The 56,385-nt window shown below is 69.3% G+C and carries 51 protein-coding genes, 3 tRNA genes and 1 pseudogene (1 of these 55 only partly in view); 23 read left to right on the top strand and 32 right to left on the bottom strand.

Going from position 1 to position 56,385, the window contains the following annotated elements; all coding sequences use genetic code 11:
- Window positions 1-415, bottom strand: the 5' portion of a protein-coding gene (locus ACWCXB_RS15155) for an ATP-binding protein (protein WP_450722869.1). It extends 206 nt beyond the left edge of the window; 415 of the gene's 621 nt are visible here — the first part of the coding sequence; it begins with the start codon at window positions 413-415; its stop codon lies off the left edge, out of view.
- A gap of 145 nt (window positions 416-560) precedes the next feature.
- Window positions 561-1,352: a glycerophosphodiester phosphodiesterase gene (locus tag ACWCXB_RS15150; RefSeq protein WP_450722867.1), complete on the bottom strand. Its 792-nt coding sequence runs from the start codon at window positions 1,350-1,352 to the stop codon at window positions 561-563.
- 177 nt (window positions 1,353-1,529) lie between these two features.
- Between ACWCXB_RS15150 and ACWCXB_RS15145 the strand changes: the two genes are divergently transcribed.
- The gene (locus ACWCXB_RS15145; RefSeq protein WP_450722865.1) at window positions 1,530-2,996 is read left to right on the top strand and encodes a S1C family serine protease; all 1,467 of its coding nucleotides are present in this window, start codon (window positions 1,530-1,532) and stop codon (window positions 2,994-2,996) included.
- Window positions 2,997-3,052: 56 nt separating this feature from the next.
- Window positions 3,053-3,139: transfer RNA gene (locus tag ACWCXB_RS15140), tRNA-Ser, on the top strand.
- 302 nt (window positions 3,140-3,441) lie between these two features.
- On the opposite strand, the gene ACWCXB_RS15135 is transcribed toward ACWCXB_RS15140, so the two are convergent.
- The 5 genes from ACWCXB_RS15135 to ACWCXB_RS15115 form a co-directional block, all read right to left on the bottom strand.
- Window positions 3,442-4,683: a PP2C family protein-serine/threonine phosphatase gene (locus tag ACWCXB_RS15135; protein WP_450722863.1), complete on the bottom strand. Its 1,242-nt coding sequence runs from the start codon at window positions 4,681-4,683 to the stop codon at window positions 3,442-3,444.
- 496 nt (window positions 4,684-5,179) lie between these two features.
- Window positions 5,180-5,602: an Hsp20/alpha crystallin family protein gene (locus tag ACWCXB_RS15130; RefSeq protein WP_450723083.1), complete on the bottom strand. Its 423-nt coding sequence runs from the start codon at window positions 5,600-5,602 to the stop codon at window positions 5,180-5,182.
- A 203-nt stretch (window positions 5,603-5,805) separates the two neighbouring features.
- On the bottom strand, window positions 5,806-6,078 hold the full coding sequence (locus ACWCXB_RS15125) for a hypothetical protein (RefSeq protein WP_450722861.1): 273 nt from the start codon (window positions 6,076-6,078) through the stop codon (window positions 5,806-5,808).
- A 43-nt stretch (window positions 6,079-6,121) separates the two neighbouring features.
- On the bottom strand, window positions 6,122-6,385 hold the full coding sequence (locus tag ACWCXB_RS15120; protein WP_450722859.1) for a hypothetical protein: 264 nt from the start codon (window positions 6,383-6,385) through the stop codon (window positions 6,122-6,124).
- Window positions 6,386-6,399: 14 nt separating this feature from the next.
- Window positions 6,400-6,969 (bottom strand): DUF5994 family protein, encoded by a 570-nt coding sequence (locus ACWCXB_RS15115; protein WP_450722857.1) that lies wholly within the window; start codon window positions 6,967-6,969, stop codon window positions 6,400-6,402.
- Between the two features lie 297 nt (window positions 6,970-7,266).
- On the opposite strand from ACWCXB_RS15115, the gene ACWCXB_RS15110 reads away from it, so the two are divergent.
- Together ACWCXB_RS15110 and ACWCXB_RS15105 are read left to right on the top strand one after the other, a co-directional pair.
- Window positions 7,267-7,761: a DUF5994 family protein gene (locus tag ACWCXB_RS15110; protein WP_450723081.1), complete on the top strand. Its 495-nt coding sequence runs from the start codon at window positions 7,267-7,269 to the stop codon at window positions 7,759-7,761.
- 34 nt (window positions 7,762-7,795) lie between these two features.
- On the top strand, window positions 7,796-7,969 hold the full coding sequence (locus ACWCXB_RS15105; protein WP_450722855.1) for a hypothetical protein: 174 nt from the start codon (window positions 7,796-7,798) through the stop codon (window positions 7,967-7,969).
- 298 nt (window positions 7,970-8,267) lie between these two features.
- Here ACWCXB_RS15105 and ACWCXB_RS15100 read toward each other — a convergent pair whose 3' ends face one another.
- Entirely contained in the window at window positions 8,268-9,746 is a 1,479-nt protein-coding gene (locus ACWCXB_RS15100) for an MFS transporter (protein ID WP_450722853.1), read from the bottom strand.
- A gap of 156 nt (window positions 9,747-9,902) precedes the next feature.
- Here ACWCXB_RS15100 and ACWCXB_RS15095 point away from each other — a divergent pair, with 156 nt between their 5' ends.
- From ACWCXB_RS15095 to ACWCXB_RS15085, 3 genes are all read left to right on the top strand, one after another.
- Window positions 9,903-10,490, top strand: a complete 588-nt coding sequence (locus ACWCXB_RS15095) for a helix-turn-helix domain-containing protein (protein WP_450722851.1) — start codon at window positions 9,903-9,905, stop codon at window positions 10,488-10,490.
- A 245-nt stretch (window positions 10,491-10,735) separates the two neighbouring features.
- A complete protein-coding gene (locus ACWCXB_RS15090; protein ID WP_450722849.1) occupies window positions 10,736-11,314 on the top strand; it encodes a T6SS immunity protein Tdi1 domain-containing protein in 579 nt (192 codons plus the stop codon).
- Window positions 11,315-11,496: 182 nt separating this feature from the next.
- Complete coding sequence (locus tag ACWCXB_RS15085; protein WP_450722847.1) at window positions 11,497-11,811, top strand: hypothetical protein; 315 nt, start codon at window positions 11,497-11,499, stop codon at window positions 11,809-11,811.
- 114 nt (window positions 11,812-11,925) lie between these two features.
- Here the strand turns inward: ACWCXB_RS15085 and ACWCXB_RS15080 are convergent, their stop codons facing one another.
- Window positions 11,926-13,230, bottom strand: a complete 1,305-nt coding sequence (locus tag ACWCXB_RS15080) for a peptidase (protein ID WP_450722845.1) — start codon at window positions 13,228-13,230, stop codon at window positions 11,926-11,928.
- Window positions 13,231-13,544: 314 nt separating this feature from the next.
- Window positions 13,545-14,441, bottom strand: coding sequence for a bifunctional DNA primase/polymerase (locus tag ACWCXB_RS15075; RefSeq protein WP_450722843.1), 897 nt, complete (start codon window positions 14,439-14,441; stop codon window positions 13,545-13,547).
- Window positions 14,442-14,792: 351 nt separating this feature from the next.
- Between ACWCXB_RS15075 and ACWCXB_RS15070 the strand changes: the two genes are divergently transcribed.
- The 8 genes from ACWCXB_RS15070 (at window position 14,793) to ACWCXB_RS15035 (ending at window position 22,769) form a co-directional block, all read left to right on the top strand.
- Entirely contained in the window at window positions 14,793-15,104 is a 312-nt protein-coding gene (locus tag ACWCXB_RS15070; RefSeq protein ID WP_450722841.1) for a hypothetical protein, read from the top strand.
- A gap of 232 nt (window positions 15,105-15,336) precedes the next feature.
- A complete protein-coding gene (locus ACWCXB_RS15065; RefSeq protein ID WP_450722839.1) occupies window positions 15,337-16,500 on the top strand; it encodes an acyl-CoA dehydrogenase family protein in 1,164 nt (387 codons plus the stop codon).
- Complete coding sequence (locus ACWCXB_RS15060) at window positions 16,497-17,510, top strand: bifunctional MaoC family dehydratase N-terminal/OB-fold nucleic acid binding domain-containing protein (protein ID WP_450722837.1); 1,014 nt, start codon at window positions 16,497-16,499, stop codon at window positions 17,508-17,510. The genes ACWCXB_RS15065 and ACWCXB_RS15060 overlap by 4 nt, the downstream gene beginning before the upstream one ends.
- Before the next feature lies 1 nt (window position 17,511).
- On the top strand, window positions 17,512-18,609 hold the full coding sequence (locus tag ACWCXB_RS15055) for an acyl-CoA dehydrogenase family protein (RefSeq protein ID WP_450722835.1): 1,098 nt from the start codon (window positions 17,512-17,514) through the stop codon (window positions 18,607-18,609).
- Complete coding sequence (locus ACWCXB_RS15050) at window positions 18,606-19,016, top strand: MaoC family dehydratase (protein WP_450722833.1); 411 nt, start codon at window positions 18,606-18,608, stop codon at window positions 19,014-19,016. Before ACWCXB_RS15055 ends, ACWCXB_RS15050 begins: the two co-directional genes overlap by 4 nt.
- Complete coding sequence (locus ACWCXB_RS15045; RefSeq protein WP_450722831.1) at window positions 19,013-20,179, top strand: lipid-transfer protein; 1,167 nt, start codon at window positions 19,013-19,015, stop codon at window positions 20,177-20,179. The genes ACWCXB_RS15050 and ACWCXB_RS15045 overlap by 4 nt, the downstream gene beginning before the upstream one ends.
- 200 nt (window positions 20,180-20,379) lie before the next feature.
- Window positions 20,380-20,934, top strand: a complete 555-nt coding sequence (locus ACWCXB_RS15040; protein WP_450722829.1) for a SigE family RNA polymerase sigma factor — start codon at window positions 20,380-20,382, stop codon at window positions 20,932-20,934.
- A gap of 182 nt (window positions 20,935-21,116) precedes the next feature.
- The gene (locus tag ACWCXB_RS15035) at window positions 21,117-22,769 is read left to right on the top strand and encodes a long-chain fatty acid--CoA ligase (RefSeq protein ID WP_450722827.1); all 1,653 of its coding nucleotides are present in this window, start codon (window positions 21,117-21,119) and stop codon (window positions 22,767-22,769) included.
- 118 nt (window positions 22,770-22,887) lie between these two features.
- Here ACWCXB_RS15035 and ACWCXB_RS15030 read toward each other — a convergent pair whose 3' ends face one another.
- Window positions 22,888-27,048 carry a PAS domain-containing protein gene (locus tag ACWCXB_RS15030; protein WP_450722825.1) on the bottom strand — a complete coding sequence of 1,387 codons (4,161 nt, stop codon included), beginning with the start codon at window positions 27,046-27,048 and terminating at the stop codon, window positions 22,888-22,890.
- Window positions 27,049-27,371: 323 nt separating this feature from the next.
- Complete coding sequence (locus ACWCXB_RS15025) at window positions 27,372-27,836, bottom strand: SSI family serine proteinase inhibitor (protein WP_450722823.1); 465 nt, start codon at window positions 27,834-27,836, stop codon at window positions 27,372-27,374.
- 249 nt (window positions 27,837-28,085) lie between these two features.
- Here ACWCXB_RS15025 and ACWCXB_RS15020 point away from each other — a divergent pair.
- Together ACWCXB_RS15020 and ACWCXB_RS15015 are read left to right on the top strand one after the other, a co-directional pair.
- Window positions 28,086-28,176 (top strand) — tRNA-Ser (locus tag ACWCXB_RS15020).
- 296 nt (window positions 28,177-28,472) lie between these two features.
- Window positions 28,473-28,545, top strand: a tRNA-Arg gene (locus ACWCXB_RS15015).
- Between the two features lie 91 nt (window positions 28,546-28,636).
- On the opposite strand, the gene ACWCXB_RS15010 is transcribed toward ACWCXB_RS15015, so the two are convergent.
- From ACWCXB_RS15010 to ACWCXB_RS14980, 7 genes are all read right to left on the bottom strand, one after another.
- Window positions 28,637-29,920, bottom strand: coding sequence for a site-specific integrase (locus ACWCXB_RS15010; RefSeq protein WP_450722821.1), 1,284 nt, complete (start codon window positions 29,918-29,920; stop codon window positions 28,637-28,639).
- The gene (locus tag ACWCXB_RS15005) at window positions 29,920-30,102 is read right to left on the bottom strand and encodes a helix-turn-helix domain-containing protein (RefSeq protein ID WP_450722819.1); all 183 of its coding nucleotides are present in this window, start codon (window positions 30,100-30,102) and stop codon (window positions 29,920-29,922) included. Before ACWCXB_RS15005 ends, ACWCXB_RS15010 begins: the two co-directional genes overlap by 1 nt.
- Window positions 30,099-31,562: a replication initiator gene (locus ACWCXB_RS15000; protein ID WP_450722817.1), complete on the bottom strand. Its 1,464-nt coding sequence runs from the start codon at window positions 31,560-31,562 to the stop codon at window positions 30,099-30,101. The genes ACWCXB_RS15005 and ACWCXB_RS15000 overlap by 4 nt, the downstream gene beginning before the upstream one ends.
- 149 nt (window positions 31,563-31,711) lie before the next feature.
- Complete coding sequence (locus ACWCXB_RS14995) at window positions 31,712-32,377, bottom strand: DUF2637 domain-containing protein (RefSeq protein ID WP_450722815.1); 666 nt, start codon at window positions 32,375-32,377, stop codon at window positions 31,712-31,714.
- Window positions 32,378-32,428: 51 nt separating this feature from the next.
- Complete coding sequence (locus ACWCXB_RS14990; protein WP_450722813.1) at window positions 32,429-33,844, bottom strand: FtsK/SpoIIIE domain-containing protein; 1,416 nt, start codon at window positions 33,842-33,844, stop codon at window positions 32,429-32,431.
- A complete protein-coding gene (locus ACWCXB_RS14985) occupies window positions 33,841-34,056 on the bottom strand; it encodes a hypothetical protein (RefSeq protein WP_450722811.1) in 216 nt (71 codons plus the stop codon). Before ACWCXB_RS14985 ends, ACWCXB_RS14990 begins: the two co-directional genes overlap by 4 nt.
- Window positions 34,053-34,421, bottom strand: a complete 369-nt coding sequence (locus ACWCXB_RS14980; protein ID WP_450722809.1) for an SCO3933 family regulatory protein — start codon at window positions 34,419-34,421, stop codon at window positions 34,053-34,055. Before ACWCXB_RS14980 ends, ACWCXB_RS14985 begins: the two co-directional genes overlap by 4 nt.
- A 170-nt stretch (window positions 34,422-34,591) precedes the next feature.
- On the opposite strand from ACWCXB_RS14980, the gene ACWCXB_RS14975 reads away from it, so the two are divergent.
- Window positions 34,592-35,071 (top strand): SCO5717 family growth-regulating ATPase, encoded by a 480-nt coding sequence (locus tag ACWCXB_RS14975; RefSeq protein WP_450722807.1) that lies wholly within the window; start codon window positions 34,592-34,594, stop codon window positions 35,069-35,071.
- A 1,778-nt stretch (window positions 35,072-36,849) separates the two neighbouring features.
- Here ACWCXB_RS14975 and ACWCXB_RS14970 read toward each other — a convergent pair.
- From ACWCXB_RS14970 to ACWCXB_RS14955, 4 genes are all read right to left on the bottom strand, one after another.
- Window positions 36,850-37,209 carry an ASCH domain-containing protein gene (locus tag ACWCXB_RS14970; RefSeq protein ID WP_450722805.1) on the bottom strand — a complete coding sequence of 120 codons (360 nt, stop codon included), beginning with the start codon at window positions 37,207-37,209 and terminating at the stop codon, window positions 36,850-36,852.
- A complete protein-coding gene (locus ACWCXB_RS14965; RefSeq protein ID WP_450722803.1) occupies window positions 37,206-38,321 on the bottom strand; it encodes a hypothetical protein in 1,116 nt (371 codons plus the stop codon). The genes ACWCXB_RS14970 and ACWCXB_RS14965 overlap by 4 nt, the downstream gene beginning before the upstream one ends.
- 652 nt (window positions 38,322-38,973) lie before the next feature.
- A complete protein-coding gene (locus tag ACWCXB_RS14960; RefSeq protein ID WP_450722801.1) occupies window positions 38,974-39,189 on the bottom strand; it encodes a hypothetical protein in 216 nt (71 codons plus the stop codon).
- Window positions 39,190-39,469: 280 nt separating this feature from the next.
- Entirely contained in the window at window positions 39,470-40,699 is a 1,230-nt protein-coding gene (locus tag ACWCXB_RS14955) for a helix-turn-helix domain-containing protein (protein ID WP_450722799.1), read from the bottom strand.
- Between the two features lie 218 nt (window positions 40,700-40,917).
- Between ACWCXB_RS14955 and ACWCXB_RS14950 the strand changes: the two are divergent.
- Window positions 40,918-41,040: pseudogene (locus tag ACWCXB_RS14950) on the top strand (DNA mismatch repair protein MutT); the annotation flags it as partial.
- Here ACWCXB_RS14950 and ACWCXB_RS14945 read toward each other — a convergent pair.
- The 4 genes from ACWCXB_RS14945 to ACWCXB_RS14930 form a co-directional block, all read right to left on the bottom strand.
- Window positions 41,021-42,163 (bottom strand): catalase family protein, encoded by a 1,143-nt coding sequence (locus ACWCXB_RS14945; protein ID WP_450722797.1) that lies wholly within the window; start codon window positions 42,161-42,163, stop codon window positions 41,021-41,023. The pseudogene ACWCXB_RS14950 and the gene ACWCXB_RS14945 sit on opposite strands and share 20 nt — an antisense overlap.
- A gap of 55 nt (window positions 42,164-42,218) precedes the next feature.
- Complete coding sequence (locus ACWCXB_RS14940) at window positions 42,219-43,571, bottom strand: Dyp-type peroxidase (RefSeq protein WP_450722795.1); 1,353 nt, start codon at window positions 43,569-43,571, stop codon at window positions 42,219-42,221.
- A 118-nt stretch (window positions 43,572-43,689) separates the two neighbouring features.
- The gene (locus tag ACWCXB_RS14935) at window positions 43,690-44,280 is read right to left on the bottom strand and encodes a hypothetical protein (RefSeq protein ID WP_450722793.1); all 591 of its coding nucleotides are present in this window, start codon (window positions 44,278-44,280) and stop codon (window positions 43,690-43,692) included.
- A gap of 471 nt (window positions 44,281-44,751) precedes the next feature.
- Window positions 44,752-45,276, bottom strand: a complete 525-nt coding sequence (locus tag ACWCXB_RS14930) for a recombinase family protein (RefSeq protein ID WP_450722791.1) — start codon at window positions 45,274-45,276, stop codon at window positions 44,752-44,754.
- 263 nt (window positions 45,277-45,539) lie between these two features.
- Here ACWCXB_RS14930 and ACWCXB_RS14925 point away from each other — a divergent pair, with 263 nt between their 5' ends.
- Both ACWCXB_RS14925 and ACWCXB_RS14920 read left to right on the top strand, forming a co-directional pair.
- Window positions 45,540-45,779: a DUF6349 family protein gene (locus ACWCXB_RS14925; RefSeq protein ID WP_450722789.1), complete on the top strand. Its 240-nt coding sequence runs from the start codon at window positions 45,540-45,542 to the stop codon at window positions 45,777-45,779.
- Window positions 45,780-46,184: 405 nt separating this feature from the next.
- Window positions 46,185-46,844: a phosphotransferase family protein gene (locus ACWCXB_RS14920; protein WP_450722787.1), complete on the top strand. Its 660-nt coding sequence runs from the start codon at window positions 46,185-46,187 to the stop codon at window positions 46,842-46,844.
- On the opposite strand, the gene ACWCXB_RS14915 is transcribed toward ACWCXB_RS14920, so the two are convergent.
- Complete coding sequence (locus tag ACWCXB_RS14915; RefSeq protein ID WP_450722785.1) at window positions 46,803-47,273, bottom strand: hypothetical protein; 471 nt, start codon at window positions 47,271-47,273, stop codon at window positions 46,803-46,805. The genes ACWCXB_RS14920 and ACWCXB_RS14915 overlap by 42 nt on opposite strands.
- A gap of 509 nt (window positions 47,274-47,782) precedes the next feature.
- On the opposite strand from ACWCXB_RS14915, the gene ACWCXB_RS14910 reads away from it, so the two are divergent.
- Entirely contained in the window at window positions 47,783-49,981 is a 2,199-nt protein-coding gene (locus ACWCXB_RS14910) for an FUSC family protein (RefSeq protein ID WP_450722783.1), read from the top strand.
- Window positions 49,982-50,779: 798 nt separating this feature from the next.
- Here ACWCXB_RS14910 and ACWCXB_RS14905 read toward each other — a convergent pair.
- The 4 genes from ACWCXB_RS14905 to ACWCXB_RS14890 all read right to left on the bottom strand — a co-directional run bounded on the left by ACWCXB_RS14905 (window position 50,780) and on the right by ACWCXB_RS14890 (window position 54,714).
- The gene (locus ACWCXB_RS14905) at window positions 50,780-51,271 is read right to left on the bottom strand and encodes an ion channel (RefSeq protein ID WP_450723079.1); all 492 of its coding nucleotides are present in this window, start codon (window positions 51,269-51,271) and stop codon (window positions 50,780-50,782) included.
- 193 nt (window positions 51,272-51,464) lie between these two features.
- Window positions 51,465-52,595 (bottom strand): catalase family protein, encoded by a 1,131-nt coding sequence (locus tag ACWCXB_RS14900; RefSeq protein WP_450722781.1) that lies wholly within the window; start codon window positions 52,593-52,595, stop codon window positions 51,465-51,467.
- A 55-nt stretch (window positions 52,596-52,650) separates the two neighbouring features.
- Entirely contained in the window at window positions 52,651-54,003 is a 1,353-nt protein-coding gene (locus ACWCXB_RS14895; protein ID WP_450722779.1) for a Dyp-type peroxidase, read from the bottom strand.
- Window positions 54,004-54,123: 120 nt separating this feature from the next.
- The gene (locus ACWCXB_RS14890) at window positions 54,124-54,714 is read right to left on the bottom strand and encodes a hypothetical protein (protein ID WP_450722777.1); all 591 of its coding nucleotides are present in this window, start codon (window positions 54,712-54,714) and stop codon (window positions 54,124-54,126) included.
- 418 nt (window positions 54,715-55,132) lie between these two features.
- Between ACWCXB_RS14890 and ACWCXB_RS14885 the strand changes: the two genes are divergently transcribed.
- Entirely contained in the window at window positions 55,133-55,810 is a 678-nt protein-coding gene (locus ACWCXB_RS14885; RefSeq protein ID WP_450722775.1) for a GAP family protein, read from the top strand.
- Window positions 55,811-56,385 lie beyond the last annotated feature (575 nt).

The following is a 56,385-nucleotide window of genomic DNA, read 5'->3' as shown; positions in this document are numbered from 1 at the left end:
CGGTGACCGAGGGCGTGGCCGGAACCGGTCGGGTCGGACCACCTCCGTCCGTCACCTCGACGGTCAGCCTGCCCGTGTTGTCGACGCGCCACGCGGCGCGGATGGCGCCGTCCCCGATCTCGGCGTGGCCCAGCGGTCTGCCGTGCCGGCAGGCGTTGCTGAGCAGTTCGGAAAGGATAAGAACAGCATCGTCCACGACCGATTCGGACACCCCGCTGCGTCGCAGCTGCTCACGCATCCGGTGCCTCGCCTCACCCACGCCCGCAGGGCCATGGGGTACGGCCATGCTCGACGACGTGGGCACCTCCTGTGCCACCACCAACGCCACCCCCGAGACCTCCTTTGCCCCACGCCACGGTTTGGATGCCCCAATGGACTGGACCGGAAACCGGCCAATCCGTGTCTGGTGACGCACTCGTAACGATCGAACACGGTCCGAACGCGCCGGTGCACTCCCTGTAGTGACTCCGGGCGACTCGGGTGAGGCGGGGCTCGGCTCCGGGCTCGGGGCTCGGGGCTGGGCTCGGGTCCGGGCTCCGGGCTCGCGTACGGGTGGCCGGCTAACCGCGGCCCAGTTGGGCCAGAACCTGCTTCGGGCGGTTGGTGATGATCGCCTCGACGCCGAGGCCGACGCACAGATCGACATCCTCCGGCTCGTTCACGGTCCATACGTGCACGCGGTGGCCCGCCGCCTGCAGGCGCTCGATGTACGCGGGGTGATTGCGTACGAGCCGGATCCCCGGCCCCGCGATACGGGAGCCCGCCGGCAGCCGCCCGTCGCGCATGCGGAGCGGGAGGAACTGCATCAGATACACGGTCGGGATGGTCGGCGCCGCGGCCGCGATCCGCTGCAGCGAGCGCGCGGAGAAGCTCATGACGCGCACGGACGACTCGGCGGGTGTCGCGGGGGCGTCGAGGCCGAAGCGCTTCAGCAACTGGAGGAGCCGCTCCTCGACCTGGCCCGCCCAGCGGGTGGGGTGCTTGGTCTCGATGGCCAGGTCGATCGGCCGTCCGGCGTCGGCCACCAGTTCCAGGAGCCGTTCCAGGGTCAGTACGGACGTGAACTGGCGATCGCCCCAGTCCGGGCTCTCCTCGCTGTCCTTCCACGAGCCGAAGTCGAGTGCGGCGAGTTTCGAGAGCTCCAGGGCGGAGACGGCGCCACGGCCGTTGGAGGTGCGGTCGACGCGGCGGTCGTGGACACAGACCAGATGACCGTCGGCGGTGAGCCGCACGTCGCATTCGAGGGCGTCGGCCCCGTCCTCGATGGCCCTCACATAGGCCGCCAGCGTGTGTTCGGGGGCGGCCTCCGAGGCGCCTCGGTGAGCGACGACCTGGATCGGGAGTTGTGTCACCGCGTCATGGTGTCATCGTCGGAACGGGGACGTCGATCACGTGTCCGTAATGTCCGGGGTAAAGGATGGGGCGGATACGCACAGGTCCTGCTTACAGTGGCCTGACAGCCGGTGGGAAAAGCTGGGCACCGCGTACCGACAGCGGAATCGCGGATTCGCGGAATCGAGGAGAGAGCTGTGAGCACCGAGAACGAGGGCAACGAGGGCACTCCGGGTCAGGGCGCCCCGTCCGTACCTCCCGTGCCACCTCCTGTGCCGGCGGCCGCTTCCGAAGCCGAGTCGGCGCAGGCTGCGCATGCGGCGCATGCGACGCGGACCGCGCATGAGGCGCAGGCCGCGCAGGCCGCACACGCCGCGCCTGAGTCTGCCGCCAGTGCGGAGGCGCCGACACAGCAGGTACCGCCGGTGCCCACGTCCTCACCGACCGTGACGCAGCATGCCGGGACCGGCTGGCCGCCGCCCCCGCCGCCCGTATCCCCCTGGGGAGCCCCCGTACCGCCGGCCGGCCCTGCGGCCGCCCCGCGCAAGCGTTCCGGCGGTCTCATCGCCACCGTGCTCGCCGCTGCGCTCGTCGCGGGCGGCGTCGGCGGCGGCATCGGCTACTGGGCGGCCGAGCGCGCCGACCACGGCGGCATCTCGACGACCGTCTCCTCCGGTCAAGCACCCGCCGACTTCAAGCGTGAGCCGGGCACGGTTGCCGCGGTCGCGAACAAGGCGCTGCCGAGCGTCGCCACCATCGAGGCGAAGTCCGGCGGCGCCGAGGGCGAGGGCGGCACGGGCACCGGCTTCGTGTACGACAAGGAAGGCCACATCCTCACCAACAACCACGTGGTGGAGTCCGCGGCCGACGGCGGCACGCTCTCCGTGATCTTCCCCAACGGCAAGACGTACGACGCCGAGGTCGTCGGTCGTGCCCAGGGCTACGACGTCGCCGTACTGAAGCTGAAGAACGCCCCCGCCGGACTGACCCCGCTGCCGCTCGGCAACTCCGACCGGGTGGCTGTCGGAGACTCGACGATCGCGATCGGTGCGCCCTTCGGCCTCTCCAACACGGTCACGACGGGCATCATCAGCGCCAAGAACCGCCCGGTCGCCTCGGGCGACGGCTCCAGCGGCAAGAACTCGTACATGAGCGCCCTGCAGACCGACGCCTCGATCAACCCCGGCAACTCCGGCGGCCCGCTGCTCGACGCCAGCGGCGCGGTGATCGGCATCAACTCCGCGATCCAGTCCGCGGGCAACGGCATGGGCCAGGCCCAGGCCGGCTCCATCGGCCTCGGCTTCGCCATCCCGATCAACCAGGCCAGGAACGTGGCCGAGCAGCTCATCAAGACCGGCGAGCCCGTCTACCCGGTGATCGGCGCCACCGTGAACATGTCGGACCAGGGCCCCGGCGCCACCATCGCCACCCAGGGCACCGGCGGCACCCCCGCGGTCACCCCCGACGGCCCCGCCGCCAAGGCCGGCCTCAAGGCGGGCGACGTCATCACCAAGTTCAACGGCAAGCCCATCGACAGCGGCCCGACCCTGATCAGCGAGATCTGGAACCACAAGCCGGGCGACAAGGTCACCATCACCTACGAACGCGGCGGCAAGGAGTCCACGGTCGAGGTCACCCTGGGCCAGCGCAAGGGCGACAGCTGACGGGCTAGGCTGTGCACGCGCACGTCACCCGTGATCGATCCGGGACGGCGGCGCGAGGTGGGTTGCCCGAGCGGCCTAAGGGAACGGTCTTGAAAACCGTCGTGGCGGCGACGTCACCGTGGGTTCAAATCCCACACCCACCGCCTGTGGCTCATAAGGCCAGGTGAGAAGGGGTGTCCGGATCCTCCGGGCACCCCTTCTCGTATGCGAACTGAGCAGCGGGATGGCGCGGTTCGGATCCCCGGCCAGGTGGTGAGCGCCAGCGAGGCATCGTGCTCAGCAGCCACCCGTGGGACATGGCGGCGGGCGTGGCCGGGCCGCTCTGCCTGCTCCAGCCGCCGGACGTGGCGATGACCCCAGCCGCGCTGTTCTCGCATCTGGGCAGCGAAAGCCGGGAGCCGCAAGCCTGCGCCTCGGCTCCGTCAACGATGGGGCGGCTATCGGCTCACTCCAGGACGGCGAGGTGGTCGGCGGCGCCCCCGCGCCACTCGATCAGGAAGAGGGTCGCGTCGTCACTGGTGCTCCCGCCCCGTTCCTGCTTCAGGGCGTGGGAGAGGGAGCGCACCACCGCCCGCACTCCCTCCTCTGCCTGCTCGATGCGGTTGACCCAGTGGATGAGTTGTTCCTCGCCGAACTGCTCTTCGCCGGCTTCGTGCTCCTCGATCAGGCCGTCGGTGAAGCACAGCACCCGGTCGCCGCGTTGGAGTACCTGCTCGCTGACTTGGGGCTCTTCACCTCCGAAGCCGACCGGGAAGGTGGTAGGGCCCTCCAGCTGCCGCAGTACCTGGCGGTTGCGGATCAGTAGCGGGGCGGGGTGGCCCGCGTTGACCCACTGCAGGTGGCCCGTTGCGATGTTCAGGCGCATCATCTGCGCGGTGACGAAGTGTTCGGGCCCGAACTGCTCGTCGATGGCCCGGTCCATGAACGCGTAGATCTCGGACAGGCCGATGCCGGCACGTCTGGAGTGCCGGTAGGCGCCGATGGCGACGGTGGCCATCGTGGCGGCGTTCAGGCCGTGGCCCATCGCATCAACCACGGCCACGTGCAGGATGTCGTCGTTGAGTGCGTAGTCGAAGCTGTCGCCGGCGACGTTGTAGGCGGGCTCCAGGATTCCGGCCACCGCGACCTGCGGGACGGACATCGCCAGCGGCGGTAGCAGGGACCACTGGATCTCCGCGGCCACGCTCATGGGTTCGCGGCGCCGGGTGAGGAAGAACTGGTCGGTGTAGCTGTGCTTGGTGACCAGCATGTCGGCGATCAGGCCGGCCAGCCTGCGCAGCAGGCGCCGGTCGTCGTCATCGAGGGTCTCCAGGGTGAGGGCCAACACTCCCACCTGGTCGCTGCCGTCCAGCAGCGGCAGATACATCCGGACGCCGTCGGCCTGCGGTACCTCGACAGGGGTCGCGTACAGGAAGGCCGTGCCGGCGTGGGAGTCACCGATCGGCTCGGGCTCACCGACGGTCAGCCCCCTGCCCGGCAGCGGCACGAGCAGGAGCTGTGCGTAGTCCTGCAGGAGGATCGAGATGTCACGGCCACCGACCCTGGCCACCTCTTCCGCGATCAGCGGGGCGATCAGCTGCGGCGGCATCTCGTGTGCCCGGTCCAGCAGCACCCCCAGCAGCCGCTCACCGAACCCTTCCGACCGGTCCACCGCGCCCTTGCGGGACTGCTGATCACCCTCCGCCATAGCCGTGCCCTTTCACCCGCCAGCCTGATTTCACCCTCACCTGCTGAGCCGGCTGTCCCCAACGAGTCGGTCACCGCGCAGCCTGGTGCCGGCTTCGGTGGCTTGCTCGGCCGCCATACGCACCGCGACTCGCTCGTTCCCTGCCGTTGCGCCCACAGTGCGCAACGACCCCGGTGTATACACACCGGGGCCGCCCTTCCAGGTCGGTTGCACGTGAGAGTGCACCGGCCCACTCACCATGCTATGCCTGTGCTGCCTTTCCGGCAGAAGTGATTCTTTGGGTGATGCGGCTTGGTCGGAAAGGGCTCAACGTCAGCTGTGTTCCTCCTCTTCGGCCTCCATGAGCCGGATTCCGTGATGCGTTTCCTTCTGCCCCGTTCGAGCGTGATGAGCCCCTCCCCACCAGAAATGTGCCGGGCACGCCTTCCCGCGCGGCACCGACGGCGCGGGAGATTCCACTGCCCATCGCCGACGAAGAATCCCGCCCCGGTGAGGCTCAGCCGCGGATCTGCTTAGGGGTGTTTCCGCCGGTGATGGCGATCTTGCGGGGCTTGGCCTGTTCGGCGATCGGGATGCGCAGCCGAAGCACTCCGGCGTCGTAAGCGGCGTCGATGCGTTCGGTGTCCAGGGTCTCCCCGAGGAAGAACTGGCGGCTGAAGGAGCCGGTCGGACGCTCCGCGATCAGTACTTCGGCGTTCTCGCCCGCGCTGGGGTGGCGTTCGGCCTTGACCGTCAGCACGTTCCGCTCGACGTCCAGGTCGATCGTCTCGGGGTCCACACCGGGCAGGTCCATTTCGACCACGAAGGTGTCACCCTCCCGGAAGGCGTCCATGGGCATGGCCGACGGCCTCGCGGCGGCGCCCAGCAGCTGCTGGGTGAGTCGGTCGAGCTCGCGGAAGGGGTCGGTTCGCATGAGCATCATCAGTCACTCCCTTTCCCAAGGTGGGATGCGACATGGCGACATCGCCTATATAACTCCCAGCAATAAACATGACAAGGGCGACTCAATCCCGCGCTCGCAGACCCGCTGCTCGAGCGACGGGGAATGGAACCAGAGCCGTCACCAATCCCAGGAGACCCTTTTGCAATGCGGTCCCTGACCGGATGGGGCCCCGCGCCGTGTCAGCCGCGTTCCTCCTCTTCGGCCTCCATGAGCCGGATTCCCTGATGCGTCAGTGTGACCATCGCGGGTGTATTTCCTTGTGCCCAGTCGACGGTGATGAGTCCCTCGCCCACCAGATATGCGCAGGCGGCGGCCAGATCCTGCTCGGGGACCTGGAGGTCGTCGTGCAACTTCGCCCCGGTGACGCCGAGGAGGCGATTGCCTTCCGTGGCCTCGTACAGGGCCTTCATGATCGCTTCGCGGTAGTGCTTCCGCTCGTTGAGTGTTGCCATGATTGCTGCCCACTCGTGCCAGGCCTCGACGAGGGTCCTTGCCTCAGACTTCGTCCGTCTGTGTGCGGTCCTGCGCGGAGGACCGACTGGCTGCCAGCCAGGAGCGCGCCCGCTCTGCCGTGTGCGTGGTGTCCACGGTGAGGTGGAGGCGGGTTCCGCCGTCGCTGCCGGCGGGGTAGCTGCGCTGTTCGGTGGCGGCGAAGCATTGACGGACTGCCTCTGCGACCCGACGGGCGGCCTCGGGGGACGCTGCAACGATACGCACCTCGGCCCGCCCGTCCGAGGGTGGTGGTTCCGGTGGCTTCACGGGGGACCTCGTCCTTACATCCCTCGGGCGGAGCTCACGGATCCTGGCGGGTTCGGGTTCTCGGCCGCCGCTGAGGCGTGCCCGCCTTCGGTCTCCCACTCCTCTTCTCGGTCCAGCGACTCCTTCGCCTCACGGGAGGTGTCCTCGTTCGCCATCAGAGCGCTGGCGGTGGCGAGCCCGTTGGGGGTGGCTGCGGCGGCCATCAGTCGGGCGGCGGCAGCCGCGCCGGTCTCCGGCGGGATCACCAGTAGGTCCCAGCGGCCTGGGGTGTAGGAGAGCAGGATCAGCTTGTGCGGGTCCTGCTCGTCGGCGAACCAGCCCACGTGCACCGTGTGCCCGGCCACGGGCACCTTGTGAGGGATCACGGGCCAGTGGGTCGGGTTCACCGTCACACGCGTGATCCGGCCCCAGCGCGCGTCCAGCACGTGGATGAGGGCGGGGAGTTCACGGGAAAGATCGCGAGAGCGAGGCCACCAGGCGCCGTCCAGTAGACCCGGGGCGGACCCCACCGGGGTCAGAGACAGGCGGACCGGTGGTGAGGTCACGCGCTCACTGATAGCCATACGGTCGATGGTCGCGGTCATGGCGCGGACCTGTCCCCGAGGATCGTCTTCGACGTCCCGGTGTTGTTGCTCGCCGAGAACGACACCGGCGTGGGAGCCGGTGTGCGAAGTACTCCCGGTGGATCCACTGTACTCCGGGCACGGTCCGGTGAACCCGCGCGTGACCAGCCATTTCATCGGGAACTCGGGTCTGGATCGGCGGCGCGCGGGGTGAGCCTGGGCGTGGGCTCACGGAGTACGGTGAAACCGGCAGCCGTCCCGACGTCCTCCCGGGCGATCGGCGAGCGCATGCCGACCCTGCAGGCGGGTGAGCACACCATGTCCGATGCCGACACCCCTCGTGAAGCGAAGCTTCTGCCGGACGCGATACACCATGCCGTGAAACCTGGAACTGCCCTCCTGCGGCTGGAGACGACACATGCCCGTCAGGGAGTTCTCGACGGTGCGTGGTGGCCGCGTTCCCGCGACATCGGCGCCGAGCTGCCCAGTCTGGTCACCGTGCTGACCGAGCACCTCGGACCCGTCACGCGCGTCGGTCTGGACTCCAGTGCCTGGGAAGAACTACCGACCCGACTGATCATCGACGACCGCGTCGTGCACATCGACTCCTTCCCGGTCGGTGACGACACCGTCCTCATCACCCGAGGCGACCGGGACCACTTCTCCCTGCTGGTGATCCCGCCGGACACGACTCCCGACGCGGCACGCGCAGCGATGGCCCGGGCCGTCAGCGCCACCAACGCCACGGCCGAGCAGATCCTCATCGACACCGGCACCGGCCGGACACGCCCGATCGCCACGGATGACCCGTAGACGGGCCAGAACGCCGCGATATGAGGTGGTACAGATGGCCCTCTTTCTCCTGCTGGTCATCGTGGCGATCGTGCTGGGCATCATCGGAGCGGTGACCGAGGGACTGTTCTACCTACTGATCATCGGCGTGATGGTGCTCGTTGCCGACCTCGTCTTCCTCCGCATACGCCTAGGCCGCCGGCGCGCAGGGAAGCGCCGTGTTCGGTAACCGGTGGCTGTCCATTCCGGCACCGGAGCGATCTTTTACTGAGCGGAAGGTCATCAGGGGCAATCGCCTCCAGGACTCCGGGAGCCTACGCCGCCCGAAGAGCTCCACATTACCGGCCCCGACATTCGACCCTCCGGGGACCGCGCCCTCGGTCCGCTGCGTCGGTGCTGCGCCGGTGCCGCCGAGTTCCGAAAAGAACTGCCGGTAGGTGGAGGGAAGTTCGATGTGATGCTCCACTTCCCACGCGGCGCCGCGAGCGACGGTGTGCAGGGGGCCGAGGCGGAACCCTCTGCTCGGTCTATGCCGGTGGAGTTCGTGACGGTCCGTCAGTCCTCACCCGGCTGTCCGCCCCTTGCACCTCCGCTGTCCGTCCACCGCCACCCGACTCTCCGCCCACCTGCAGTTTTCGGCGTCCGCTCGCAGCCGGCGTCACCAAGGTCACGACAAGTACGAGCAGCCCGCAGCCGGCGACGAGGAGCCAGCCGGGGCGTGATGCTTGGGCGAGGTGCACGGGTGGGGCGTCGACGATGATGCTGCCTGCGACAGCGATGCCGAGGGCCGAGCCGAGCTGGCGGGCGGTGGAGGTGATCCCACCGGCGACGCCGGCGCGGGCGGGCGGCAGGCCGCTGACCGCGGTGTTGGTGATCGGCGCGTTGGCGAATCCGAACCCGATGCCGACGAGCAGGTAGGCCAGCGACAACAACCGGATTTCGGTGTGGTTGCCGACACCCACGAGGCAAAGGCCGCCGGCCGTGATGAAACCCCCGGCGAGCACCAGCGGCGGACGCGGGCCGAAACGCCCGACGAGGACCCCGGAAAGCGGCGCGCACACCGTCGCCGCGATGGCCATCGGAAGTGTGACGACCCCTGCGGCCACCGGGGTCATGCCTCTCGCATGCTGGAGGTAGAGGGTATTGAGCAGCAGGGTCGCGCTGAGGGCGATGAACACCACGACCGCGCCGACGACGGCGGCGACAAAGGGCGGCCGACGGAACAGCCGGGGGTCCACAAGTGGCTCGGTCCGGCGCGACTCGACCCACCCGAACGCGACCGCGGCGACGGCGACGACGACGTAGCCGACGATCGCCGCGGGCGAGCCCCACCCGATGTGCGGTCCCTCGATCAGCACGGCGACCGAACAGCCGACCACGACGGTCAGCAGCAGCTGCCCCGGGCCGTCGAGCCGACGCGGTCGCTGCGCGCGGGACTCCGGGACGAAGACCATGGTCAGCACCAGCGCCACGGCGACGATCGGCACGTTGATCCAGAAGACCGACCGCCAGCCGACGCCCGAGACGAGAGCACCGCCCACGATGGGCCCGGCGGCCATGCTGACGCCGAAGACGGCCGCCCACACGCCGATCGCGCGCGCCCGCTCCTTCGGCTCGGTCATCACGTTGACGACGATCGCGAGCGCTACCGGGCTGAGCATCGACCCGCCGACACCCTGCAGCGCGCGGGCCGCGACCAGCATGCCGAAGGTCGGTGCGAGCGCGCACGCCACGGACGCGGCGCCGAACACGACCAGCCCGAGCCGGAACACGCGTCGCCGTCCGATGCGGTCGGCCAGCGCGCCCGACGAGATCAGGAGGCTGGCCAGCACGAGTGTGTACGCATCGACCGTCCACTCCAGGCCGCGGGTTCCGACGTGCAGACCGGCGCCTATCGATGGCAGGCCGACGTTCACGATCGTCGTATCCAGTCCGACCAGGAACAGGCTCAGGCAGCAGATCGCCAGCACCGTCCAGCGTCTGGGCGCGCCGGATTCCGTGTCCATGGTTGCTCCTTCGTGGCGCTTCGTGGGCACTCGCGGAATCGAGACCTCACGGGCCTGGACAACAACGTCGGGCCGTCGAGAGCGGATCGGGTAGGTATTTTGCGAGGACTGCAAAAAATGTGCCGGCCGCAGTTCCCAGCCGAGAAACTGGCAGGCATGGACGCCGAACTGGAGCAGACGCTCGCCGCCATCGGGCCTCGGCTGCGCTCACTGCGCCGCGACCGCGGCATGACCCTCGAGGCGCTGTCGGCGGCGACCGGCATCTCGGTCAGCGGCCTGTCGCGGATCGAGTCCGGCAAGAGACGCCCGACCCTTGAACTCCTCGTACCCCTCGCGAAAGCACACCGCGTCGCGCTCGATCAGCTCATTGCCGCCCCGGCAACCGGCGACCCGCGGGTTCACCTGACCCCGCTGCGACACCGCAACGGAAGCGTCCTCGTGCCGCTGACGCAATACCCGGGCCGCCTCCAGGTCTTCAAGCAGGTGATCGCACCCAGTCCTCGGAGGCTCGTCACCCACGTCGGCCATGAGTGGCTCTTCGTCCTCGCAGGAGAGCTGCTGCTGGTACTCGGGGAGCGCGAGCTCACGCTCCGTCCAGGCGAGGTGGCCGAGTTCGACACGACGGAGCCGCACTGGTTCGGCCCGAGTGGCGACCGCGCCGTCGAGATCCTCCACATCCTCGGCCGGCAAGGTGAAAAGGCCCGGGTGCGTGCGCGCCCGGCCGCCCTCCGGAACCCGCCCTGAAAGATCACAAGAGATCACCACGTACGTGAGCCGAGAGGCTCCTCCCATGACCACCCTGCGGCGGCCGATGCACCGACAGTGGCCCGGACCGCGAACTCGCGCGCGAAGGTGGAGGCTCCGGGACGGTCATAGGCCATGTGCGGCCGATCATGCGGTTCCACCGATGGCGGAGCGCGAGGATCTCGTGGTGTTGAATCGTGGGCCCAGACCGCTGCGGGCGATGTCGCGGCGGATACGGAGGTCTCATGTTTCAGCGGTTCCTCGAGAGCCACCCGGCGGACGATGAGGTGGCGGCCGTCGGTGAGGCGGCCGACTCGCGGCTCGCGGGAGTCGAGGGCTTCGCGCAGCTGGTCGCCATGGGCGCGGGCAGGTCGTTCGGACAGGGCATCGTCCGGGTCCACACAGCGCAAGGGGCCGCGCGGGTCTCCGGGCTCCTCGCCGACGCCTTCCCCGAGTTTGCCGACCGTGTCGTCCCTGTCGCGCAGGATTGGCTGGGACGCCAGTACGCGCTTGATCTTGCCCGCAGTACCCCCGCAGCCGCGTGCTTCCTCCTCTTCGAGCCGGGGACCGGTGAGGCGTTCGAGGTCGACGCCGACGTGCTCGAGCTCTTCAACAGCGCCTTCGTCGACGATCCGGACACCTACCTCGCCGCTGATCTTCACAGCGAGTGGCTGGGGACCGGTTCGCCGAGGCTCGAGGCCCACCAGTGCGTGGGATTCAAGGTGCCACTGTTCCTCGGAGGCGAGGGCAGCGTGGAAAACCTGGAGATCAGCGACTTGGAGGTGTACTGGTCTTTGTGCGGCCAGTTGCGCTCGGCCATCTGAGGAGAGGCAGTGGGCCGCAGTCGTCGTCCGCGCCCCTCACCCGAAGAATCCCCGCACCCTCCCGGCGAACCGGAGAATCCCCGCCCCCTCCCGGCGAAGACGAATGCCTCCCACGACGGGGCGATTCGCAATCCTCCTTGAGTTGGACATGACCGCGAAGTCCGGGCCCTAGCGTGAAGGGTATGAGTGTTGACACGGGGGAAAGCGTCGACCGACGCGATGCCGGCCGTCGCGCCGGGGTGAAGACTGCCCTGGGGGCCACGGCGGGAGTGCTGACCGCGCTGGTCATCATCGGCATCGTGTGGTGGCAGGGCTGGGGTTCCTCCTTCCTCTTCGGCTGGGCGTCGGTCAAGGTCGGCGCGAAGGTCGCTGTCCTTGCCGTCGCGGGGATGACCGCTGCTGCCGCGTGGTGGCGGCGCAGGCGCGGCGAGAGGAAGGCCGGGCCGGATGCGCAACCGGATGCAGGCCGCCCGCGCACCGGTACGGAACCGTCCTGACCGGAGGGCGCGCCCTCAGGGGAGCCTCTCCTCGGCGCTGAGAGCAGAGAAAGGCGCCCCCGGGGATTCGGGGGCGCCTCTCCTGGACGTACTACGCGTCTGCGTGAGGGTGCGTCAGGCGGCGGAACCGGTCTTGCGGCGGCGGACGACGAAGACCGCTCCGGCGCCGAGGGCCACGGCCGCGCCGGCCGCAGCGGCGAGCTGCGGGAGGGCCGAGGGGGAACCGGTGTTGGCGAGCGTGCCGGAGTTCACCGGGGTGGTGGACGTCGTGCCCTGCGGCCTGTTGTCCGGGGTCTGCGGTGTGCTCGTGCCGGGCTCGGCGTCGTCGACCTTGCCGGGGTCGCTGCCGGCGGCGAGCAGCTCGAAGGCGTAGTCGGTGAAGTCGTTGCCGCCGCAGGAGCCGTTGTCGTTGTAGTAGTCACCGGCGACGAAGGCGCGACCGTCCCCGACCGGCGCCTTGGCGTCGACCTTGAGCCGCAGCTTGACGTCGGCGTGTCCGCCGGGCTTCAGCGGGCCGACGGAGCCGGCGTACTGGCCCTTCGTGACGTTCTCCCACTCCGGGGAGGCAGCCGTGGACCACTGCAGGGAGAAGTGGTGGTCGAGGCTCTTGAGACCGGTCTTGTCCGTCGCGTGGAAGGCGACGAACGGCAGGACCTCGTCCAGCGTCTTGTTGCTGCCGTTGGTCACCTTGACCGAGAAGTCGGTCGTCGAGCCCGCGACGATCTTGGACGGCAGGCCGGTGGCGACGGTGGTGAGCTTGCTCTCGAAGACGCAGTCCTCGCCGCCTTCCTCGCCCTCCTCCGCTTCCTCCTTGGCGTCGGCGAGCGCCTTGTCGGCGGCCTCCTTCGCCTTGAGGGCCTCCTCCAGGGCCTTCTGGACCTTGGAGTACTCCTGTGCGGCGGCGACACGGGCGTCCTGGGCGACCTGGTTGGCCGTCGCCGCCTTCTCGTCGGCGGCGACCTTGGCGGCCGCGGCGGCCTGGGCGGCGGTCTCGGCTTCGGCGACGGCCTTCTCGGCAGCCGCCTTCTCCTCGGCCGTCGCCGTCTCGGGCAGCGCGGCGAGCACGGCCTTCGCGTCGGTGACCGCCTTGTCGGCGTTCTCCTTGGCGAGAGCGGCGTCTGCGGCCTCCTTCTTGGCGGCCGCGGCGGCGACGGTGCGGGGTGCGTCGTCCGAGAGGGCGGCATCGAGGACAGCCCGCGCGATCTTCTCCGCGGCAACGGCGTCGTCGTACGCCTTCTGCGCCGCCTTCGCGGCCTTCTCGAGCTCCTCGATGGAGGGCTTGACCTGCGCGGCCCGCAGCTGTGCGTGCGACGCGGCAGACGGGTTGGTGTCGGCGAGCGCCGGGGTGACGGAGAGCAGGACGGCGGGGGTGGTCACGGAGGCGACGACGGCCGTGGCCAGAGTGCGGCGAATCTTCAACGGAGTCCTTTGCGGGTCCGAAAGGCAGGGTTCGAAAGCGTTGGGCAGCCGCTGCGGTAGCACCCACGCAGAGCCGCTGTTCGATGATCGTATGACCGAAAATGCCGCTGCAGGAAGCAAGTTACGCAAATGAAGAGTGCGGTACAGCGTGCTCACAGGGCGGTCAAATACTGCGAAAAGGGGTAGTTGCCTTCCCTGCGTGGGCGACTTCTGTGATCCATGTCATTTCGCGTCGGCGTGCTGGGCGACGGCTGTTCGCGAGGGTGCGGTGGGGTGCGGCCGGCCCATGGCCAGGGGGTACGGCCCGGGCGCCGCTATTCGCGGGGCCCCGCGCTCAGCCGCGCCGCCGAGGCGATCGTGGCGCGGGCCTCCCGCTCGGTGAGCCCGGCGCGGACCGCCGCCTCGGTGAGGGCGTCCGCGAGTGCCTCCCCGATGCCGTTCTCGTACGCGCGGCAGGCCGCCCAGAACAGCCGGGTGTTGCGCTGGCCCTCGTGCGCGGCGCGCACGAACTGGATCAGCCCTTCGCCCCGGGGTGCCCCGTCGGCCGCGTACGACGGTGCAGGGTCGTGGGGGCGGGGGCGCGCAGGGGGCGCGATCAGGCGCAGCAGTGCGCGGGGGCACGGCGCGGGGGGCAGGTCCGCGGTGCCGGGTGCGAGCCGGTACGCGCCGTGCGCCGAGACCGAGCCGGGGCCCACGAGATAGCCGCCGCTGCCCCGGACGTCGATTCCGGGTGCGAGGCGGCTCGCCGAATTCGGTACCACGACGTCGGGCGGGCCGGTCAGCCACAGGTGGCGGCCGCCGCTGGGCGTGAGCACGGTGACCGTCTCCGGGACCGTGAACAGATGCTGCAGCGCCAGTTGCCGGAGGGCGGCGACGGAGTCGGTGCCACCCGCCGCGGCGCTCTTCGTGTCGAGGTCGATGCCGATCAGGTGGTGCGGCGGCCGGCCGCAGGCGATGCCGTACCCCGTGGCCCAGGGCGCGGCGGCGAACAGTGCTCGTACGCCGTCCGGGTCCGTCGTGGCGTCGTACACGCCGTGCCCGGGGAGCCCGCACTCACCGCGGCAGAGGACCGGCTGCGGGTCGCGGCGGTGGGGTGAGGGCAGCGCGGGGAGCTTCGTGGGGGACAGGGGGATCACGGGGAGCCCGCGCTCGGCGGCGGAGAGCGCGTGGGCGAGGGCCAGGGTGGCGCTGTGCCGGTCGGTGGTGGCCATGCTTCTATGTTCGTACGAGTGTTCGAATAAGGGAAGAGGGTGAGCCGGGGGATTGGGGAGGATTGGCTGAAAATGTGCGGGAACGGTTTTCCCCTTGTCGTGGGCGGGTTTCGGGGTCCGCAAGGGCTTGAGCTGGGAGGTTGAGGGCGCGAAGGGGGTTTATCGACATGTCCTCACGCTTGAGGAGGAATCGGGCCGTCCATGGCGGTTCGCTGGGGATTCGGTGGGCAACTCTGGACTCGCGACGTCGTGAACACGACCGAGGCGGTCGGCCAACTGCCTGGGTTTCAGTCGTACTTCTGCACTTCCCGGTGCACTCAGGGTGTACCTACGGTTCCTGGAGGAATTGACATGGCAAGCATCCGTACCGCCCGTGCCCTCGCCGCTGTCGCCGCCCTGCCCCTCGCCGCCGCACTCTTCTCCGGCGTCGCCCAGGCCGACAACGGCGCTTTCGCGGACGACGGATCGAACGCGTCCGTGGCCACGATCAGCGGCAGCGGTGTGGGCAACGACAACTACGGCAATTCGACGACCACCCAGCAGGTGGCCACCGGAACCGGCGCGTCCAACCAGAACAGGACGGCAAGCGTGAACGGCTCGGCCTTCACGGCGATCGACCAGTCGAACGAGACCGTCACGGTGAACTTCTTCGAGCTCTGGTAGGTCGCGGCCCGAAGGGGGGCCTGGCTGAGGGGTGAACCACGGCCTGCGTGGCGGTGCTACGGCATCGGCACGCAGGCCGCTGCGCGTTCCGCGCCGTCGGGGGCGGCCCGCGCCGCCGGCCGCTGCGCGACGTGACCGAGGCGGACGGCGGCGGCCTCGCTCATGACCTTGACAGGCCCGTGTTATCTGACGGACAGTCAGAAACCCATCCTGCGCCCGGGAGGCCCCCGCCGTGCACCTCGCCCCGACAGAGCGCCAGCAGCAGTTGCGCGCCGAACTCCGTTCGTACTTCCGCGACATGATGCCGGACGGGCCCCCGGCAGCCGATGACGCGGCGGAGCAGCGCCGGCTGCTGCGCCGGATCGGCGCCGACGGGATGCTCGGGCTCGGCTGGCCGGTCGAGTACGGGGGCCAGGGGCGCGGCGCAGACGAGCAGTTCCTCTTCTTCGACGAGGCCTACCGCGCGGGCGCGCCCGTGTCCATGGTCACGCTGAACACCGTCGGCCCGACCCTGATGAAGTACGGCACCGAGGAGCAGAAGTCCTTCTTCCTGCCCCGGATCCTGCGGGGGGACGTCGTCTTCGCCATCGGCTACAGCGAGCCCGAAGCAGGGACCGATCTGGCATCGCTGCGGACGAAGGCGGTGCGTGACGGCGAGGACTGGCTCGTCGACGGGCAGAAGATCTTCACCTCCAACGCCCAGAACGCCGACTGGATCTGGCTCGCCTGCCGCACGGATCCGCGGGCACCCAAGCACCAGGGAATCTCGATCATCCTGGTGCCGACCGACGCGCCGGGCTTCTCGTGGACGCCGATCGAGACGGTCGGCGGGCTGACGACGACGGCGACGTACTACGACGCGGTACGGGTCCCCGCGGCGTCCCTGGTCGGCGAGGAGAACGGCGGCTGGGGGCTCATCACCAACCAGCTCAACCATGAACGGGTCGCGCTCGCGGCGATCGGCATGCAGGCCGAGGACTTCGCGGCGGCGGCGCTGGAGCATGCCCGTACCCCCGATCCGGTGACGGGTGTCCGCCCGGTCGACGAGCCGTGGGTCCGGTCCAGGATCGCGGAAGTGCATGCCCGGCTCGCGGCAACGCGCCTGCTCAACTGGCGTTTGGTGGGGGATGTGGGGGCCGGCCGGCTCGCTCCCGGCGATGCGAGCGGCGTGAAGTTCATGGGCACCGAATCGACCGTCGAGGTGTATCGGATGTGCCGGGAAATCACGGGGGAGGCAGGGCTGGTGAGGGCCGGTTCGCCGGGCGTAGTGGGGGACGGCGAGCTGGAGCGGATGAACCGGGCGGCGCAGATCAACACCTTCGGGGGCGGGGTGAGCGAGGTGCAGCGGGAGATCGTCGCGACGATGCGACTCGGCATGCGGAGGGGGAAGCGGTGAGCGCGGAGGACGCGAGCGCGGACGAGCTGTACGAACTGCTGAGGACGTACGAGGGGCGGCAGGTCGCGGCCATCGCGGGCACCGGCAAGGACCTGGTCAACGAGCCGATGATCAGGCACTGGTGCGAGGTGATGGGGGATACGAACGCGGCGTACCGGGGACCGGACGCGATCGCCCCGCCCACGATGCTCCAGGCCTGGACGATGGGCGGGCTGTCCGGGCACCCGGACCGCTCGGGCGCGTACGACGAGCTGTCCGCGCTGCTCGACGGCGCCGGGTTCACCTCGGTCGTGGCGACCGACTGCGAGCAGGAGTATCTGCGACCGCTGAGGCCGGGCGACCGGATCACCTTCGACTCGGTGATCGAGTCGGTGTCGCCGCGGAAGACGACCAAGCTGGGGACGGGGCATTTCGTCACGACCAGGATGGACATCCGCGCGGACGGCGAGCTCTCGGGGACGCACCGCTTCCGCATCCTCAAGTACGCACCGGCCGCCGCCCCGAAACCCGGGCCCCGGCGGCCGCGCCCGGTGATCAACCGGGACAACGCCGGATTCTGGGAAGGAGTCGCCGAGCACAAGCTGCTGATCCAGCGCTGCGGAGGCTGCGGGACGCTGCGCTTCCCCTGGCTGCCGGGGTGCGGTGCGTGCGGCTCGGCCGAGTGGGACACGGTCGAGGCCGGCGGTGAAGGCGCCGTCTACTCGTATGTGGTGATGCACCACCCGCCGTTCCCCGCTTTCACTGCATCTGATCATGCCGCTGACGCGGCGGGTCCCTACGCGGTGGGGCTGATCGAGCTGGCCGAGGGCGTGCGGATGGTCAGCAACGTGGTCGGGGTGCCCTACGACAAGGTCCACATCGGGATGCCGGTGCGGCTGGAGTTCCTGCGGGTGGACGAGGAGCTGGAGTTGCCGGTGTTCCGGCCCCCGGATGCGCCGGATGCGCCGGATGCGCCGGCGGCACCGGCAGCACCGGATGCGCCGCAATCGCCGACGAAGGGTGTGGGCTGACATGGACTTCACACCCAGGGACGAGCAGGCCGCGGCCCGCGACCTGGCCGCGCGGATCTTCGGGGACCTGTCCACGCACGAGCGGCTTGCCGCCGCAGGGACCGGGACGGACGCCGAGCTGTGGAAGGCGCTGTGCGCCGCCGGGTTGCCCGCGGCTGTGGAGGACGTCGGGCTGCTCGGCCTGGTGCTCATGCTGGAGGAGCAGGGCCGTACGACCGCACAGGTTCCGTTCGCCGTGAGCTGCGTGTATGGGCTGCTCGCGGTGGACCGGCACGGCACGGACGAGCAGCGGGACCGACTCCTGCCCTCCCTCCGGGACGGGACCGCCGTCGCGACCGGGGCGTTCCCGGCCCGCGGCGCGGTACGGGCCGACGGGGACGGCCGCCTGACCGGGGTCGTCACCTGGGTGCCGTGGCTGAGGGACGCCACCCATGTCCTGGTGCCGGACGCGGACCACCGTGTATGGCTGATACGGGCCGCGGACGCGGAGACGACCCCGGTGGAGACCACAGCCCCCTGGGCAGCGGGCCGGCTGGTGCTGGACGGCACCCGGGGCGAGCGGCTCGGCGGCGACGGGGCGTACGGGGCGTACGGGGACGGGGCGTACGGGGACAGGGCGTACGGGGACAAGGCGTACGAGGACGTGCTCGCCGCCGCACGGATCGCCTTCGCCGGGCTCCAGGCGGGCGTGTGCGCGGGCTCGCTCGCCCGGGCCGTCGCGTACACGTCGGTACGGGAGCAGTTCGGCCGCCCCCTCTCCACCAGGCAAGCCGTCCAACTCCGGGCGGCCGATGCGTACATGGACACGGAGGCGATACGGGTCACGGCGTACGAGGCGGCGTGGCGGTACGACGAGGGGCTGCCGTGCGCCACGCATGCGCTGACCGCCGGCTGGTGGGCCTCCGAGGCGGGCAAGCGGGTCGTCCACACCGGCCAGCATCTGCACGGTGGCCTCGGCGCCGACCTCGATCATCCGGTCCACCGGCATTTCCTGTGGGGCCGCCAGCTCGACGCGTATCCGGGCTGCGGCAGTGAAGTCCTGGCAGAGCTGGGCGACTTGATCGCATTCACCGCGACGGAGGAGGGATCCGTGTCATGAAGGCCGGTGACGAGCTGCCCCCGCTCACCATCCCCATCACCCGCACCCTGATCGTTGCGGGAGCCATCGCCTCCCGGGACTACCAGGACGTGCACCACGACGCGGAGCTCGCGAAGGAGAAGGGCTCCCCGGACATCTTCATGAACATCCTCACCACCAACGGCCTGGTGGGACGGTTCATCACGGACCACTTCGGGCCGAAGGCCGTGCTCCGCAAGGTCGCGATACGGCTCGGCGCGCCCAACCATCCGGGCGACACGATGACGTTGACCGGCACGGTCACCGAGGTGGACAGGGACACGGCCCAGGTGCGGGTCCTCGGGGCGAACGGCATCGGGTACCACGTCACAGGCACGGTGACCGTGACGGTTCCCGGGCGGGCCGCCGGATCGGAGGCGGGATCATGAGCGTGCGCAGGGCGGACTCGCTCGGCGGGCGGGCGGCGGTCGTCGGCATCGGGGCGACCGAGTTCTCCAAGGACTCCGGGCGCAGCGAACTCACGCTGGCCGTCGAAGCGGTCCGGGCTGCCCTCGACGACGCCGGGCTCTCCCCCGCCGACGTCGACGGCCTGGTCACCTTCACCATGGACACCAGCCCCGAGATCACCGTCGCCCAGGCGGCCGGCATGGGCGAGCTGTCGTTCTTCTCCCGGATCCACTACGGCGGCGGGGCGGCGTGCGCCACCGTCCAGCAGGCCGCTCTCGCCGTCGCCACGGGCATCGCCGAAGTCGTCGTCTGCTACCGGGCGTTCAACGAGCGGTCGGGCCGGAGGTTCGGCTCCGGGGTGCAGCAGCGGGAGCCGTCGGCCGAGGGCACGGCGCTCGGGTGGAACCTCCCGTTCGGACTGCTCACGCCCGCCTCCTGGGTGGCCATGACCGCCCAGCGCTATCTGCACACGTACGGACTGACCCCGGAGGCGTTCGGTCACGTCGCCGTGGCCGACCGCCGCCATGCCGCCCGGAACCCCGCGGCGTACTTCCACGGGAAGCCGATCACCCTCGCGGATCACGCCGCATCCCGGTGGATCGTCGAGCCGCTGCGGCTCCTGGACTGCTGCCAGGAGACGGACGGCGGCCAGGCGGTCGTGGTGACGTCGGTCGAGCGCGCCAGGGACCTGCCGCATCCACCCGCGGTGATCGTCGCCGCGGCGCAGGGCGCGGGTCGGGCGCAGGAGCAGATGACCAGCTACTACCGCGACGAGCTCACCGGGCTGCCCGAGATGGGCGTCGTCGCCCGCCAGCTCTGGCGCACCTCCGGGCTCGGCCCCGGCGACATCGATGTGGGCATCCTGTACGACCACTTCACGCCGTTCGTGCTGATGCAGCTGGAGGAGTTCGGTTTCTGCAAGCCGGGTGAGGCGGCCGATTTCGTGGCCGCGGACGCCCTGCCTTTCAACACCCACGGAGGCCAGCTGGGAGAGGCGTATCTGCACGGGATGAACGGCATCGCCGAAGCGGTCCGGCAGTTGCGCGGTACGTCGGTGAACCAGATAGCCGGCGCGGCGACGACCCTGGTCACGGCCGGCACGGGAGTCCCGACCTCCGGGCTCCTCCTGGGGGCGGACGGCTGAGACCGCCCTGCTCGGCGCGGGTGCGGGCAGTCCGGCAGGGTGGGGCACCCCGATCGGCGGGCGCCGCGACCCCTACGCGAGGCCCGTCGCCCTCCACCTTCAGGAGGTGGGAAATTCACCACCCCTACAACCTGAGGCGGACCCCCTTTCGGGACCTGGGGCCGATCCCGTCGGGCAGGGGCCGCTCCTAGCGTGGAGCCATGACCACGCCAGTCTGCGCGACCGCTTCCAGGGCCGCATCGCCGAAGCCCTCCTACCCGTCGTACCCGTCGTTCTCGTCGTACGTACGGGCGCGGGGGCCCGTGCTGCTGCGTACCGCCCGGTCCCTCACGGCCAACCCGTGCGACGCCGAGGATCTGCTGCAGACCGCGCTCACCAAGACGTATGTCGCCTGGGAGCGCATCGAGGACCACCGGGCGCTCGACGGCTATGTCCGCCGTGCGCTGCTCAACACGCGGACGTCGCAGTGGCGGAAGCGGAAGGTGGACGAGTTCGCGTGCGAGGAGCTGCCCGAGCCGTCGGGGGTGCCGTCGCCGGACCCGGCCGAGCAGCAGGTGCTGCACGACGCGATGTGGCGTGCCGTCATGAAGCTCCCGGACCGGCAGCGGGCCATGGTCGTGCTGCGGTACTACGAGGACCTCAGCGAGGCCCAGACCGCCGAGGTGCTCGGAGTCTCCGTCGGCACGGTCAAGAGCGCGGTCTCGCGGGCGCTCGGCAAGCTCCGCGAGGACCCGGAGCTCTCCCCGGTCCGCTGACACGCGTGACCACGGCCACGCGGCGGCGCCGGCCGAGGCCCGGTGCTGCCCTGGTGCCGCCCGTCAGATGGCACCGAAGCAAGATTTCGGCCTGGTTTCGTACCCGGGGGTAGTGACATACCGCGTGGTATGTGCGCAGAATCTGCACACCCTTACTGCCGCGCGCCCACCGGGAGGACGCCGTGCTGAGCACCATGCAGGACGTACCACTGACCGTGACCCGCATCCTGAAGCACGGGATGACGATCCACGGCACCTCACAGGTCACCACATGGACCGGGGAGAGCGAGCCGCAGCGCCGCAGCTATCGCGAGATCGGTGAGCGCGCTGCCCAGCTGGCGCATGCCCTGCACGACGACCTCGGAGTCGACGGCGACCAGCGCGTCGCGACGCTGATGTGGAACAACGCCGAGCACGTCGAGGCGTACTTCGCGATCCCCTGCATGGGCGCCGTCCTGCACACGCTCAATCTGCGACTCCCCGCCGAGCAGCTGGTCTTCATCGTCAACCACGCCGCCGACCGCGTCGTCATCGTCAACGGCTCCCTCCTGCCGCTGCTCGCCCCGCTGCTCCCGCAGCTGCCGACGGTCGAGCACATCGTGGTCTCGGGCCCGGGCGACCGCTCGGTGCTGGCGGGGGCGCAGGCGCAGGTCCACGAGTACGAGGAGCTGATCGCCGGGAAGCCGACCGGCTACGACTGGCCGGAGCTGGACGAGCGCACGGCCGCGGCCATGTGCTACACCTCCGGCACCACCGGCGACCCCAAGGGCGTCGTCTACTCCCACCGCTCCATCTACCTGCACTCCATGCAGGTCAACATGTCGCAGTCGATGGGCCTCACGGACGCGGACACCAGCCTCGTCGTGGTCCCGCAGTTCCACGTCAACGCCTGGGGACTGCCCCACGCCACCCTGATGACCGGCGTGAACATGCTCATGCCCGACCGCTTCCTCCAGCCCGCACCGCTCGCCGAGATGATCGAGACCGAGCGCCCGACCCACGCGGCAGCCGTCCCCACCATCTGGCAGGGCCTGCTCGCCGAGCTGTCGGCGAAGCCGCGCGACGTCAGCTCCCTCACCCAGGTCACCATCGGCGGCTCGGCCTGCCCGCCCTCCCTGATGGAGGCGTTCGACAGCCTGGGCATGCGCGTCTGCCACGCCTGGGGCATGACCGAGACGTCCCCGCTCGGCACGATCGCCCGCCCGCCGGCGCACGCGGTCGGCACGGAGGCGGAGCTCGGCTACCGCCTCACCCAGGGCCGCTTCCCGGCCGGCGTCGAGGCCCGGCTGCGCGGCCCCGCTGGCGAGTTCCTGCCGTGGGACGGCGAGTCGGCAGGTGAGCTGGAAGTGCGCGGACCGTGGATCGCGGGGGCGTACTACGGCGGTGCGGCGGGCGGCGACCTCAAGCCGGAGGACAAGTTCAGCGACGACGGCTGGCTCAAGACCGGCGACGTCGGCGTCATCAGCTCCGAGGGCTTCCTCACCCTCACCGACCGCGCCAAGGACGTCATCAAGTCCGGCGGCGAGTGGATCTCCTCCGTCGAGCTGGAGAACGCACTGATGGCACACCCCGACATCGCGGAGGCAGCAGTCGTCGCCGTTCCGGACGCGAAGTGGGGAGAGCGCCCGCTGGCCGCAGTCGTCCTCAAGGACGGCGCGACCGCGGACTACGCGTCGCTGAAGGACTTCCTCGCTGAGAAGATCGCGAAGTGGCAGCTGCCGGAGCGCTGGACGATCATCCCGACGGTGCCGAAGACGAGCGTCGGGAAGTTCGACAAAAAGGTGATCCGCAGGCAGTACGCGGACGGCCAACTGGACGTCACGGAACTGCGGTAGGCGGGTAGGCGCACAGACGGACACGCCGACAGCCAGTAGGCAGGGGCGGAACGGCTCGGGGCCCGGCGCGCAGGATGCGCACCGGGCCCCGAGTCCGTTCTGGCTCGGCCTAGTTGGCCTAGTTGGTGCCGATCTTCGCGAGCAGGTCGACGATCCGGCCCTGCACTTCGGGGCTCGTGGAGCGCTCCGCCAGGAACAGGACCGTCTCGCCCGAGGAGAGCTTGGGCAGTTCGGCCTGATCGAGGCCGGCCGAGGTGTAGACGACGAGCGGGGTGCGGTTCAACTGGCCGTTCGCACGCAGCCAGTCGATGATCCCGGCGCGCCGGCGACGTACCTGCATCAGGTCCATCACGACCAGGTTCGGCCGCATCTGCTGGGCGAGCGAGACCGCGTCCGCGTCGGCCCCGGCCCGCGCGACCTGCATTCCGCGCCGCTCCAGCGTCGCCGTCAGCGCGGTCGCGATGTCGTCGTGCTCCTCGATGAGCAGTACGCGGGACGGGTGCTGCTCGCTGTCGCGCGGCGCCAGCGCCTTGAGGAGCACGGCGGGGTCGGCTCCGTACGCCGCCTCGCGCGTCGCCTGCCCCAGACCGGCCGCGAGCAGCACCGGCACCTCGGCCGCGACCGCCGCCTGGCGGAGCGACTGAAGCGCCGTACGCGTGATCGGCCCGGTCAGCGGGTCGACGAACAGCGCCGCGGGGAACGCGGCGATCTGCGCGTCCACCTCCTCGCGCGAGTGCACGATCACGGGCCGGTAGCCGCGGTCGCTCAGCGCCTGTTGCGTGGCGACGTCCGGCGCGGGCCAGACGAGCAGCCTGCGCGGGTTGTCCAGCGGCTCCGGGGGCAGCTCGTCGTCGACGGGGAGGGGCGCGGGCTGGTTCGCCACCTCGACGGCGCCGCCGGGGCCGTCGAGGGGCTCGGGCCCTTCGGCGCCCTCGTCCGGTGCGCCTATCGCGTACGACCGGCCCTCGGCGGGAGCGGCGGCGAGCCGCTGCTGGGGCTGCGTGGGCTGCGGGTGCGCGAGCTGCGGGTGCGGCCGGGCGGCCGTTTCCGGGAGCGCCCGCTCGCCGCGGCTGTCGCCCTCGGGCGGGGTGGCCAGCTTGCGTCGGCGGCCGGAGGCGAGCGTCTGGTTGTGCCCGAGCGACTGGTTGTGCCCGAGCGACTGGTTCTGCCCGAGTGTCTGGTTCGGGGCGGGTGGTGCCGACTGCTGGAGCGGCGTGGGCGGCTTGGCCTGCCCGGGTGCCAGGGGGTGCTGGGCCTGCCCGGCCTGCTGGGCGAACGGTACGCCCTGGCCGAGCGTGCGCACGCTGAACGACCGGCCCTGCGAAGCGTCCGCGGGCAGCGGCGCCTCCGCGGGCAGCGGTTGCGCGGCGCGCGGCGGCGCGGCCGCGGTCCCCGCGGCGGAGGCCGGAGCCGGCGTGGGGGCAGCGGGCGGCAGCGGTACGGAGCCGGTGTCGCCGCCTTCGTTCCGTGCGGGCGCGGGCGCGGGCGCGGGCGAGGGCGCGGGGGCATCGGCGAGCGCAGCCAGGCCCTGCCCGGAGGTCCCGCTCTCCGCCCACTCCTGCCCCGGCGCCACCTCCGGACGTCCGCGGCGCCGCCCGGTCGACACGGGATGCGGCTGCGGCGGGGTGTGATCGGTGCCCGGCTCGGTGTGTACGGCGTCGTGGCGGCCCTCGTCGCCCTGAGCGGCCGCGGGCGCCGCGGGCGCGGCGGGCGCGGCGACGCGATCGGCGTCGGCGGGCGGCAGCGCGAACGCGACACGCACCTCCTCCGCCTCATCGCTCACGGCCCGCTCCTGCGTAAGGTCCTGGGCCCCGGCGAGTGCCCGTCGCGCGCGCCGCCCCCCGGGCTGCGCCACAACGGCCCCGGCTCCGGCGGGCTCGAGCGCCGAGGCGCCGGTGCCCTGCGGATCGGCGTGCGCCGTGGCGGCAGCGCCATGGGGACTGTTCTGAGGGTCGCCCTGCCCGGGCACGGGCCAGCCGGGTGCAGCGCCACCCGTCCCGGCAGCCGGCCAGCCTGCGGGGGACGCCGCTCCCGGCCCCTGGACCGCGGGCGCGGACGGGCTCACGGGAGCCGACAGCTCCGGAGCCCCCGACGGCAGGGCGGGCATGGCCGCCGCGGCACGGCGGGCACGGCGGCCCGTGGGCTGCGGGGCGGCCGCCGCATCGGGTCCCACTCCCTGGGGCGGAACCGTGTCGCCGAGCTGCGGTCGTCCGGCACCGGCCGCGCCCTCCGCGGCGGTGACCACGGCGCCTTCGGCCGCGAGCGCCGGCGCAGGCACAGGAGCGGGCGCGGGCGCGGATGCAGCAGCGGGCGCGGATGCAGGTGCGGAAGCGGATGCGGATACAGGTGTCGGGTCCGCGGAGGCGCCCACCTCGGCAGGGCTGGGCCGTCCACGCCGCCGACCGGTGCCACCGCCCGTACCGGGCGTGGCGGCGCCCGTACCGCCCGCGCCGCCCCCCGTACCGTTCTCGGACACGGGACTCTCCAGGAACGCGTCCGTGGAAGCCCGCCGCGCGCGCCGCCGCCCGCCGCCGCCCGCCGACTGGGCAGGCAGTACCGGCGCAGCCTCCGACGCATCGGCGGCCGGCGTCTCGGCGGGCGGGGGCGTCACCATTCCCGCGCCCTCGCCGAGCGGCACCTCCAGCACGTACGCGCTGCCGCTCATCCCCGGCACCTCGTGCGTCTGCAGCACGCCGCCGTGCGCGGTCACGATCCCGCGGACGATCGGCTCGTGCACCGGGTCGCCCCCCGGATACGGGCCGCGTACCTCGATGCGTACGACATCCCCGCGCTGCGCCGCCGCGACCACGATCGTCGAGTCGACGTACCCGCCGCCCGCACCCGCCACGACCCGGGTCTTGCCGGTCGAGTCGACGCCGGCCACGTCCGCGACCAGATGGGCCAGGGCCGTCGCCAGCCGGGCCGCGTCCACCTCGGCCTCGATGGGCGGCGCGTGCACGGCGAACTGCGCGCGTCCCGGTCCGATCAGTTCGACCGCACCGTCGATACCGGCCGCCACGACGCCGTCCAGCAGCACCTTCGCCCGCTGCAGGGACTCCGCGCCCGCGTCGAGCCGCTGGAAGCCGAGCACGTTGTCGACGAGCGTGGTCATCCGGGCGTAGCCGGCGGCCAGGTGGTGCAGGATCTGGTTGGCCTCGGGCCACAGCTGACCGGCCGGGTCGGCCGCCAGCTTGCCGAGCTCGCCGCGCAGCTCCTCCAGCGGCCCGCGCAGCGACTCGCCGAGGACTGCGGTCAGCTGGTCGAGCCGGGACGCGAGCGAGGCCTCCCGCTCGTCCCGCTCCTCTGCGTCCGCCGCGTACCGCTCCGTCCGGTCGGCGAGCTCCGCCGTGTGCTTCTCGGTCAGCTCCGCCAGCTCGGCCGCATGCCGCTCGTCGCGCTCCGCGAGCTCCGCGGCGTGCCGCTCCTTCAGTTCCTCGTAGGGCCGCCGGTCGGTGAACGTCATCACCGCGCCGACGAGCTGCTCGCCGTCCCGTACCGGCGCGGTCGTCAGATCGACCGGCACCTTCTTGCCGTTCTTCGCGTACAGCACCTGCCCGCGCACCCGGTGCTTGCGCCCGGACTTGAGGGTGTCGGCGAGCGGCGACTCGTCGTACGGGAACGGCTCACCGTCCGGCCGCGAGTGCAGGATCAGCGGGTGCAGCTCCTTGCCGCCGAGGTCGCTGGCCCGGAAGCCGAGGATCTGCGCGGCAGCGGGGTTGACGAGCACGACCCGGCCCTCGGTGTCCGTACCGACGACGCCCTCGGCGGCCGCCCGGAGGATCATCTCGGTCTGCCGCTGGGAGCGGGCGAGTTCGGCTTCGGTGTCGACGGTGCCGGAGAGATCGCGTACGACGAGCATGAGGAGCTCGTCGCCGGTGTAGCTGCTGTTGCTGCCGCCGCTGCCGCTGCCACTGCCGCTGCCGTACGAGGCGGAGGCGTAGGCCTCGCGGCCGTCCTCCAGGCTCGCGCTCGTGACCTCGACGGGGAACTCCCCGCCGTCCGTGCGCCGCGCGATCATGCGCGTCGGCTTCGTCCGGCCGCGCTCGTCGGCCGCCTCGGGCCGCCGCATCGATCCCGGGATCAGCTTCGAGTCGAAGGACGGGAGCAGATCGAGCAGTCCTCGCCCCACCAGGGCCGTACCCGGTGTCTCGAACAGCTCCAGGGCGATGGTGTTGGCGTTGACCACCGTGCCGTTGCAGTTGACGAGCACGAGCCCGTCCGGAAGGGCGTCGAGTATGGCTGCGAGGCGAGCAGCGCCTCGGGATGGCCTGCTGCTCACGACGACGCTTCCTCCCTGACATACAGCATCTTGCGGACGGCCGGCCCCATCTTGCCCCTCGGGCCGCGGCCTGTCACTGGAGTGAGTCTAAAGGCAGGGGGTGGGGGTGCGGCGGCGGATGAGGGGGAGCTCTCACCAAGGTTCTGTGTACACGGAGCGGTCCCGTGCCCCCCGGCAGGACCTGTGACCTGGGCGCTGTCGTGAGTGACCGGCGCGCAGGCCGCGGTACGAGGCACTCCGTACGCGGTACGAGGTACTCGGTACGCGGTGATCGGTACTCGGCGCTACGCGGTGATCGTTACGCGTACGCGCCGGACCGGGCGCTAGAACCGGGCGGTCGGCAGGACCGGCTCCAGGGTCTGCCACCGCGCGATCTCGCAGCCGTTGTTGCGGTTGAAGGTGGCGTCGACGGGCTGCCCGCGCCAGGTGCCGGTGACACGGGCCGTCGCGGGGCCGCCGTACATCTGCGTGCACATCGCATCCTGGGCGACGGGCGCGAACGGGTTCTCGCCCTGCCGGCCGAACTCCTCCAGCCGGTCGCAGGCGGCCTGCGCCTCGGGGTGCGTGCCGCCGGCCGGGGCGCAGGTCAGTTCGTACGTGCCGTCCGCCATCGGGTTGCCGGTGCCAGATGTGATCACCGTGAGCCGGTCCTGAGTCTCCTCCGGCTGCAGCAGCGGCAGCGGGAGCGGCCGGAGCACGGACGCGGAAGCGGCCGGGGCGGCGACGGCGAGCGCGGCGACTGATGCCGTGGCGGTCGCGACGGCGGTGAGGGCGAAGCGGCGCAGCATGGGTACTCCTGGAGAGTGAAGGATCGGGGAGCGGTGTCCGCCCCGGCATCTCTAACGCTCCGCACGCCCGCCCGTTGCGCAACCCGGACTGACCCGCCCGGGGGGCAGCGGATCCGGCGGGACGCCCGTCGGCCCGAGAGGCTCTTTGCCCCGGGGCCCGCGCTCCTAGTACCGTGGGGAGCGATTGGTGACACCCCACCCGGCTGTGTCATCATCTGCACGCACCATCCGCGCCCGCGCGGGTGTGCTGGAGGCGTCGCCTAGTCCGGTCTATGGCGCCGCACTGCTAATGCGGTTTGGGTCTTAAAGCCCATCGAGGGTTCAAATCCCTCCGCCTCCGCCCCAACACCGAAGCCCCGGCCCGACGGCCGGGGCTTCGGTCGTTCCCGGCTCCCGGCGGTCGTCCGCAGCGACCGCTCACGAGGTGCGGCCCTCCCCGGTGCCCGCAGCGGCGTGGCCCTCCGGGGGGCTCGCCCCCGCAGCCGTCCCCCCTCGCCCTGACTGCGCCCGCCCGTACCGCCGTACGGGTATTTGTGCAGGTCAGGATGGGTGTGGCTAATGGATTTCGTCTGACGGCGCAGGTCATGTAATGTTGTTCCCGCAACGCCGACCGGGCAGAAAAGCCCGAAACGCCAAGCACTCGTAGCTTAACGGATAGAGCATCTGACTACGGATCAGAAGGTTGCAGGTTCGAATCCTGCCGAGTGCACAGCAGACCAGAGGCCCTGTGGAGCAATCCACAGGGCCTCTGGTTTTTGCCTTGACGGCAGTGTTTGACGGCAACCGCATTCGGGAGCGGATCAGACGGCTACCGGAACACCGTCCGCACCGTCGTCATCGTCCGGGTCGTTGCCGTCACCCCTCAGAGCATCCCCGACGCGATCGAACGCCGAGCGCTGCGAGTCGAGCCGTACGAACGTGTAGATATCCATGGTCACGCGGATCGAGCTGTGGCCGAGGACTTCCATGATCATGCGGGCATCGGCACCCTGTTCGTGGAGGAGCGACGCGCAGGTGTGCCGCAGGTCGTGGAAGCGGACCTTGCGGACGCCGGCTCGCATGCACAGCGCCTCGAAGGAGCGGTTCAGGTTGCGCGGCTCGATCGGGGTCCCGTTCCGCGTGGTGAAGACGAGCCCCTGGCCCGTCCCCTTCCAGTTGTGACCCGCCGCATTCCGGTCGGCGATCTGCTGGGCGCGCTGAGCCCGGAGCGCGGTTACGCACTCGGCAGGCAGGGCCACGCGACGGGCCGAGCGCTGTGTCTTCGGCGCGACGATCAGCAGTTCACCGCCGACCCGCTGAAGGGCCTGCCGGACGGTGAGGACGCCTTCGTGAAGGTCCACATCCGACCAGCGCAGCCCGAGCAGCTCACCACGCCGCAGGCCGATGCGGACCGCCAGCTCGTAAGCGGCCCACAGTCGGTTTTCCCGGGCAGCCGTCAGAAGCTGACGCCCTTCCTTGGCCGTGAGCGGTTCGATCTCGCGCTTCGTTCCCATACTCAGCTCCACGTTCCGGGCCACGTTGCGGGGCAGCTCGTCCTCACGCACCGCGTGCTGGAGAGCGGCACGCAGGATCACCAGGAGGAAGCGCACGGTCCTGTCAGAGGGGAGCTTCTTGCAGCACTTGCCGAGGGCGCAGCAACGCCGCTTGTGCTCCGGCCGCTTCTTGTCCTTGCCCTGCGCGCAGCACTGGCAGGTGGCCGCCGTCTTGGCGAGGAAGGCGCGGATGTCTCGGGCGGTGAGCCGGGTCAGCTTCTTCTTGCCGAACTCCGAGGTGACGTAGTTACGGACGAGGGACTCGTAGTTGACGTAGGTCGTCCGGCGGACCTTGCCCTTGGCGACGTTCGCCAGCCAGTACGCCAAGTACTCGCTCAGCATCATCTTGCTGGTGGCTACCGGGAGACCGCTCAGGGAGTCGGCCTTCAGCTTGGTCAGCTTCTCGTGTGCTTCATCCCAGGTCTTGCCGTAGACGCTGCGCCGCTTGTACGTGCCGTCGGTCGTGAGCACATACGCGCTGCCCTCCCAACGCCCGTCCTTGCGCTGATAGATGGTGCCCTCGTTGTTGGCGTTCTTCTTCGGCTTGGCCATCAGGCAGCTTCCTGTTCGGTGCGGAGGGATATGTAGGCGACCACCGCGGCTTCGCTGATGCGGCGGCAGCGGCCGATCTTGAAGGAGGCGAGTTCGCGTGAGCGGATCAGGTCGTGGACCTTCCAGCGGCTGATGCCGAGACGCTCGGCGACCTGGTCCACGGTGAGCACGGCCGTTGTCATGCAGGCACCAGCCCTTCTTGCTTGAGGCTTTGGGCGTGGGCCATGTCGTGGCGGACTTGGGCGGCGAGGAGTTCTTCGCCGGGGCGGTAGCCACTGCTGAGGTAGGTCCACGAGGAGGCGGTGACGAGGGTGGTGTTCTCGTCGTCGGCGGGATGGCCGACGCGAATGCGGGCGGCTTCGGCTTGGGCGGTACGCCAGGCACGGCGTACGTCGCGGAGCGCGCCGAGGGTGGTGGAGTAGGCGCGGGACTTGCTGGAGAAGTGGCCGCGGAAGCCGAGCATGTGAGCCCACTTCCAGAGCTTGAGGTGGGCGAACTCCGGCAGGTGGCCGAGCGCCCAGGCGGTGCGGATCATCTGCCGGGCGTGCTGCTGTACGCGGAGGTCGGTGAGGGGTTCGGCTTGGCCGGTGCCGTCGCAGTCGGCGCAGAGGTCGCGGAAGCCGTCGGGGCCGCGTACGTAGCCCCGTCCGGTGCAGGGGCGACACATGAGGGTGCGGTCAACGGTGCCCGCGCCTTCGGCATTCTTGGTGGCGTACTTGGCGACGTATCCGGCGACTTTGGCGTCGGTGAGTTCGCCGTCGCCCAGGGCGGAGATCTGGTCGACCTTGAAGCGGTCGCCCCACTTGATCACGCGCTCGCCGATGGCGTCGGACTCGATGGTGAGCCGGGCACGCTCGACGGCCAGGCCCGCGGCGACGTGGAGGGCGTCGAAGGTGGCCCATGGTGGGGGCGGGGTGGTGTGGCCGTCGGGTCCGTCGAAGCGGATCACCGCGTGGAAGTGGACCATGCCGCGCTTCTGATACTCGGCGACCTTGGCGAAGGAGACGCGCAGGGCTGCGTTCAGCGCCTTCTGCGTCATGCCGAGGTGCTCGGCGAGGGCGCGGCGCAGGTAGGTGGTGAAGCGTGCCCACAGCTGCCCGGCGTGGGCGTTCCACAACACGGCGCCGGTGTAGTCGTAGGTGGCCGGGTCCAGCGGGGTGCCCAACACTGGGTCGTCCTCGGTGTGGTGGGTGCCGCAGGCGCAGGGGCGGGGCTTGCCCGCGCTGTCGGTCTTGCGGTTGTGGACGGGGCCGAAGGAGGGGGCCGTGAGGGTGACGAAGGCGCGGGGGTGGTCGCGGACGGTTTCGGCGACGCTCTTTCCGCCGGACAGTCCGGCCTTGATGAGGTGGTAGGTGTCGGCGGCGTACACCCGTGAGCAGGCGGGGCAGCGGGAGGAGCGGCGGTTGCCGCAGGTGGTCAGCAGCCGTCCGGAGGGTTCGTCTTCGGAGCGGTAGGAGCGGACCACTTGCTTGGTGGTCTGGTCGGTGGTGACCGTCCAGCCGTGCAGGTTGACGGGGCTGGTGCAGCCGCGCAGGTTGCGGACCTGTTCGGTCACGCGGTCGAAGTCGTCGGTGTTGGCCAGTTCGATCAGGTCCCGCAGGCCGGGGCTGATCACGTGGCGCAGGTCGAGGGGGCGGCGCATGAGTGGCGTGGTCTCCTTCCTGGCGCGAGGGTGGGGCCTGCGGGCAGCAGCGATTCAGTGCGCTCGGGCTGCTGTCCGCAGGCATGACAGGTCGCGCCCAGGGGGTGGGCGGGCGGGATGTGCCGGGAGGCCGGCGGAGGAGTGCGGCCCTACAGGGCGGCGTGAAGGGCGGTAGCCATCGGCAGGCCGATACCGAGCCGCATCTTGAGCTGAGCCGCGGTGATGGGTTCGCCGTGTTCTGCGTGGTGGGATGCGGCGATGGAGCGTGCTTCGGACAGCAGCGGCTCAGGCACCGCGACCGCAGGCGCCGCCGGGGCCTTAATCGGAGCGGCCGGGGCGGGGGTGGGTTCGGCAGGCGCGGCCGGTTCCGGGTCGGGCTCGATGGCTTCCGTCGAGGCGGGAGCCGGGTTGGTGGTGCGGGTGTGGAAGGCCCGCAGGAGCTGGGGGCCGACGGTGCCCCAGCCGAGGAGGAGCAGCGGGGCCACAGCGTCCACGGCGGCGCGGCCGTAGTGCCTGGCGGCGATCGGTTCGGCGACGTTGAGGGCCAGGGTGAGCAGGCCGGAGAAGTGCATGAGACGGGTTGCCGCCTTCATGTCGTCGGCGGGCAGGCCGCGCAGGGACAGGTAGCGCAGGGCGACCAGGAGGCCGACCACCGACAGGTCCACCATCGGTGCAATGAGCGGGGCGATCGGCTCCGGGACGCCCAGGCGCAGGGCGAGGGCCCACACGTTGCCGAAGGAGAAGACGAACGCCAGCGCGGCGATGACGATCATCACGGCGGTGATGGTGCGCTGCGTGATCCGGTCCTCAGTCATTGGGTGTTCACCTCCTCTCCGTTTGCGTCGTGACCGGCTGAGGTCGGACGATCAGGCGGCGTTGGGCTTGGTCAGGTCCACGTCCGTGTCCCCCATGCGGGGGCCGAGGAAGCGTTCCAGGAGCGTGTAGGGGTCGGCGGTCAGGTGGGCGGTGTGATCAGCGACGTGTGCCGCGTCCGCGTCTGGCACGTAGGGGGTGCGGATGCGGGTGAATCCGGGCTGCGACTGGTGGCTCATCGTGGCGACGCCGACATAGGCCGGGTCCTGGAGGTTGACCGGGTTGGCGTCGGGCCACTCGCGGATCTCTTCACCGAGAGCGGCAACGGCGGCTTCGGCGGTCTTCTGCGCGAAGGACAGGCCGACGGGGCACACGTCCCGGATGAACGTGGGGATGGCGTCACCGGTGGACTTCTGCGTGGCGAGGATGACGAGCATCCCCACGCTGCGGCCCTTCTTCACCAGGTCTTCCACCAGGCGCGCGTTCTCCGCCGCGAGCGCGGCAAGCTTCTTCGTCTTGGGGTCGGAGCCCTTGTGGTCGCGGAAGTAGGTGTGTGCCTCGTCGATGATCAGCACGACCAGCGGCCAGTCCTCGGACGGGCCGACGTCCCACATGCTCTTGACCCCGAGGATCTTGCGGACCCAGGCCGAGCGCACCCGCCGCAGCTCCACCAGCCGCATAAACAGCCTGTTGGCTTCCTCCAGGTCGTCACCGACGAAGGCGAACATCCGCCGCACCCAGTCGGCATAGTCCCCTTCGTGTGCGGCGGACACCTTGCCGTCCGCGCACGCGAACTGCACGGTGGGCGAGGGTGCCCAGTCGGACAGAAGCCGGTTGATCAGGCTGGTCTTGCCGTAGCCGGGCAGACCGGCGACGGTCACGCCGGGCACCTGCGTGAGATACACAGACACGGGACGGGCGTACTCATCCAGCCCGAGGTCCCACCGGGCCGTCTCCTCGGGCGCCATGATCGAAGGACGGTGTTCCGTAGGGAACTTGAGCGGATCAAGCCGCACACCGCGGATCACGACCTGTCCGGGCTTTTCCTGCGTGACCGCGACCCGTGTGCAGCCCCAGGCGTCCGCCAGGTGAGGGGCCGCCTTCTGGTACTGCTCCAGGCCCACCCCGGGCAGGCAGTTCGCCCGCGCGATCACCCCGTACATGTCGTGGTCCACGTTGAGAGCCGGGACCAGGACGCGGGGCTTGATCGGCTTGCCGTCCGTGTTCGACAGCGACGCCATCACGGTCGGTGTCTTGTCCGTTGCCGACAGCTTCAGCATCGGCGCCAGCCGCTTCCATCCCCGCCTGATACGTACGGCCTGCCGGATCGACTGCCGCGTCATGGCATCGGCACGCAGGTAGCGCACTATCCACCACACCGCCCACCCAGCGAGCACGGCGACCATCACGACCGCCACCAGGGGCCCGTAGCGGAAGGCCCCTTCCACCGTGTCGTTCCATTCCCTCACGTGTCGTTCTCCTTGCTGTGGTCGTAGAGGAAGGCCGCAAGGGCCGTTTCGAGAGCCGCCCAGTCCTGGAGTGCGGCGAAGCGGGGGCAGCGGTAGCCGACGAGCACGGCCGCCACCGAGTGGACGAGCCATTCGGTGAACCGGGGGTCCGGCCCGGCGTGAGTCAGCGGGCAGCTGCGCTCAGCGCCGAACCGGAAGTCGGTGTCGCTCACGCCGCCTTCTTGGGCGTCTCCGCCATAGCGGCCGGGGTGACCAGCTTCAGAGCCGTGGCTCGGTAGGCGATGCCGTCGGAGAGCTGGCCGTTGAAGATCCGCGCCCACGGGGTGGCGAACAGGTCCACCGGCATCACCGGCACGCCGGGCTTGAGGCCGTTCGGGAGGCCGGTTTCCGGCACGGTGATCTTCATTGCCTCAGCGCGGTCCTCCTCCATGAAGAACAGCGTGATCGTGTAGAGCTTTGCGTTCGTCTCACGGTCCAGCGCGAACTGCGTCTTGTCCTGGTCCGCGTACTTCGGCACCGGCAGGGTGCCGACCATGAACGACGCGGTCGGGAGCATGCCAACACGGATACGAGCCATGGGTGTTACGTCCCTTCGGTTGCGCTCCGCCGGTGTGGCGTAGCGAGATCCATTGAACATAGCTGACCTAGCACTGTCAAGTGACGGCGGTGAACTAGGCGACAGCAGAGATAGCGCTGCTATGTCAGCGGGGTGTGCTAGGGCTGCTAAGAATCGTTACTCTGGAGCGCATGAGCCCAGCGCCAGAGAGCAAGCAGGACCGCCGGCCGCCGTATCAGCACGCAGCCGACGAGCTTCGGCGCGACATCCTCAAGGGCCGGATCAAGCCCGGTGAACAGATGCCGTCGATCCGCGAACTACAGGAACGCTTCGGTGTCGCCAACATGACCGCGCGAAGCGCGCTCAATGTCCTTCGTGACGAGGGCTTGATCTACACGATCCACGGCCGGGGCAGTTTCGTCGCCGACCACGACGCGACCGGAGAATTCGGCGTCGACTACACCCCGCCAGCCTGGTACCTCGCCAACACGTCGGCCGAAGTGGACGAGGCAGGGGAGGGGGAGCCGGACAGCCCGAAGGCCGCCAGACCCTCCCTCGCCGACATGCTCGCCGAACTGCGCGACGCGATCCGGACCCTCAGCGCCGAGCATCAGGAGCTGCGCCGGGAAGTCGAGGCGCTGAAGGCTCAACAGTCCGACCGTCATTCCTGAGCCTGGTGACTTCTTCGCGCATCTGCCGTGTTTCACGGCTCAGCCTGGCGACCATCGTCGTCATTTCCCGGACCAGTTCGGTCACTTCGACCGCCTCCCGGATGTGAATGCTGATCAGCTCGCTTTCCCGGTTGGTTATCTGTTCGGTCATGTCTCCCCGTTCACTGCTGCGCTGTTGTCGCGTCTTGCACCAAACCAACCGGACAGGGCTTGCCTGAAGGCTTGCCCAGCGGTTGCCCACGGATGGATCGAGGCTTGCCCGCGGCGATGGGCAAGCCCATGCCGTCGCCCCGCATCCACACCTACCGGAGTGCCGGCCGGGCCAGCAGGCATCCCGACCACCCCTCCCGCCAGGCGGGCAAGAATCTCTATTCGCGTCCCGCAGTGCGGGCCCGGGTCTTTCCGTCACACTCACGCCGCCTCTCCTTTCATCGCCTGGCGGTGGCACAAGGGTCCGGAGAATCGCCGGTTTGGCTAACCGGCACTTCGCCGCTATGTTGTGCGCCCTTCGTCTTTGGGGGCGCGCCTATAGAGGTATGAGGAGCGGCGTCCGTGTGACCCTCCCTTCCTGTGATCCACGCCACCTCCTGTCCTGTGGTCTGGATGTGCAGCGGCCAAGAACAGCCGGTCACTTGCTATAGGTGCGAGGAACCGGAGCGGTGTGACAGTCGGCGCCGAGAAATTCAGTCCAGCACTCACCACTCACCGAATCGGTCACCATGACCGGGCCCCCGAGGTCACGAAACGATCCCGGCAAGCTTGGTGAGTTCCACGTCCGCCGACCGACACGTCACCAGGGCAGCACCGACCCCCGACCACAACCCCGACCATCAACCCCCTCCAAAGATCACGGAACGATAACCGCGAGGCTGATGTGCTCCCCGTCAGGCCCGACCACGGCATCTTCAGGTCCCGAGCCTGTGGATAGTTTTCGCGGAACGTCGGAACGAACCCACCCATAGTGCCCAAAGCGCGGCATAGCGGCATGTGAACCGTGGAACGAGTGAGGAGTCGAGGGGCAGCGCATGCCGCATGACCGGCCAAGGCCCATGCGCGCCGGAGCTGTTCAGAGTTTCTTTACTGGATCAAGGCGGCCCGCCTACGGCAGTCCGCGCGCGCTGGCGGCCATGGGCCGCCGCCGCTCCTTGTCTCCGCCACCGCTCCGGCGGCCCCTACCCGCTCAGCGCGCAAGAACGGCCAAGGCGGACAGCTGGATCAGGAAGCAACCCGACCAGTCCGAGCACCAGGGCCAGGCCGACACCGACCAAGCAAGACCCCGCCATCCGACCGGCCCACGCTCCGCAGTCGATGGAACTCAAAGCCGCAGGCAGGCCGATGCTCCAGGCATCTGCGTCGCCAACGCTCAGGCCGGAGGAGGGCCGAGGGCCGTGACGAGTGGAGGAAGCGTGGCTGAGGCCAGCGGGGGGTTGCTGGAAACACACGTGACGGGTGCTCGCTCGGCACACCCGCCGTCGTGGCTGACTTTCGGTGGCTCAGGTCAGGACGGGGATTCGGGCGACCAGACTGCAACAGCGGCCCCTGCAACTCGGTAACGGGCAAGGGGGGTTGCAGCCGCACCCGCGTATGAGCACGCCGACCGCCCCGGTTCCCATCGGCACCGGGGTCCTGACCAGGGATTCCAAAAACCGGACCACCCCGGATCGCTGTCCAGGCTGCGGGGTGGTCCGGTCTCGTGTTGGCGCCCGCCGCTCTCGGCACGGTCGGCGGGCGCAAGGGAGCCATACCGCCCTCTTGGGGGACAAAGGCGATAGGGCGGGCTACTGGGGCAGCAGCTCGACTTCGATGGCGAGTGCGCCGAGCGCTTCCTTCTCCGCCGGGTAGATCTCGCGGATGTTGGCGAGCTGCTGCTCTCGGGAGGAGGCCGGGTTGACGTTCGCCGGGCCCTCCCCGTCGAGTAGTTCCTCGAACGTCTTGTACTCCGTGACCCGCTTCACCAGGACGTCACAGCTCTCGTCCGTGCCCTTGATGCAGAAGCGGATGACGTCGCCGGAAGCCAGGTCTCCGAGGTGGGGATATTTCACCCGCACCTCGATCGTCTTCTGGCCGGCGGCGACAAGGTCGAAGTACCGGCGGTAGAGGTTCAGTTCGCGGAAGCGCGTGGCGGCAGATTCCGTCATCGGGCGGGAACGCTCCTAGCTGTTGCGGTGGCCATGAGTCGGCCGAGTTCACCGGCCGAGTACGAGCGGAAGAAGTGGCGTGGATTGGCGAGTAACACTTCGGTCAGACCAAGCAGGCGGTCGACGTACTCAGTCAACGAGCCGGGCCACTCTCGGGTGTCGAGCATCCACGGGGCGGCACCGTCGGGCAAGGGCGCGCGTCCTTCACGGATGAGGGACTTGGACAGCTTCGCTCCCGTGTCCGTGACCACCTGGGGGCAAAACATCCGCGCGGGCAACTGTCCGCGGGTGAGGCCGACGGCTTGCAGCGCGCCGTCCACAAGGATGCAGCCGGGCATCCAGTCGCTGCCCTTGACCATGACGTACAGCGTACCGACTGCCCCACTGATCGCCACCTCTTTGACCAGGTTCCGGTAGAGGGTGGCCAGGTCCAGGTATCCGCCGTTCGTGGGCTCGATGACGACCTCGTACGGGCCATGGTGCAGGCACACGGCCGAGATGGTTGCTCGCTCGAAGCCGTCGTCACGTACACGGGTGCGTTCGGCGTGTTTCTCGGCCCACCCACAGCCGGGACGCGGGCAGGGGACGCGGACATGCGGAACGCCGGTCGACGGGGACAGGTGCCAGCGGGCAGCGTCCAAGCGAGGCAGCACCCGCAGCCAGGTACGCCGGAAGTGCTGGACCGCTTGCTGCTGGGTGTACGTCTCGACTGAGTAGGGCACCTTCAGCCGTTCGGACAGTGCGGCGAACAGCGGCCGGTACAGCTTGTCGACCTGTTCGGCGATGCCGTCCGCGCCGAGAGCTTGAGCGTAGGCCCGCTGGTAGCGGTGACCGGACTCCTTGTCGGTGACGACGGCGTACGGGGCGTTGTCGAGGGCACCGAACTGCACTGCGGCCGGGACTCCGAACCGGTCTCGGACGCGGGACGCGGTGGCGAACGTGAGCGACTGCACCAGGGACGTGCCGATGTGCGGTGCTCCGTTGATCTGCGTTCCCACCACGAACACGATCCGCTCCGGCTCCGCGTTGACGATGTGCGGCCTGATCAGGTCCTCAGCTCTCGTGAGCGCGTTGGCGAGCACGGTGTTCGGCGATATGGGATAAGTGGTCACCGCGACTTCCCCTCGGTAGATGGTCAGGACGCGCCGCACGAGGCGGCGTGTGTACGTGCAGCGGTGGAGCTCCGGTCGGGTGGTGCACCCGCCCCCGCGCCGGGGGAAACCAGGAAAGGACGCGGGGGCGGGAGTCATCGGATGGGGCGCCGCGCACGAGGTCTCCTGTGGCGGCCCGCCCCCACCGGGGAGTGGGGGGAGTACCGGATGGGGACGGGGGCTTGTGGGGGGACCGGGCGTCGTGTGGGCAGCGGATTCGCTCGGAGGCAGTACCGGGCGTCGTAGTCCGTCACGATGAACACGAAGGCCCGGCCTGCGGCGAGTGCGCGTAGCGCGTGCTCGTACGCCTGGTCACTACTGGCCCATTCACGTAGCTCGGCATCAGGGCGAGGCATCACCGGCCCCGTGATGGCGAGCGGCGCTTCGCTGAGGAATTCGGCAGCGGGGTCCGGCGACAGTAGCCCGGCGAGGTGGAGTGCTTCGGCGCGTAGCCAGCGGGCGGCGAGACGGGGGGACCGGCCACGGTAGGCGGCGAGTAGGACTTCGCGCGTGCCGATGATGCCGTGAGCGGTCGCCTCACAGCGGAAGGCGACGGGCGACCGCATCGGGGCGCGTGCAGAGGCCGGCGGAGCGAGAGTCAGCACGGCCGGGGTCACCGGCGGTGCTCCTGAGCCGATTCGCGCGTCTCGATGAGCCGACCGAGCTGGGCGTAGTACACCTCGACCTGCGCCGGGGTGAGTACGAGCATGGTCTCGCAGGAGCCGCCGTCCTCGTAGTGCACCGTGACGGGCACTGCGGCCTGCTTTGCGCGGTGGTCGTAGACGGCATCCCGTTTCATGGGTGTGACGTGCGTGACCGGGACGGGCACGGGGCGCAGGGTGCTTCCGTCGTTCCGGGCCCGCCAGTCGTCACCACCGCCAGGCGGGCGCAAGTGGTACGACGCTGATGTGTCACTCGGCAGGGCGACGACTACCCCGATCATCCCGCCCTTCGCGAGGTCTAGCGCGAGGTCGCCAAGGCGGGGATGAAACGGGGTGCCCGGTGTTAACTCATAGCCCCGTAACGGGAGTTGCTCCGAGATCTGTTTGGCCATGCCCCGAAGCTAGGAACGTCTCCGGGGCTCAATATGAACCGCAGGAATACGGCCCTCATCCGTCGAGGTGGAAGCGGTCTGACATGCGGCGCAGCTTCTCGCGGGTGCTCGCGCGTTCGGCGTACACGATGCTGCGCAGGGTTGACCGCGCGATGGGGTGATTGCGGACGAGCTGAGGGGCGATGCTCTCGGCCTTCTCCAGTTCCTTCAGCGCCTTGTCACGGTTTCCGTCCCACAGCCAGGCGCGAGCCAGGTCCATGTGGTGGTGGCCCTGACGGGAGTTGGGAAGCGACTCGATCAGCTCCCTACTCGTGCGTCGGTCTATCGACAGAGCCTCGCGCTGCTCATGCATCTCCAGGGCGACGCTGATCGCGTGGATCTGCACGTTGCCCGCCGAGAAGGTCAGACTGTGACGGTCGTAGACCGGAGGGCCGACGGCATCCGTCATCCGCTTGGCTGCACCCCGCGCGTGCTTGATCCGGTCCTTCGCTTCGGCCTTGCGCCCGCCCCGTGCAGCCGAGACAGCCGCGCGCAGTTGCAGCGTTCCCCACGCCCGCAGGGCCAGCGGCTCACCCCGGTCGTAGTCCTGCTGCACACTGCGCATCGCCTTATCCGACAGGGCAATGGCGTCATCCCAGTCCGCTGTGGCCCACATGTCCCAGACGCGCATCCAGTCGGCGACAGCAGGCAGCACCGGGTCGCTTGACAGGCGTGCGGACCATGCAGCTCGTTCGCATGCCATGGCGACCAATTCAGGGTGGCCAAGGGCGTGGGCGGCAGTGTGAGCGAACTTGCAGCACACCGCGTAGATCGCGTACGCCTCTTCCTGCTCGTGGCCCGAAGCGACTTCGGCCAGGGCGCGTGTCTCACGGAACAGGTCGGGAAGCACCTGCATGATCGCCACGTTCGCAGCAGCATCGCGGAGGCGGTGCAGTCGGGTGGTTTCCTGCCACAGCTGACCGGCTGGGCGCGGAGTTCCGTCGAAGACGGGAGCGAGGTCGTATCGGCGCAGCTCCCGCATGATCGCTGCGGCGGAGACCTGCCACTGATTCTCGGCCGGAGAGCTGTTGTACGGCCGCCCGATCAGGTCGTTCGGGTGTACGTGCAATTCCGAGGCGAGCAGGTTGAGCAGGCCGACGCGGTCGAGTTCGATGTGGCCGCGTTCCATCTTGGATACCCAGCCCTGAGTCTTGCCCAGGGCGGCAGCGAGGTCGGCTTGCGTCATACCGAGGCGCAGTCGTGCGCGGCGTGCGCGACGGCCAATCTCTTCGGCTTCTTCCAGCATCAGCGCTCCCCCCTATGGGCGAGGTGCCGGCGGTTCAGCGAGCGGCGAGGCATCGTGCTCCATCCGTCGGGGCTTCTACCTTCGACGGTACCGAGGCGGCGCATCGATTGTGGGGTGGTCTAGGTCAGACAGCCGCCGTGGCTGGAAGGACAGAAGACGCTGCCGATTGAGCGATCTCTGGCGCTGAAGCCAAGGCCACGAGCGGACGGGACTGCCAAGGGCTGACAGCGACGATGGACAATCTGGTACGCACCGTTCGCTTCAGACGTCACATCATCGCCTATTCAGACGGTGAGTTGCGCAGGCAGTTCAACGTCTGTTTCACAGCCCGAGTGACTGGGCCGGCCCGAGTACTTCGTCGGCGCTGCGGGGCTCTGTGCGCGGCTGTTGGTTGAGTTTGTGGCGTTCGATGGAGGATCGCCGGTAGACCTCCTTGCGGGCCCGCATGATGTTGCCCAGGGGTGCGTGTTCGGCGGTGACCCGCCAGGGTGTGAAGGACAGTGCGTCCATCTTCTCCAGATTCTCCGGCTGGGAGATGTCCTGCTGCGGCAGTCGCAGCTTGGCCACGGTGACGGATGGCGAGAGCTGCTCGGGCCACTCCACGGTGGTGTCCTCCACCGGCATGCGCTCCAGGTCGGTGCAGAGTTGGACCTGGATGTCGAAGGCGTAGGGCCGTTCCTGCAACTCAGCTTGCAGGGCCGGCCGGAAGACCTCCGCCCCCGAGGTCGGGTCGAGGGTGCGCCGGACCACCGCGGCGGCGGAGGACGGGTCGGGGGTGATGCGCACCTTGGCGATGTAGTCCCCGTGCCGGACCGCGCCCATGGTCCAGTAGCTCGACAGCAGCAGGTTTGCCGGAGGGGTCTTCGACAGGCGCAGGAAGGCCAGGAACTCGTCCCACGCCCAGTTGTCCTGGTCCAGTGTTCCCTTTCCGGTCACGAATTCGGTGAAGAAGCGATGTGCGCCGGGTCGGCCCTGGGAGAAGTAGGCCGGTGCGTTCAGGAAGAGTTCCTGGATGAAGAGGTAGTGCTCGACTGTGTTGCAGAAGAAGATCGGTCCGTTGATGTTGGCGTAGTCGAATGTGCCCGTGTCCGGTTCGTCTTCCAGCAGGGTGGGGCCGGGGATGTCGAACATCTTCAGTGCCAGTCCGGTGGCGGCGCCCAGTCGCGCGTCGGCTCCGGCGTGGGGCGAGCCGTTGGAGAAGCGAATGAGGGCGTCGTGGGTTCCCGGGGTCGCGTAGATGCCTTGGGCGTACTCGGGGGGCAGCCCGTCCAGGATCTCCACTTCTCCTCGGACCAGCCCGTAGCCCTTGGCATGGGCGTCGCGCAGGGCCCGTCCGGTGCCACCGGCCTCGACCGACTCGGCGATGTAGCTCTCGGTCTTCTCGATCACCGTCTGCACGTTGCGGTCGAAGTCCGGGTCGTCGTCTTCGACGTCAGGCGTGTAGCGGACGAACTGTGCTGCCATGACTTCGACCTCTCCTCGGAGAGCGTGATCGGACCTCAGGGAGTGGGAATCGCCGTCAGTCCTCCAGTTCAGCGAGCCAGCGCAGGGCACGCAGACCCGGCAGGAAGCAGTACTCGCCGCCGCGGGTGACCACGAAGCTGGGCAGGTTCTGCAGGCGACGCCGGACCGGCTTCTCCGGGATGGTGACGCTGCCGGTTCCACCGTGATGGCCGGCCACCGGGTCCTTCTCGCCGGGGTAGCCGATGAAGTTGCCGTCGTTGACCCATTCGGCCTTGATGAACTCAAACTGCCGTTCCAGGTGCGCTCCGAGGAAGACTCCGACCAGGCCCCGGTCGGCGCCGTCGTCCTCCAGCACGCCTTCGGGCAGTGCAGGACCGTAGGTGGTGCCGCGGCGGATGAGCCGGTGCATCCGCGCGTCGCCGATGATGGTGGCATCGCGGGGGTTGGTGCGCCGGATGTGCGCACCGGCGGGGCACCGGTACCCCCGGTCGTCGTTCTCCCGGTACAGGAAGTTGTTGACGCGGTGCGGATCGGCCGCCAGCTCCGGATCGTCGTGCTCCGGCGTCAGCGTCAGCGGCGCCCCGCTGGGCCAGCGCCCGACCATCTTGGCCGCCAGGAGTGCCTCCTCCTCGGCGCTGGAGCTGTTCGCGCGCAGGTACCGGCGCCAGGCCGCCACGTTGGTGTGGATCTTGCGAACGGCCGCGTAGGTCCCGTTGCGCCCCAGCACATCGGGGCTGGGCATGGGCGGCAGGCTGCCGGTTTCGTCGGGGTAGCCGAGGATGAACTCGCCCGCCTTGATCGGGGCTTCCTGCGGGTTGGAGCCTGGCAGCCCGACGCCCTCGATGTTCGGATGGCTGATGCCGTCACGGAAGCCGAAGGTGGTGCGCCCGGTCGGGAGCTGGTGGACGTCCTGCTGCCAGATCACCTGGACCCCGGGCGTGTCCTCGTAGGCGACACGGGCCCGCTCCAGCTCCTTGTTCAGCTGTCCCGTGTCGGAGGAGAGGGCGCTCAACGCGATGTGGACATCGCCGGTTCCGAACGGTGCCTCCCAGTGGGCCGGTGCACTCTCGCCCACGTCGCCGATCAGCTCCGCCCGGGCGGCCATGCCCTCACGAAACGCCCGTGGAAAGCTGTCCAGCGACTCCTGGGGCACCCCCAGGGCCCTCAGCCCCTGGTAGGTGAGTGCCACAGCCACCCAGGCGTCCTGGCTCCGGTCCGCACTGGGCAGACCACTCGCGGTCACCGGGAGTAGCCGCCGCAGCAGGGCACGCCCGGCGTGGCGGTCATCAACGCGCAGGATTACGAACTTTCCCTCGTACGGCACGGGCCGTGGACGCAGTGCCCCGCTCTGGACGTCATCGATGTCGACGCTCACGCCGGCCGCACTGCTGCTGTCCGCTGTGTTCATGGTCGCTTGTGCCCTCCATATCGGTCTCTGCCCGGGCAGCCATGCAATGGCCGACTCGCACCAGCCGACGCGGTCCACCGAGGGTGGGCGGGCTCCGAGGGTTGGCTGTGTCCGGGTTCTAGGCCGAGGCTTCCTCCAACAGCTTCTGGAAGGCAGGCGTGGCCACCAACTCCGCGTTGGCCGGGTTCTCCAGCGCCGCCCGGAACTCGGGGGTGTCCAGCACCTCCTGGAACGCGTCATCCACGCGCTGGTCCTTGAGAATCTGCTGAACGGTCAGATCGGGATAGGCGCTAACGAAGACCCCCGCGGGCTCCTGGTGGGCGACGAACCAGTCCTTCACCCCCGGATCTTTGACGCCGGGGAACCCTTCGCTGTGCGAGAAGACCTTGTCGAAGTTCGCCCCGATTACCGTCTTCGCGAAGTCGTCGATGTAGCTGTCCCAGGAGCCGTCGAAGACACTGGCGAACATAAACCGAGTGTCGTTGTCGAAGATCACGTGCCGGGCGTCATGCAGGGTGCCGACCTGGCGCACCGCCGCATCAATCCTCTCGGCACCCGCCGCGGCGGCCATCGCGGCGAGATCCTCACGCAACGCATCCGCATGGCCCGGCTTGATCTCGGTAAAGACGGTGAACTCGCTACAGACCCCAGCCGCCCTGCCCGGGCGCTCGGGGTGAGCTGACTGGGTTGCTCCTGTCTTCGCAGTCATCGTGAGATTCTCCCTGCCACGGATCGGTGCGAGGGTCGCCAAGCGCCCGAACATGAGGCGCCATCGCCCTCACGACTCAATCCTGGCCGAGGATGCACTGCCTTGCATCCTCGGGCCCTGGGCCCTGTGGTCACCTGAGGCGGATTCCCGGAAAACTCCGGCACTGCGGGGTCCGACCTGATCCCTCCCGTCCCGAGAAGCTCCCGAGGACAGATCCGGCCAGGCGCAAGAAGATGGAACCGGTGGGACGTGCCGAGTACGTCGTCGTCACCATTCTCGGGCAGCCACTTCCGCACGGCCGTGAAGACAGTGGCGCAGCCGATCGCACACCAACCCGTTGCGCCGCCGAGGCGGTCGGGACACCCTCTCGCGCCAAGCCCTACTCAAGTGGATCGCCACCCTGAACCCACACGGAGGCAAGCATGGGCGCCGTTCTCGGTGACGTACTGGGCTTCGCGGCCGCCGTCGCGGTCAGCCCGCACGGTTGTCCAGAAGGTCACGCACTCGGGGAGCGTTCCAGTTCCGGCCCTCGGCAGCTTTCTCACCACGGTCATAGAGCTCCTGGGCGAGTTGCACCGGGGAGTCGCCGTCCAGGTAGCGGGTGAAGACCTCCCGCACGATGGCGGCCTCTTCGGGGATGATCTGCGTGCCGGTCTTGTCGTACCCGTAGCGACGCCTGCCGGTATGGGGCCGCCCATCCTGCGCCCGGTCAATCATCGAATCGATCAGCCGGCGCGAGGTGTCATCACTGGAGCGGCAGGCGTGTGCCACCTCGATACGGAGAAAGAAACGGTCGTCCGGGTCCGCCAGATCGCGCCGGTTTGCCTGTCCATGAAGCGTGATGTCGTGGTCGTCTGCGATCTGCAACAGCTCTTCGAGATCGCGCGGTTGACGCATCAGCTGGTCGGGATGGTACGTCAACACGTGGCGGATGCGGCCCTTGCCGGCCTCGGCGAGCAGGGCGTCCCACCCTGGCGCTTGCGCTTGCGCTGCCATGCGGACCGGTTGTTGTCCACGAGACCTGATCCTCAGCGACGCTAAGCCCAAGTCGCTCGGCGACATCGCGGCAGATGCGCTCCTGACGCTCCACGCCTGTCTGGTCGTCGTCGTTGGCGTGGGAGATACGGCAATAGATCGCTGCGGTCTCGCCCGTCCAGTCGGAAGAGTGCTTCTTGGTCCGCTGAGAACCGGCGGCTTGCCTTGCCCGGAGGGCTCGCCGTAACCGGGCGTCTGTCTGCTGGTCTTTCTCGTCTGCGGTCATGGAAAGAGACCATGAACGCGGCTTGATCCACGCCACCCACCTCTACCCGGACGGCTGGTTCGACAACGGCGGCCCCGTGCGCACGATCCGCACCGGCATCGAGAAACGGCACACACCCGGCGCAGCGCCTGGAGGCGGATACGACTTGGCCGTCCGGCCGCCCAATAGGAGGACGCCCCCGACGGCCGTCGTAGAGACTCTGCCGCTGCACGTATTTGTTCAGGCCGAGGCGGCCTGAACAGGGCGGTTCAGCTCGGCCGCGCGCTATGCTGAGACAGGGCGGCTGACCTGCGAGAAGCCGCGAAGCTCCACCCCCGGGCACAGGGGGCGAGAACCCGCTACGCCGGTAAGGCACTCCGCTGCCCGCGGGTTCAAATCTCTTCCATGCAACGGCCGCAGCCTGCGTCGATGGCCTCAGCCTCACGGCTTCGAGCGACAGGGGGAGGGGGCGCGTAGACCCGTAGTGGACACGCAGTGGACGGAAGGACCGGGAAGGATCAGGAAGCCGGAAGAGGAAGTCGGAAGCGACTAGCCCCCTGACCAGCGAAAACAGGAAGAGACCGGCTGGATGGGGAAGATCACGGACGATTCTAAAAGGACTCAGCCTCGGCACGCATCGGCTGAGGGCTTCCCCGTGACTCGCGTGATCGACGACCTGGAGCAACCCTTGGTCGTCGGCGGTCACCCGGTGACGTTCTGGCATCTGATCGAGGAGGGCGACAGGAAGGCGACGTACGGCGAGCTGGGCGCGGTCCTCCGGGATCTGCACTCCCTTAGCCTGCCGGGCACACTGTCTCTGCCCCCGTATCCGGTTCTCGACCGGACGGAGCGACGGCTGAACGCGGCGGTCGGCATACCCGAGGACGATCGAGCGTTCCTGCAGAAGCGTGCACGTGAGCTTCGGGATCGTGTGGCAGACCTGCGGTTCGAGTCCAAGAAGGGTCCCGTGCATGGGGATGCCCATGTGCAGAACCTCATGGTGGACCGCAATGATCAGGTAATCCTGATCGACCTGGAACGGTTCAGCTTCGACTTTCCCGAGTGGGACCTGATGGTCACCGCCACGGAGCATCACAGTCTCGGTTGGCAGACCAAGGACGAATACGGCGCCTTCGTCGGCGCGTACCGGCGTGACCTCCGTACGTGGTCGGGCTTCCCCACCCTGCGGGCCGTGCAGGAATTCAACATGACGACGTGGCTCATGCAGAACATCGCAGAGAGTGCTGAGACGGCGGCCGAGTACGCCCGCCGGATCTCTTCGCTACGGAACGAGGATGCGCCGCGCAACTGGAGCGCGGGCTGATCGCGCCGACTCGTCGTTGAGCCGGTTCATCGCGTCACGTAGCTGCCCGTTGAACTGCTTCACGATGGGGTCTGCCGCATGCGTGGCCAGCGCACGTTGGAAGTCGCCCACGTACCGCTGGAACCGTGCGGACTCCAAGGCGTCCCCGGCTTCGACGGCGAGACCAGCCGTCGTCACGGCGGCTTCAAGGTCCCCATTGATCAGCTGGCTCTGCGCCAGCACCATGCGGCAGAAGCCAAGAGTGCGTGCGTACTTGGGGTCGGTGAGCGCCACGGCACGTTCGGCGAAGCGCACTGCTTCGGAGCCCTGTCCGAGGTCGCGGAAACAGTGGCAGAACTCGCCGATCAGCTCGGCTTCGTCCATGTAGGAGAGCCACGCAGGATCGTCGGCGCCGTCCGCTCGCTCGAAGAACCGCTCAGCCTCACTCATGGCGCGGGCAGCGCCCTTGCGGTCCTGTGCGGTAGACAGGGCACGTGCCTGGAGCCGGGATCGCCGCCGGTGGGCGGCTCCTAGATGACGTGGAGGCTTGAAGGGGCGCGGGCCCGCCGCAGAGAGCTTCGATGTCCGACATCGGGAGGACCCGGGGGGCAGATCTCCCCCTCGTCCTACAGCTGGCCTCGCCCTGCGATTGATCCGTAGCTCTATCCAGAACAGCCGATGGAAGTCATTTCGGTAGCTCGGGAGGTTCTGAGGCTGAGAGGATATTTGGTGTGGGCGGATTGCTCTTTATCTCCTTTGCTCCGGCGCCTGGTCCTCCGCCAGCTTCTCTGCCACCAGTTCCCGCAACTGCTGATTCCCGGCCGACAAGCACGGTTTTGGCCGTCGCGCGCGTTCCCAGACCCGGTTCCCGGGTGCGCGGTGGCCGGGCTCATCCGCCCGGCCTACCGTGATGAGTGGGGGTGGGCGTGCGCTGTGCCGAATGCACGAGGAGGCCACGGGTGTCCTTTGGCGGTGGGCTGGAGTGGCTGAGGGCCCGTGATCCGGGCCTGCGGGCGGTGCGTCGTTCGGCGCGGGTGACGCTGGTGGCCTGCACGGGGTTCTACGTGGCGCGCTACGGCCTGGGGAACCATGTCGCGGCGGTCTACGCGCTGTTCGGCGCGATCGCTTCCGGTGGGATGTCCTTCGTCCCGGGTACGCCGCGTGAGCGCGCCCTCACGCTGCTGGCGGCGCTGCCGGTCGCGGCTGCGCTGGTCACCCTGGGTACCGTGCTCGGGGTGCACTCGTGGACGGCGGCACTCGGGATGCTCGGGGTGGGCTTCCTGGTGTCCTACGCGGGGGTGGGTGGGCCCCGGGTGGGGGGGCTGGCAGGCGGCCTCCTGGCGTTCTACATTCTGGCGTGCATTCCGCCGTACGCCCCGGCGACGCTGGGGGCGCGCCTGGCCGGGCTGGCGACCGGGATGGTGCTGATGGCGGCGGCGGAGAGGTGGCTGCTGCCGGCTCCCGCGCCGGGGCGTTACGCGGACCGGCTGGCGCGCGCCGCGGCGGTGGCGTCCCGGACGCTGCGGGAGCTCGCGGCGGAGCCGCGGTCACCACCGTTGGACAGCCCGGAGCGGCTGATGACGGCGTCGCAAGAGCTGCGGATGAGCCGGGTGCCGGACGACGAGCGCCCGACGTCGGCGTCGGCGCGGCACCGGGCGCTGTGCCAGGGCGCCACCTACATGCGTCATCTGCTGGCCCAGACCAGGCAGTTGACGCAGGACGCCCGCGACACCCCCGGCACCCGCGACCCCGCGGCGTCCCGTCTGCTGCTGGCGTCGGCCACCGCATGCCACGACGCCGCCCTCGGGCTGTCAGGCCGGGGCCCGGCGCCTTCCGACGCCCCATACACCGCCGCCGCGGCGGACTTCAAAGCCCACCGCATCCGCCCGCCGATACAGGGCGCGAACAGCGCGGCCGTGGTGCACGGCGGCGCGATCGCCCTCGACATCGCGTACACCGGGACCTTCCTGGTCACGGCGGTGCGGATCGCGCTCGGCGCGCCCGTGCCCCCGGATGCGACGCCGCCTGCGGAGCGGCCGGGCCCGTTCTGGTACGCAGGGCGGTCCCCGCTCTCGCTCTATGCGCGCCGTCTGCAGGCCCATCTGACACCACGGTCGGTGTACTTCCAGAACGCCGTCCGGATCGCGCTGGCCCTGGCGGCCGCCCGGCTGATCGTGGGCGTGCTCGATCTGGCACACGGCAACTGGGCACTGCTGGCCACCATCACCGTGATGGGGACCAGCGCCGCGGGCACCCGCACAGCGATGTGGCCGGCATTCGGCGGCACGCTCGCGGGGGCCGCCGTGGCAGCTGTGATGGTGTACTTCGTGGGCGACCACCTGGTGGTGTACGCGGTCGTGATGCCGCCCCTGTACCTTCTGGCGTTCTCGGCGAAGCCCGTGCTCGGCGTGGGGTGGAACCAGGCGTTCTCCACGATCGCCACGATCGCCGTCTTCGCCCAGCTCGTTCCCACCGGACCGCGGGTGGCCGCGGTCCGGTTCACGGACATCGTCATCGGCGGCGTCACCGGCGCCCTGGTCGGGCTGCTGGCCTGGCCGCAAGGCGGCGGCGGAGAGCTGCGGCGGGCCTGCTCTCGGCTGCTGGACCAGGGCACCCGTGCCGTCACCGAGATCATCGACACCATCGCCGGGGGCGGGAGGACCGGCGACGCGCTTGCCCGGGCCCGCCTCGCCCAGGTGATCGCGGAGGCGAGTTACGCGCAGTACGCCACCGAGCGCGGTGACCCGGACCCGGCACACCCCTCCGACAAGGACTGGATGGCCATCCTGCTCGCCGGGAACCGGGTGATCACCATGGGGCAGACCCTGGTCGACCACTGCCCGCCGGGCGCGCTGGCGGCCTGGCCGCGCAGCGCCGCACATCTGCGCGACGCCGCCCACCATCTGCGGCTGACCGCGCTGCCGCTGATGTACGACCTGCGTTCCAGGAAGCCATGCCGAGCGTCCGTCGAGCCCCCGGCCCCGGACGTGCCGACGGAGCACGCCGTCATCGCCGACGTGTGCGCCGCCTCGGACGGCCGGGCCCCCGACCCGCTGCTGTACTACGCCGTCGACGCCGCCATCTGGCTGGCGAGCCTGCAGCGGGTGGTCACGGCAATCAGTCCGCCCACGGAAGGTCGGACAGCAGCGCAGGGTTGACCACCGCGAGGTTCGTGGCGACCAGGTCCTCGGCGCCGGCGAGATGGCGGCCATTCTGTTCCGCAAGATCACCGCGCTGTGGCTGGCCGTCCCAGGCGGCCTCGCTCTCGCCCTGTCGCCATCGATGCCACCGCCGCCACCGTGAACCTTGCCGGACACGCCCTCTGACACCCGCTTTAAGGAGTTCGATCGGGGTCCTACCGCGCCTATGCGTACACACGGTCGCCGGTGGCATTGGGTCCCCCAGTATCTGGTCTGATCCGAGGTCGTCCGTCGTGATTGATGTCAGTTGGTGATGCCAGCCGTCGAGCGAGGCAGGCGCATGGAAGATGCGGGCACGCCCCTGGAACCGGCTTTGGCCGGCAGCTCCGTTGCCGTGGCAGACTGCAGACCGCTGTCGTGGTCTGCCTCCGTTGCTGTCACTGCCGTTGATCAACACACGGACCTGGTGCACGCTTTCCAAGTCTGTTGGTGGTCGCCTGGGATGTGCGCGGAGCCGTTCACCTGCGTTCATGCCTGTCCGCGCGTTCAACCGGGCTGGCGGTCCGGTCCCGGCTGAACGCCGATGACCGTCGCTGAATGAGACGGAAACTGAGACGGGCAAGGCACTGCGTGATCAGGTCGTTCGGATGAACCAGCCTGAGGCGGATCCGGCCGTCGCTGGGCTTCCTCGGTGGCCTGGTGGGTGCAGCAGCCGACGGCGTTGTGGTCTGCCCGGGCCTGACCAGCCACACAGAGGTGGGTGGTCTACGACCCGGCGGACGAAATGAAGTAGCAGCTGCTGCGGCGAATGCGCCTTTATTTCGGCGGCTTCCGCCCTTGCCGCCGCAGACCGGTCCGGACCGCAGCCACGAGCGCCCGTGCGGCGATGCCCACGAGCAACAGACCGGAGGTCATCTGGAGCATGACCACCACCCTGCCCGTCTCGGACCGAGCGACGATGTCCCCGAACCCCACGGTGGTGAACGTTGTGAGCGTGAAATACAGCGCATCGGTTCTGTTCAGAGGCTCGCTGAAGGAACCGGGAACAGCACGTTCGAGCAGGTAGTAGGCGCTCGCGAAGAGGACCAGATACATGGCCAAGGTGGTGGCCAGGGCTTCGACGGCCTTCAGCAGCGGATGAGGCGAGTGCGCGATGAGCCAGACCTCCCACCCGAAGACCAGGACCACCGCCAGCAGTCCACACATGAGGAGGACTGAGGTACCGACCGTGGCGGGCCTGTCCAACGGCAACAGGTAGTACACCGTGACCAGGCCGACAGCGATGCACAGCGTCCGGGTGACGGACATAGCCGTGACCCGTCGTCGTTGCTGGCTGGGATTCGCCGCCTTGCCTCGACGGGGTGTGGCTCGGTCAGCTGCTGGGTTGTTCATCTCGAGTCTCTTCGACCGCTCGGGCGCGAGAGACGGAAACCGAGACGGGCGACGGTCTAGGGGGAGTGCCGAGCACGGATCGCGATGGCGCTTGCCAGCACATCAATTTTCATGGAGTCGGGCTGAGTACCTCGTCGGCGCTGCGGGGTTCTGCGCGCGGCTGCTTGTTGAGTTTGTGGCGTTCGATGGAGGATCGCCGGTAGACCTCCTTGCGGGCCCGCATGATGTTGCCCAGGGGTGCGTGCTCGGTGGTGACCCGCCAGGGCGTGAAGGACAGCGCGTCCATCTTCTCCAGATTGTCCGGGCCTGAGATGTCCTGCTGCGGCAGTCGCAGCTTGGCCACGGTGACGGGCGGCGAAAGCTGCTCGGGCCACTCCACGGTGGTGTCCTCCACCGGCATGCGCTCCAGGTCGGTGCAGAGTTGGACCTGGATGTCGAAGGCGTAGGGCCGCTCCTGCAGTTCGGCTTGCAGGGCCGGTCGGAAGACCTCCGGCGCGGAGGCCGGGTCGATGGCGCGCCGGACCACCGCGGCGGCGGAGGACGGGTCGGGGGTGATGCGCACCTTGGCGATGTAGTCCCCGTGCCGGACCGCGCCCATGGTCCAGTAGCTCGACAGCAGCAGGTTCGCCGGAGGGATCTTTGACAGGCGCAGGAAGGCCAGGAACTCGTCCCACGCCCAGTTGTCCTGGTCCAGCGTTCCTTTCCCGGTCACGAACTCGGTGAAGAAACGATGTACGCCGGGTCGGCCCTGGGAGAAGTAGGCCGGTGCGTTCAGGAACAGTTCCTGGATGAACAGGTAGTGCTCGACTGTGTTGCAGAAGAAGATCGGTCCGTTGATGTTGGCGTAGTCGAATGTGCCCGTGTCCGGTTCGTCTTCCAGCAGGGTCGGGCCGGGGATGTCGAACATCTTCAGTGCCAGTCCGGAGGCGGCGCCCAGTCGCGCGTCGGCTCCGGCGTGGGGCGAGCCGTTGGAGAAGCGAATGAGTGCATCGTGGGTTCCCGGAGTCGCGTAGATGCCCTGGGCGTACTCGGGGGGCAGCCCGTCCAGGATCTCCACTTCCCCTCGGACCAGCCCGTAGCCCTTGGCATGGGCGTCGCGCAGGGCCCGTCCGGTACCGCCGGCCTCGACCGACTCGGCGATGTAGCTCTCGGTCTTCTCGATCACCGTCTGCACGTTGCGGTCGAAGTCCGGGTCGTCGTCTTCGACGTCAGGCGTGTAGCGGACGAACTGTGCTGCCATGACTTCGACCTCTCCTCGGAGAGCGTGATCGGACCTCAGGGAGTGGGAATCGCCGTCAGTCCTCCAGTTCAGCGAGCCAGCGCAGGGCACGCAGACCCGGCACGAAGCAGTACTCGCCGCCGCGGGTGACCACGAAGCTGGGCAGGTTCTGCAAGCGGCGCCGGACCGGCTTCTCCGGGATGGTGACGCTGCCGGTCCCGCCGTGATGGCCGGCCACCGGGTCCTTCTCGCCGGGGTAGCCGATGAAGTTGCCGTCGTTGACCCACTCGGCCTTGATGAACTCAAACTGCCGTTCCAGATGGGCCCCGATGAATGCTCCGACCAAGCCGCGGTCGGCTCCGTCGTCCTCCAGCACGCCCTCGGGCAGCGGCGGGCCGTAGGTGGTGCCGCGGCGGATGAGCCGGTGCATCCGCGCGTCGCCGATGATGGTGGCATCGCGGGGGTTGGTGCGCCGAATGTGTGCACCAGCGGGGCACCGGTACCCCCGGTCGTCGTTCTCCCGGTACAGGAAGTTGTTGACGCGGTGCGGATCGGCCGCCAGCTCCGGATCGTCGTGCTCCGGCGTCAGCGTCAGCGGCGCCCCGCTGGGCCAGCGCCCGACCATCTTGGCCGCCAGGAGTGCCTCCTCCTCGGCGCTGGAGCTGTTCGCGCGCAGGTACCGGCGCCAGGCCGCCACGTTGGTGTGGATCTTGCGAACGGCCACGTAGGTCCCGTTGCGCCCCAGCACATCGGGACTGGGCATGGGCGGCAGGCTGCCGGTTTCGTCGGGGTAGCCGAGGATGAACTCGCCCGCCTTGATCGGAGCTTCCTGGGGGTTGGAGCCGGGTAGTCCGACGCCCTCGATGTTCGGATGGCTGATGCCGTCACGGAAGCCGAAGGTGGTGCGCCCGGTCGGGAGCTGGTGGACGTCCTGCTGCCAGATCACCTGGACCCCGGGCGTGTCCTCGTAGGCGACACGGGCCCGCTCCAGCTCCTTGTCCAGCTGTGCCGTATCGGAGGAGAGGGCGCTCAACGCGATGTGGACATCGCCGGTTCCGAACGGTGCCTCCCAGTGGGCCGGTGCACTCTCGCCCACGTCGCCGATCAGCTCCGCCCGGGCGGCCATGCCCTCACGAAACGCCCGCGGAAAACTGTCCAGCGACTCCTGGGGCACTCCCAGGGCCCTCAGCCCCTGATAGGTGATCGCCACAGCGACCCAGGCCTCCTGGCTCCGGTCCGCGCTGGGCAAACCACCCGAGGTCACCGGGAGCAGCCGCCGCAGCAGGGCGCGTCCGGCATTGTGGTCATCAACGCGCAGGAAGACGAATCTTCCGTGGTACGGCACGGGCCGTGGACGCAGTGCCCCGCTCTGGACGTCGTCGATCTCGACGCTCACGCCGGCCGCGCTGCTGCTGTCCGCTGTGTTCATGGTCGCTTGTGCCTCCGCGTCGGTCTCTGTTTGGACAGCCCGGCAGCGGCTGGTGCGCGCCTGTCGACGCGGTCCACCGATGGTGGGTCGACTCTCTGAGGGTCGGCTGTGTCCGGGGTTCTAGGCCGAGGCTTCCTCCAACAGCTTCTGGAAGGCCGGGGTGGCCAGCAACTCGGCGTTCGCCGGGTTGTCCAGCGCCGCCCGGAACTCGGGGGTGTCCAGAACCGCCTGGAACGCCTCGCTTACGCGCTGGTCCTTCCAGACCTGCTGAACGGTCAGATCGGGATATGAGCTGACGAAGACTCCCGCGGGCGCCTGGTGGGCGACGAACCAGTCCTTCACTCCCGGATCGGCGACGCCGGGGAACCCTTCGGTGTGCGAGAAGACCTTGTCGAAGCGGTCCCCGACTTCCGTCTGGGCGAAGTCGTCGATGTAGGTGTCCCAGGAGCCGTCGAAGACGCTCGCGAACATGTGCCGGGTGTCGTTGTCGAAGATCACGTGCCGTGCGTCGTGCAGGGTGCCGATCTGGCGCAAGGCCGCATGAACCCTCTCGTCATTCGTCGCGTCGGCGAGCATGGCGAGATCCTCACGCATGGCATCCGCATGGCCCGGCTTGATCTCGGTGAAGACGGTGAACTCGTTGCAGACCCCGTCCGACCTGCCCGGGCGCTCTGGGTGAGCCGTTTGGGTTGCACCTGTCGTCGCAGTCATTGTGGGAGTCTCCTGCCACGGATCGGTGCGAGGGTCGCCAGGCGCCCGAACATGAGGCGCCATCGCCCCCACATGTCAATCCTCACTGCGGTTGCACTGCCTCGCATCCCGGACCCTGGGCATGGTTGTCACTTGATTCGGATTCCCGGGAAACTCCGGTGCTGCGGGGTCCAGCCTGATCCTTCCCGGTCCGGAGAAGTTCCCGAGGACAGATCCGGCCAGGCGCAGGAAGATGGAACCGGTGGGACGTGAGTACGTCGTCGTCACCATTCTCGCGCAGCCATTTCCGGACGGCCGTGAAGACAGTGGCGCAGCTGATCGCACACCGACCCGTTGTTCCGCCGAGGCGGCCGGGACATCCTCTCGCACCGAGCCCTACTCGACTGGATCGCCACCCTGATCCCACGCGGAGGCAACCATGGGCGCAGTTCTCGGGGACGTTCTTGGCTTCGCGGCCGCCGTCGCAGTCAGTCCGCTCCCGATCATCGCCATCATCCTCATACTCGCCACGCCTCGGGGACGTCTCAACGGAGTCCTTTTCACCATCGGCTGGATCCTGGGACTCTCGGCACTGGGCGCGGTGATGCTGGCGATCGCCTCCCCCGCAGGTGCCTCCACAGACAACCATCCGGCCACCTGGGTGGGAGCCCTCAAAATCGCCCTGGGCCTGTTTCTCGTACTCTTCGGCGCCCGGCAATGGCACCGACGCCCAAAGGATCCCTCGCAAGCCCAGCTGCCGAAGTGGATGAGCGCGATCGACCGCCTCACGCCGGTCAAGGTCTTCGCACTCGGACTGGCCCTGGCCGCCCTCAACGCCAAGAACGCCCCGCTGACCATCGCCGCGGGGGCCGCGATCGGCTCAGCCGGCCTGCCGGTAGGGCAGCAGATCGCAGCTCTGGCGATCTTCGTCCTGATCGCCACCCTCGGTCTACTGGCTCCACTGGGAGTCTTCCTGCTCGGGGGAGAACGAGCCAAGACCACGCTCGGCAACTGGAAAGACTGGGCAGCTCAGCACAATGTCGCGGTGATGGCGGTCCTGTTCTTCGTCCTAGGGCTGAAACTGCTCGGGGACGGCATCGGCATCCTCGCCTCCTGACAGGCTTACTCGCCTCGCTGCTTTGGCGCGAGTGATCAGGGCCCGTAAGCTCCCGCGCGTCGGGCGGTCTGTGGGCCTGCCCTCTGCGCTCCCACGCCTCGCGGTGGGGAGAAGACCGGTGCTGTGGAGCGGGGCGGTCCTGACCAGTGGACCCCGTGTGGACCCATGGACCCCGAGCGAGTCAAGGGGGCAGAGGGTTTTCACCCGCTCCGCTCCAGGTGGGACGGGGCCGAGGGGGGTTGCTTGAGCGGCCGAAGGGAACGGTCTTGAAAATGGTCGTTGCATGCGAAGTCACCCGTTCAGCGCTGACGGCAACCTTGACGGCAACGACAGCGCACAGAGACCGTTGATCGCGACTCTCAGCGATCAGCCGTGGGGAAGGCGCAGGCTCCGCCCAACTGTCCGCCCGATCCTACGGATCAGAAGGTTGCAGGTTCGAATCCTGCCGAGTGCACACAGGTCAAAGCCCCCTCGGGATCACTTAGGTTCTAACGATCACCGCAACACCCGACCTTCGGGGACGCGATGGCCTTCGAGATCCGAGAGATCCGGACACCGCAGGGGAAGAAGAAGCT

This window comes from Streptomyces sp. NPDC001514 (assembly GCF_053597075.1).
This window is presented reverse-complemented; position numbering and strand designations above follow the sequence as displayed.

Coding starts and splice junctions, on each gene's coding strand:
- ACWCXB_RS15025 (WP_450722823.1), bottom strand. CDS start 27,836: ATGCTGCGCCGCTTCGCCCTCACCGCCGTCGCGACCGCCACGGCATCA.
- ACWCXB_RS15130 (WP_450723083.1), bottom strand. CDS start 5,602: ATGCTCATGCGAACCGACCCCTTCCGCGAGCTCGACCGACTCACCCAG.
- ACWCXB_RS15075 (WP_450722843.1), bottom strand. CDS start 14,441: ATGGCCACCACCGACCGGCACAGCGCCACCCTGGCCCTCGCCCACGCG.
- ACWCXB_RS14900 (WP_450722781.1), bottom strand. CDS start 52,595: ATGGCAGCACAGTTCGTCCGCTACACGCCTGACGTCGAAGACGACGAC.
- ACWCXB_RS15045 (WP_450722831.1), top strand. CDS start 19,013: ATGAGCGTGCGCAGGGCGGACTCGCTCGGCGGGCGGGCGGCGGTCGTC.
- ACWCXB_RS15055 (WP_450722835.1), top strand. CDS start 17,512: ATGGACTTCACACCCAGGGACGAGCAGGCCGCGGCCCGCGACCTGGCC.
- ACWCXB_RS14890 (WP_450722777.1), bottom strand. CDS start 54,714: ATGACTGCGACGACAGGTGCAACCCAAACGGCTCACCCAGAGCGCCCG.
- ACWCXB_RS15005 (WP_450722819.1), bottom strand. CDS start 30,102: ATGACAACGGCCGTGCTCACCGTGGACCAGGTCGCCGAGCGTCTCGGC.
- ACWCXB_RS15095 (WP_450722851.1), top strand. CDS start 9,903: ATGGACGCCGAACTGGAGCAGACGCTCGCCGCCATCGGGCCTCGGCTG.
- ACWCXB_RS14935 (WP_450722793.1), bottom strand. CDS start 44,280: ATGACTGCGAAGACAGGAGCAACCCAGTCAGCTCACCCCGAGCGCCCG.
- ACWCXB_RS15110 (WP_450723081.1), top strand. CDS start 7,267: ATGTCCGATGCCGACACCCCTCGTGAAGCGAAGCTTCTGCCGGACGCG.
- ACWCXB_RS14915 (WP_450722785.1), bottom strand. CDS start 47,273: ATGAGTGAGGCTGAGCGGTTCTTCGAGCGAGCGGACGGCGCCGACGAT.
- ACWCXB_RS14925 (WP_450722789.1), top strand. CDS start 45,540: ATGGAAAGAGACCATGAACGCGGCTTGATCCACGCCACCCACCTCTAC.
- ACWCXB_RS14980 (WP_450722809.1), bottom strand. CDS start 34,421: ATGGCTCGTATCCGTGTTGGCATGCTCCCGACCGCGTCGTTCATGGTC.
- ACWCXB_RS15135 (WP_450722863.1), bottom strand. CDS start 4,683: ATGGCGGAGGGTGATCAGCAGTCCCGCAAGGGCGCGGTGGACCGGTCG.
- ACWCXB_RS14995 (WP_450722815.1), bottom strand. CDS start 32,377: ATGACTGAGGACCGGATCACGCAGCGCACCATCACCGCCGTGATGATC.
- ACWCXB_RS14940 (WP_450722795.1), bottom strand. CDS start 43,571: ATGAACACAGCGGACAGCAGCAGTGCGGCCGGCGTGAGCGTCGACATC.
- ACWCXB_RS15000 (WP_450722817.1), bottom strand. CDS start 31,562: ATGCGCCGCCCCCTCGACCTGCGCCACGTGATCAGCCCCGGCCTGCGG.
- ACWCXB_RS15105 (WP_450722855.1), top strand. CDS start 7,796: ATGGCCCTCTTTCTCCTGCTGGTCATCGTGGCGATCGTGCTGGGCATC.
- ACWCXB_RS15090 (WP_450722849.1), top strand. CDS start 10,736: ATGTTTCAGCGGTTCCTCGAGAGCCACCCGGCGGACGATGAGGTGGCG.
- ACWCXB_RS14930 (WP_450722791.1), bottom strand. CDS start 45,276: ATGGCAGCGCAAGCGCAAGCGCCAGGGTGGGACGCCCTGCTCGCCGAG.
- ACWCXB_RS15125 (WP_450722861.1), bottom strand. CDS start 6,078: ATGGCAACACTCAACGAGCGGAAGCACTACCGCGAAGCGATCATGAAG.
- ACWCXB_RS15115 (WP_450722857.1), bottom strand. CDS start 6,969: ATGACCGCGACCATCGACCGTATGGCTATCAGTGAGCGCGTGACCTCA.
- ACWCXB_RS15085 (WP_450722847.1), top strand. CDS start 11,497: ATGAGTGTTGACACGGGGGAAAGCGTCGACCGACGCGATGCCGGCCGT.
- ACWCXB_RS15040 (WP_450722829.1), top strand. CDS start 20,380: ATGACCACGCCAGTCTGCGCGACCGCTTCCAGGGCCGCATCGCCGAAG.
- ACWCXB_RS15100 (WP_450722853.1), bottom strand. CDS start 9,746: ATGGACACGGAATCCGGCGCGCCCAGACGCTGGACGGTGCTGGCGATC.
- ACWCXB_RS14970 (WP_450722805.1), bottom strand. CDS start 37,209: ATGACGGAATCTGCCGCCACGCGCTTCCGCGAACTGAACCTCTACCGC.
- ACWCXB_RS14955 (WP_450722799.1), bottom strand. CDS start 40,699: ATGCTGGAAGAAGCCGAAGAGATTGGCCGTCGCGCACGCCGCGCACGA.
- ACWCXB_RS14895 (WP_450722779.1), bottom strand. CDS start 54,003: ATGAACACAGCGGACAGCAGCAGCGCGGCCGGCGTGAGCGTCGAGATC.
- ACWCXB_RS14885 (WP_450722775.1), top strand. CDS start 55,133: ATGGGCGCAGTTCTCGGGGACGTTCTTGGCTTCGCGGCCGCCGTCGCA.
- ACWCXB_RS15070 (WP_450722841.1), top strand. CDS start 14,793: ATGGCAAGCATCCGTACCGCCCGTGCCCTCGCCGCTGTCGCCGCCCTG.
- ACWCXB_RS15050 (WP_450722833.1), top strand. CDS start 18,606: ATGAAGGCCGGTGACGAGCTGCCCCCGCTCACCATCCCCATCACCCGC.
- ACWCXB_RS14945 (WP_450722797.1), bottom strand. CDS start 42,163: ATGGCAGCACAGTTCGTCCGCTACACGCCTGACGTCGAAGACGACGAC.
- ACWCXB_RS14905 (WP_450723079.1), bottom strand. CDS start 51,271: ATGTCCGTCACCCGGACGCTGTGCATCGCTGTCGGCCTGGTCACGGTG.
- ACWCXB_RS15010 (WP_450722821.1), bottom strand. CDS start 29,920: ATGGCCAAGCCGAAGAAGAACGCCAACAACGAGGGCACCATCTATCAG.
- ACWCXB_RS14975 (WP_450722807.1), top strand. CDS start 34,592: ATGAGCCCAGCGCCAGAGAGCAAGCAGGACCGCCGGCCGCCGTATCAG.